The sequence below is a fragment of the Nocardia sp. NPDC050710 genome (assembly GCF_040654375.1).
Taxonomy (GTDB): Bacteria; Actinomycetota; Actinomycetes; order Mycobacteriales; family Mycobacteriaceae; genus Nocardia.
In genome coordinates, this window is sequence record NZ_JBFAHV010000014.1 from 113724 (window position 1) to 170296 (window position 56573).

Here is a 56573-nt window from a genome sequence, read left to right on the forward strand (position 1 = left end):
CACGTTCTGCACGTAGTGCACCTCGTGGCCCGCGTCCCGCAGCAGGCGGTTGACCAGGTCGAAGGTCAGGTAGGTGGCCGCGTGCCCGAGGTGGGTCGCGTCATAGGGGGTGATCCCGCAGACGTACATGGTGGCTGTCGGGCCCGGCGTCACCGGCCGCACCTGCCGGTCGGCAGTGTCGTACAACCGCAACGGCGGCCCCGCTCCGGGAACGGTCGGTAAGGCGGTATCGGACCAGGACTGCATGATTCGAGGGTAAAGGTGTGGCGGAGATCATTGCCTGCCGACCCGGTCCAGACGCGGTCCACGGCTCCGCGGCACCGGGTGCGGACCTGCGCAAATGCGACGCTCCCCGAATGTCAATAGTTTGGCTCTCGAGGAACCGATGATCGCGGAGCCGATCCGCGGAGCAGCCGTCGGATTCGGACCACCCGACCGGTACATCCGCGATTCGATGCCCCCAACCTGCCGTAATCCCCACGGGGTCGCAACCCCCTACGGGGTTTTGCACCGCACCGAACCGTTCCGGTGTCGGCCCGGCTCAGCGCCCGTCGACTCGGGTGGCGTCGGCGCCGAAGACGAAGGGGTGGGTTTCGCAGTCGGCGATGAAGTCCGCGGGAAAGCCTCGCTCGAATTCGACGGCGCCCTCCAACCTCCGCACCGCTTCGTTGGGCAGCACGAGTTCGGCGGCGGCCAGGTTCTCGGTGAGCTGATCGGCGGTGCTGACGCCGACGATCGGGAGTACCGCGCGGGAACGATGACGGGTCCAGGCGATCGCGACTTGTGCGGGACGCGCGCCGAGTTCGGCCGCCACCTCCGCGACGGCGGTGGCTGCGGCGCGTTCCCGATCGGTCAGCGTCGCCGGGTCGACCCGCGTGCGTCCGCCCGACAGCTTGCCCGCCGCCATCGGCGCCCACGCGGTGACGCTCATCCCGAAGGACTCGGCCATCGGCAGCAATTCGCGTTCGATATCGCGCTGGAGAAGGTTGTAGGGCACCTGTAGACCCGCGAACGGGGTCCGATCACGCCACTGCGCAAGGGTATTCGCACGCGCCACCACCCACGCGGGAGCGTCGGAAATACCGAGATAAAGGACCTTGCCCGCGCGCACGGCGTCGTCGAGCGCGCGCATGGTCTCCTCGATCGGGGTGTGGCGATCCCACACATGCACCCAGAAGATATCGATGTAGTCGGTGCGCAACCGTCGCAGACTGCGGTCCAGTGACAACGTCAGATTCTTACGATGGTTGCCCGCGGCGTTGACGTCATCGGTGTCGCGCGACAGCGTGTACTTCGTGCCGAGCACGAAACGATCCCGGTGGTCCAGAATTTCGCCGAGCAGGGACTCGCCGTCACCATAGGCCGAGGCCGTGTCGAGCACATTGCCCCCGGCCGCGGCATAAGCGTCGATGATCCGGCGCGATTCCCGCGCGTCGGTGAAGCCCATGGTGCCGAGGATGATTTCGGAGACGCGCAGCCCGGTCGTGCCGAAGAGTCGGTATCGCAGCATGGGGCCAGTCTGGAACATGGCGCGTGGCCGAGGGAGGCCCTGCCGGGGTCACCCTGGAGACCGATCGGGAGCCTGCCAAGAGCTACCTCGGCACCGTGACTGTTCTCCGCCCACTACTGGGCTGAGGTGACGCTGCACGGATGGCCATCGAGTGGAAGCTCAGAGCGATCGTCGGCTAACGCGGGTCGGTGGTCTTCACCGCAGAGCCGACGATCAGAACGCGGGCCAGGGGATCGGACGCGAACTGTGCGGTAGCGGCATCACCCGGTACTCCAGCAGTTCCTCGGTGCGGCCGACGAGCGCGTCGATCTCGGCATCGGTGATGTGTTCCGACAGTGCGTCGGCGACGGGTCCGGGCAGGACCTTCGTGAAAGCCTCGATATCGGCGATCAGCCCGTCATCGACAGGTTGACCCGCCCACCCCCACAGCACGGTGCGCAGTTTGTCCTCACGGTGCAGGCAGATGCCGTGGTCCACTCCGTACACCGCACCGTCGAGACCCTCCAGCGCGTGCCCGCCCTTGCGATCGGCATTGTTGAGCAGCACGTCCAGCACCGCCATCCGCTGGAGTCGGGGGTCATCGGCGTGGATCAGCGACACCTCGTTGCCCGCCGGGTCCAACGCCCGCAGCACCTCTTTGAAGCCGTCGGGCACCGCGCCGGGCGGACACAGGTCCACCAGGTCCAGTCGGTTGCCCTGATCGGTGTGATTGTCGACGGACTCCACCCAGCGCTGCACCATCCCGGGCCCGTATGGTCCGTCGCGCAGGATGGTTTCGGGGATGACACCCCAGCCCAGCGCATCCGAGATCAGATACGAGGCCACTTCGCGGCCCGCGAGGGTGCCGTCCGGGAAATCCCACAGCGGGCGCTCACCACGTACCGGCTTGTACACCACCCGCAACGGTGGTTCGGTGGTGTCGGCGATATCGCAGACGAGGGTGACATTGCTCGCGACGCTGATGCGCCCGATCACCGTCAACTCACCGGTGCGTAACCGCGCTCCATCGGCGGTGCCCGCCCCCAAGTCGCTTCGCTGCTGCCCGCCGGCCACGCATCACTCCTCTAGTTCGGCCGTGCCGAAGATATCGCCGCGCTTGTATCCGTTGGTGCGCACGCACATATGCCCGCGCGCCGAGAGCGGCTCGCCGCACAGCGGGCACGGCGGGCGTCCGGCCGCGATCACCCGGGTCGAGCGCAGCGCGAACTCCCGCGCCTGCACCGGTGTCAGGAACACCCGCACGGCGTCGGGGCCCTCCTCGGTGTCGTCGAGCACCACCGATTCGTCGACCTCGGTTTCGGTGATCGCCAGCAACTCCACCACCACCGCACCCGCGTCGGCATCCCAACCAAGGCCCATGGTGCCGACCCGGAATTCGGCGTCGATCGGCGTCACCAGCGGCGCCGTATCGGTCACATCGTCGGCCTGCGGCGGCACGGGGGCACCGAAGCGGCGCGCGACCTCGTCCAGTAGCAGACCCATCCGGTCGGCGAGCACCTTCACCTGCTGCTTCTCCAGCAGCACGCTCACCACCCGTGGTTCCTGTACGGCCTGGAGGTAAAACGCGCGATCGCCCGGCTCACCGACGGTCCCGGCGACGAAACGATCGGGGGTGCGAAATACATGGATTGCTCGTGCCATCTGCACCTCCTGATACGTGACCCTGATCGACTACCCGCGGCGCGCGGACATCCGACACGCCACCTACTCGTTTACAAGGAATTTCAATGCTCCGCATTCCCATTATCCGCACTCGGGGTACCGCCTAGCTCCCCGCCGGGGACCGGACCGCTCGCGGCGGCGCTCGGGCCGGAGCCCGGACGTTCGGGCGGAGCCAGTGCGCTCAGGTCGGATCCGGTGTCGTTGAGGCGCCACACGTAGGGGGCGGTCGGGGTGTAGCGAATGACACTGATGGATGCGGGTTCCACCACGATGCGCTGGAATCCGTCGAGGTGGATGCCGAGCGCATCGGCGAGCACGGATTTGATCACGTCGCCGTGCGTACACGCCACCCACAGCACGTCACGCCCGTGTTTCTCGGCGAAGGCGCGATCGTGTTCGCGGATCGCGGCGACCGCGCGGGACTGCACCTGCGCCAGTCCCTCCCCACCCGGGAACACCGCGCCGGAGGCGTGCCGCTGCACGACTTTCCACAGCGGTTCGGTCAGCAGATCGGCGATTGCCTTGCCGGTCCAATCGCCGTAGTCGACCTCGATCAGCCGATCGTCGTACTCCGGTTCCAGCCCGAACTTCTCGGCCAGCGGCCCCACCGTTCGCTGACAGCGCAACAGCGGCGAGTGCACGATGTGCTCGATCGGCAGCCCGGCGAGCCGGTCGGCGACCGCGCGGGCCTGCTCGGTGCCGCGCTCGGTCAGGTCGACGCCTGCGCTGCGGCCTGCGAGAGTGCGGGCGGTGTTCGAGGTGGACACGCCGTGCCGCAACAGGATCACCGTCATCGGTACAGCCTAATGGGCGCGGCCGGACCGGGTTCGGCCACAGCGGTACTCACGTCGCCTGCACCACCCCGCCCGCCAGCAGACCCATCAGGGTCAGCCCGAGCAGGATTCGGTATCCGACGAACCAGTCCAGCGAATGCCGCGCGACGAACTTCAGCAGCCACGCCACCGACGCGTACCCGACGACGAATGCCAGCATGGTGGCGACCAGCAGTTGCGGGCCACTGGCATTGAGCCCTTCACCGGCGGGTTCGAAGGCGTCCGGCAGGCTGAACAGACCGGACGCGGTGACCGCCGGAATCGCGAGCAGGAATGAGAACCGCACGGCCGCTTCGCGTTCCAATCCCAGGAACAGGCCCGCGGTGGCGGTGGCGCCGGAACGGGAGACTCCCGGGATCAGCGCGAGACATTGCGCGAAACCCATGATCAGACCGTCACGGGTGGTGAGTTGCTCGATCGACCGGATCTTGCGGCCGTAGTACTCACCGGCGGCGATCACCAGCGCGAAGGCGATCAGCATGAACGACACCAGCCACAGATTGCGGGCGCCGGTGCGGATCTGATCCTTGAACAGAAAGCCGAGTACGCCGATCGGAATGGTAGCGATGATCACGTACCAGCCGATGCGATAGTCGAGTTCGCGTTGCGCGTCCTCGTCGAGCCGGAAGTCGGCCGCGTAGTCCCCGGTGATGACGGGCAGCTTCCTGGTGGGCTGATCGGCGAGCGGGACGGTCTGCGCGGACCGTTCCTTCAGCCGCATGAGCAGGGTCGTGAACCAGGCGCGCACGATCCGCCCGATGTCCTTCGCGAAGTACACCAGCACCGCCGCCTCGGTGCCCAGCTGGGTGACGGCGGTGAAGGACGCGCCCGCGTCGTCACCGAAGAACACCGACGACACGATGCGCAGATGCGCCGAGGAGGAGATCGGGAGGAACTCGGTGAGTCCCTGCACCAGGCCTAGAACCAGCGCCTGTATCCAGGTCATCGACTCGCCCACAAAACCTCCTCCGTTCCGCAGAGCGCGACGCCGCTGCGCACCCGATGATCGGCTGGCATCGCGTCTCCTCTCCTACCGCACGAAATATCCGTTCTCGCTGGGCAATTGGCCCATACGGATTGCGTCGACGCGTACGCCGCCGCAATCCCGCAGCGACAGTACAGGCTCGGGCCGTACCCCCGATGCCCGGCCAATGTACCCGCTCGGCGCCGGTGCGGCAGCGGGCGTTCGGGCGGTGAGATCACCGGATGCCGGTGCCGTTCCGGTGTCGGTGCGTCGGCGTCGAAATCGGTAACGTCGCTGCTCACACCGTGGTTCGACACCGAATTCGCGGGTGTGCCGCGGTTCGCTCTGCCCAGAGACGGCATTCGGCGGTCCGCGCCCACTACTCTTGGCGCCGTGACGAAAGCGCGGACACGGTGATGGAACAGCGGACAGTCGGCCGCAGCGGACTACGGGTGTCCCGGATCGGACTGGCGACCCACACATGGGGTTCGCAGACGGACTCCGATGATGCCGCTGTGCAGCTGGTGGCGTTCGCGGAGGCGGGCGGCACCCTGGTCGAGACCTCCCCCGCCTACGCGGGCGGCGTCGCGCAGCGGATTCTCGCCGATCTGCTCGGAGATCTGATCGGCAGGGACGAGCTGGTACTCAGCGGCTGCGCGGGGGTCGTGCCCGCGGATCGACCGCGGGTGGAATCGGGTGTGCCGCCGCCGGAACCCGCCCACCCGGCCGTGGACGCCTCGCGCCGCACCCTGCTGCGGCAGCTGGATCGAACGCTGCTCGAACTGGGCACCGACTACCTCGACATCTGGAATGTCGCGGCCTGGGATCCGCGCACCCCACTCGACGAGGTCGCGGACACCCTCGAGTACGCCGTGCGCTCGGGCCGGGTCCGCTACGCAGGCGTGCGTGGTTTCGGCGCCTGGCAGCTGGCCAGCCTCGCCACGGTCGCGCCCATCGCCGCCGCGCAGACCCCGTACTCACTGCTGGCGCGCGGTGCGGAGGACGATTTCGTGCCCGCCGCCCAGCACCACGGCGTCGGCGTGATCGCCTCGGCTCCGCTGGCGGGCGGCATCCTGACCGGGAAATACCGCGATGGGGTGCCCGCCGATTCGCGGGGTGCGGACGAGGCCACCGCCGCCGAGATCCGCCACCGTCTCGACGATCGCGCGACCCGGGTGGTCGACGCGCTGGTCACCGCTGCCGACGGCCTCGGCACATCGCCGTTGGCGGTGGCGCTGGCCTGGATCCGGGATCGCCCCGGGATCGCCAGCATGTTCGTCGGCGCCCGCGATATCGGGCAGCTGACCGGGGTGATGGCCGCCGAGACACTGGAACTGCCGCGGGCGATCGCGGCCGCACTGGACGACGTCAGCGCGCGCGCGGAATGACACAGATTAGGCTCGCCTACATGAGGAGTGCGAGGTCTGGTGGTTCGTCCGTCCCGGCGCGGTGGCAGTCCCGCGCGCGATCCGGCTGGAGCCGCCCCATCCTCGCCCTGCTCGCGCTGACCCTGCTGGTGGGGTCCGCGGCCTGCGGTAGCGACGGCGGCGCGGCGTCGTCCGGCCAAACCGGCCACACCACCGCGAGCCTGGCGAATCTGGACCCGGTGCCGATCGGCCCGGAACCGACACCCGTGCTGCCCGCGAGGGTGCGCTCGTTCGACGGCGCCGAGGTCACGGTGAACGGCGTCGACCGCATCATCGCCGCCGACCGCTTCGGCACTTTGGCACAGACGGTGTGGGCGCTGGGTTTGGGCTCCAAGCTCGTCGGCCGCAGCACCGCCGCCGCCTTCCCCGCCGTACAGCAGCTGCCGAATGTGACCGGCGGCAGCGGTTCGCTGAATGTGGAATCCGTTCTGGCGCTGCGTCCTTCGGTATTCCTCACCGACACGACCAGCGCCGCGCCCGCGGTGCGTGAGCAGCTGCGCGCGGCCGGGGTCACCGTGGTCTACTTCGATCCGCAACGGACCATGGACGGTGTGATCCCGCAGATCGAGGCGGTGGCAGGTGCGCTCGGCGTCCCCGCCGCCGGTCAGGCGCTGGCCCAGCGCACCCGCGACGAGATCGCCACCGCGAGCGCCACGGTGCCCAAGCAGGACCCACCGCTGGATATCGCGTTCATCTACCTGCGCAGCACCGCCATCACCATGCTCGCCGGACCCGGCTCCGGCGCCGACTCGCTCATCGCCGCCATCGGCGCCCGGGACGCGGGCACCGCCGCCGGGCTGAAGGAGCCCTACACCACCATCACCTCCGAGGCGATGATCAGCGCCGCGCCCGACGTGCTGCTGGTCATGTCCGACGGACTGAGCTCGGTCGGCGGCGTCGACGGCCTGCAGAAGATTCCCGGCATCGCCCAAACTCCCGCGGGCCGCAATAAGCGTGTGGTGGATATGGCCGATGCGGTCCTGCTGAGCTTCGGCCCGAACACCGGCCGAGTCATCGCCACACTGAGCGAGGCCGTGTACGGCACCGGGCACGCATGATCGAACCCGCACCAGCGCCCACCGATTCGTCGGGCTCGTCGTCGACGAACAAGCGCAATCTGCTGGTCAGCGCAGCGCAATCGCGGGGGTGGTCGCGCACGACTCTCGTGTTCGCGGTGACGATCGCGGCGCTGGTGGTGTTGGCGTTGGCATCGGCGGCGATCGGGCAGGTACCGACCACGCCCGCCGAGGTGGCGGGCAGCGTCCTGCACCGGATCGGTGTGGACTGGGGACCGATGCCCGCGCACCCGGCCGGTGAGGTGACGCTGTGGGAGGTGCGGTTCCCGCGGGTGGTGCTGGCGATATTGGTCGGCGCCGCACTCGCCACGGCGGGCGCGCTGCTCCAAGGCGTATTCGCGAATCCACTGGCCGAACCCGGCGTCATCGGGGTCTCGGCGGGTGCGGCGGTCGGCGCGGGCACCGTCATCGTGGTCGGTGGCGCGTTCGTCGCGGCATGGTCGGTGGCGGCGGCCGCGTTCGTCGCCGGATTGCTCACCACGGCACTGGTGTATCTGTTGTCACGGTCCAATGGACGTACCGAGGTGGTGACCCTGGTGCTCACCGGCGTCGCTATCAATGCCTTCGCGGGCGGGCTCATCGCCTTCCTGCTGTTCGTCGCCACCCCCGCGGCACGCGATCAGATCGTGTTCTGGCAGTTGGGCAGCCTCAACGGCGCGACCTGGGAGGCGGTCGGCGTGGTCACCTCGCTCACCGCCGTCGGTGTGCTGGCCGCGGTGCTCATCGCGCCCCGTCTCGACCTGCTCGCGCTCGGTGAATCAGCCGCCCGTCACCTGGGCGTGGATGTGGAGCGCCTGCGCCGCAACGTGATCATCATCGTCGCGATCCTCGCCACCGCGGGCGTCGCCTTCACCGGCATCATCCTGTTCGTCGGCCTGATCGTTCCGCACCTGGTGCGCATGATCGTCGGCCCTGGCCACCGCGTGCTCATCCCCCTCAGTGCCCTCCTGGGCGCCGTGGTCCTGCTCGCCGCCGATGTCGCCGCCCGCTCCCTGGTCGACAACGCCGACCTGCCCCTCGGCATGCTCACCTCCCTCATCGGCGGTCCCTTCTTCTTCTGGTTGCTGCGCCGCACCCGTGCCCGCTCGGGAGGCTGGGCATGAGATCACGACGTGTGGGGAGGGAGTCGGTGTGACCGGGGTACTTCAGGGTCTCGGTGCGGTGCTGGGGCGGGCTCATGAATTGCCCGCCGTGCCGGATCGGGGTGCGGTCACACTGCGCGCGGACGGGGTCAGCATCGACCGGCGCGGCGCTTCGGGGGCGCGGCGGGTGCTCGATGCGGTGGATTTCGATGTCGTCGCCGGTGAGGTGGTTGCCCTGGTCGGCCCGAACGGGGCGGGTAAATCCACCTTGCTGGCCGCGCTGGCCGGTGAGCTCACCCCGACCGAGGGCGATGTCGAACTCGAGGGCCGCTCGCTCACCCATTGGACCCCACTGGATATGGCGCGCCGTCGCGCGGTGCTGCCGCAGACCCATACCGTCGGCTTCCCGTTCACCGCCCGCGAAGTGGTCGCCATGGGCCGCGCTCCGTGGGTGCGCACCGCGCGCAGCGACCACGACGATGAACGCATCGACGCCGCACTGGCCGCCGCCGACGTGGAACACCTTGCGGCCCGGTCATTTCCGACCCTGTCCGGCGGTGAACGCGCCCGTGTCGCCCTGGCTCGCGTCCTCGCCCAGGACACCGCCACCCTGCTGCTCGACGAACCCACCGCCGCCCTCGACCTCGGCCACCAGGAGGCCGTGCTGCGCCTGGCCACCGCCCGCGCCGCGGCGGGCGCCGCCGTCGTGGTGGTGCTGCACGACCTCGGTATCGCCGCCGCCTACGCCGACCGCGTCGCAGTCCTCGAATCAGGCCGCATCGCCGCCGACGGCCCACCGCGTGAGGTCCTCACCACCGACCTACTCACCCGCGTCTATCAGCACCCTGTCGAAGTGCTCGACCACCCCGTCACCGGCGCCCAGCTGGTCCTGCCCGTCCGCCGCTGATCGCCGGGGCACCGCGGTGTGCCAGGGCGCCGTGTCGTAGCCATTGGTTGATGGCAGCGATGTGCAGGACGGCTTGGTAGCGGACGGCGAGCTTGTCGAACCGTGTAGCGACGGCCCGGTTTCCTTCAGCTGACCGATTCCGCACTCGACCGCGTGACGCTGTTTGTATCGCTCGGCGTCGAACGGCTGTTCCGGGGCCTCGAAGTCCGCTGCCGGCCGCATCCTCGACCATCTGGCGCCCCTGCTGGCCATCTCGCCGGCGCCGACTACGACGCTCCGCACATGGCCAGCGCGGTTCGCGCCAGTCCGCGCAGCCAGGCGTGGGCGTGGTCGGTGTCGTAGCGCTGATGCCACGACAGGTATATCGGTGCCGACGGCAGTTCGAGCGGGAGGGGGAGCACGACCAGGCCGAGGTCGGCGACCGCTGACCGCGTGGTGGCTTCGGGGACGCTGATCAGGATGTCGGAGCCGCGCGCGAACTCCAGCGCGGCCGCTTCCGTGGGCGCGGTCGCTACCACACGGCGGGTGAGGCCGAGCCGCGCGAGGGCGTCGTCGAGGGCATTGCTGAGGTTTCCACGTCGCGAGACAGTGACGTGCTCAGCGGCGGCGTACCGCTCTGCGGTGACAGTCCTGACGCGGGTGAGGGGGTGCCCCTGCCTCACGACGATGACGAGGGGGGTCTCGCCCACGTTCTCGGCACGGATATCCGGTGCGCTCGGGCGGTTGGCGTTCGCCTCCAGGTCGACCTCGCCGCGCCGCAACTCGGGGGTGTCGATGCTCGATTCCGCGACGAAGCGCAATCGCACGCCCGGCGCCTGTCCGCGCACGGCCGCGAGCAGTGCGGGGCCGCTCGAGGCGACCAGGGAATCGTGCCAGCGGAGTGTGAAAGTTCGCTCCAACGTTGCCAGATCGAGTTCACGGCTCGGTGCCAGCACCCCCTGGACCTGCTGCAGCAGCTCGTGCACCTGTTCCCGGACGGCGATCGCATACGGCGTCGGGGTCATCGTGCGGCCGGTGCGCACCAGGATCTGATCCCCGGTCGTGCGCCGGAGTCGGCCCAGACTCCGGCTCATCGCGGGGGCGGTGACGTGCAGGCGCGCAGCCGCCCCGGCCACACTTCCCTCCTCCAGCAGCGCGTCGAGCGCGGCGAGCAGGTTCAAATCCAATTGCATGTGAGTAATCCTAGCCGTGCTTGACATGCAGTTGAAGTTAATTAAAGGGCTGTATACCTTCGAGACGAGAGCGCAAGACGGAACGCACAGCTTGGCCCGACCGGTCTCATCACCCCTTCTCACACGGGAGTACCGCCATGTCCGAAACGCTTCAGACCACTGACGTCGCCGCCTCCGACGCCGACCTGCTCGGCCAGACCGCGATCGCCGTGCGCGCGGCTGGTTCGGCGCTGCGCGAGCGCTTCGGCGAGGTGGTCCGCTACCGGAGCCGCGAAGAGCTGATGCGCACGCTCGCCGCCAACGACGACACGGCCCTCGATATTCTGCGCCCCCGCCTCACGCGCCTGCGCCCGGACGCCGGCTGGGTGGAGGACGAACTGGACGGCGGGGCGCTGCCGCCCGGCGAATGGTGGGTCGTGGATCCGGCCGAAGGCAACGTCAACCACCTGCACGCCCTGCCGGAGTGGGCGGTGACCGCCACCCTCGTGCGTGAGAACCAGCCGGTGCTCACCGCGGTCCACCTGCCGTTGACCGGCGAGACCTACACCGCGCTCACCGGCGCGGGCGCCTACCGCGACGGCCGGCCGCTGCACGTCTCTCAGACCGTGAACCTGGGCCTGAGCATCGTGGCCACCAGCCAGGCCCGGCCGGACGAGGACGAGAAGGTCGTGCGGCGCGTCGGCTCCTCGATCACCGCGATGCTCTTCGACGCGCTCGTCGTCCGCACCGCTGTGCCCGCGACACTGCACCTGCTGAACGTGGCCGCCGGCCGGATCGACGCCTTCTGGCAGTTCGCCGGCGCCCGCGCGGACCTTCTGCCCGGGGCGCTGCTCGTCACCGAGGCGGGCGGACAGATCTCCGACGCCGAGGGCCACCCCTGGACCCCGCAGAGCGAGAGCTTCCTGGCCGCCGCGCCCGGCGTCCACGCCGAGGCCGTCGCCACGCTCTCACGCTGACCGCGCACCACAACCTGCACGCACGGAAGGATCAGATCATCATGACCACGATCGCAGTTCTCGGAAACGGCCGCGTCGGCGGCAACCTGGCCACAGCCCTCACCCGGGCAGGGCATGAGGTGACCGTGGCGGACCGCGCGCCGGGCGCCGCCGCCGATGCTGCCCGGACAGCCCAGATCGTCATCAACGCCACCCCGGGCGCCGGCTCGCTGGACCGGCTCGTAGCCCTGCGCGAGGAACTGCGCGACAAGATCCTCGTCGACGTCTCCAACGCCACCGTCGACGGACCGGACGGACTGCCCGCCGACCTGATCTACCCCGGCTCGAGCCTCGCCGAGCAACTCCAGGAAGCGCTCCCCGAAACGCGCGTCGTCAAGACACTCAACACCATGCTCTTCCCGGTGATGTCCGCGCCAGCCACGCTCACCCAGGCGCCCGATGCCTTTCTCTCCGGCGAGGACCCGCAGGCCAAGCAGGCCGTCCGTGAACTACTCATCAATCTCGGCTGGCGCAAGGAGTGGATCACTGATCTCGGCGGGATCCAGACCGCTCGCGCCACGGAGGCCGCGATACTGTTCGTACCGCACGTGATTCGGTCCAGCGGATTCGCGCCCTTCGCGATCTCGATCGCCCGCTGATCCGCACACGGTGCACCGCCCCCGGCGGGCCCACATCCAGAACGGATACACAGCGCAGCGTCAGCACGAAACAGTCGATTACATCGAGCTGGTGGTCATCGACGAGTCCGAACGCCTGCCCGCGCCCGGCCATCGAGCACCTGCGCGACCAATACGACCGCGGCGACCACGGCCTGCTGTTCATCGGGATGCCCGGCATCGAGAAAATCTTCGCCCGCTACCCGCAGCTCTACAGCCGCGTCGGCTTCGCCCACCACTACCGGCCGCTGACAGGCGAGGAACTCACATTCGTGCTGTCCCGGCACTGGCACAAACTCGGCCTCGAACTCGACGCCGACGACTTCACCGACGCCCAAGCCGTCGCCGCCGTCGCCCGTATCACCGGCGGCAACTTCCGCCTCCTGCAACGACTCTTCGCCCAGATCCAGCGCATCATGCGAATCAACGAACTCCACACCATCACCGCCGACGTCGTCGAAACCGCCCGCCAGCACCCTCGTCATCGGCACCACCACCTGAATGGCCCGAAACCCGCGCCACCCGACGCCGCGAGAACACCGCTACTCAGACCCGCGAGTCACAGGGGTGGTGTCCAACAAACGCGTTGAAAACGGTTGGTGTTCAACAAGTCTTGTTAGCTCTTTCTCCGACACTCGCGCCCTGAATCTGTCGGTGCCGCATGTCATTCTGCGCCCCCGGGCTGACGCCCCTACACGTCGAGCCCGGGATAGCGCCCCCACCATGGACGGGACGAGGCTATGCCGCAGTCGACCGCGGGGGGTGTAAGCGGAGGTCATCAAGTCGTAGGTGGTGGCCAGCTGCTCGTACGCCCCCGCCCCGGCGCGTGCGAGTGGTGTCACGGCGGAGGGACGCTCCTCGCGGCGCTGCTGGTGGAGGCTCGGCGTCGGGCGCGACAATTCCCGGCGCCGTTAGGGCCCGGTCACGCGGGGATCGTCGGATCCTCGGCAGCGATACGTCCCACTTCGACCATCAAGGTTCCGTCCAGGAGGTATCGGACCAGGGCGTTGATCGCCCACAGTGCGAAGAAGGTCAGTCCGACGGCAGTCGATGCGGCAACCGACCATGCGATGGCTCCGCCGCCGAACCAGATGAGCTCCAAGGCGATTCGCCATGGTCCGTACAAGCGGAAGCGGGCGTTACCCGCGGCGCCGAACAGCGCCCACATCATGACGAACAGCAGCGGTGCGATGAGTCCGGCCGAGATACGCAGCCCCATCGGGGCGTCCAGCGTGAAACCCCACGCGCAAGCACCGGCGATCACCCCGAGTTCCAGCAGGAACATCAGGAACAGGTTGGCGCCCTTGATGATTCGCATGGAAGGTCTCCTCAGCGCCAGATCAGTTTCAGTACCGCGGGGGTCAGCAGCATACGGATCACCGTGGCGTCGAGGATCAGCGCGGCGATCATGCCATAGGCGATGTACTTCATCAGTACCAGGTCGGAGAAGCCGAACGCGCCGGTCACCACGATGAGAATCGCTGCGGCGGAGGTGATCACACCGCCGGTGTGGGCAATGCCGTAGCGGATCGCTTCGGGTGGGTCGGCCCCCGCGTCCCTGGCCTCGGCGACCCGCGACAACAGGAATACCTCGTAGTCGGTGGAGAGCCCGAAGACCACTGTCACGATCAGCGCCAGCACCGCGAACATCAGTGGACCGGGGGTGAAGTGGAAGATCCCGGCCCCGTGTCCTTCGACGAAGATCCAGGTGAGCACACCGAGTGTGGAGACCAGACTCAACGCGCTCATCGCGACGGCCTTGACCGCCAGCACAATCGAGCGGAACGCGGCGTACATCAACACCAGTGCCGCGGCCATCAGGATCGCGACCAGCGCGGGCAGCCCTTTCAGCAGCCCATTGATACTGTCACGTTCCAGCGCGGGCACCCCGGCCACCATGATGTCGACGCCGGGCGGTTCGGGAATGGCGCGCAGCGTGTCGATCACCCGGTCGGCGTCGCGTTTGTCGCCGAGCCCGGCATTGAGGACGTTCACCCCGTCCTTGGTCGGCGCGCCGGGCTCGAAGCGCCCGGTCAATCCGGGAACCTGGTTGGCCTCGTACCGGATATCGCTGAGCTGCTGGGGATTCGCACCCACCACCACCAGTTTCAGTGGTTCGGTACGAAAGCTCGGGAACAGTTCGTCGAACCGTTCCTGCGCCACCCGCGCCGGATTCTCGGCGGCGAGGTACTTCTCGCTGATTCCACCGAACTCGATGTGCCGGAACGGGATAGCCAGCGCGAGTAGCGCCAGCACGATCGGCACCGCCACCGCCCAGGGCCGCCGCATCGCCCATTGGGCCAGCCGCGAGAAGAATCCGGCGTCGATCTGTGCTTCGGTCTTGGTGCGGGAGAATCGTTTCCAACCCAGGAAGTCGATCCGGCGCCCGGCGATGCTCAGGGCGGCGGGCAGCGCGGTAACCGAGAGCAGCGCGGCCAGCAGCACCGAACTGATACCGCCATAGGGCACCGAACGCAGGACGCCATTGGGGAAGATGAACAGTGCGGCCAGGCTGATCGCGATGATCGCGGCGGAGAACAGCACGGTGCGACCCGCCGTCGCGACGGTCCGCGCGGTCGCCTCTTCGACGGTGTGTCCCGCCGCGAGCTCCTCCCGGAACCGGGTGACCGTGAACAACCCGTAGTCGATCGCCAGCCCGAGGCTGACCAGCGTCATCACCGTGCTCGCGAAGACGTTCACATCGATGAGCCCGGTCAACACCCGCATGATGCCCGCGGTACCCAAGATCGTCATGCCGCCGATCAGCACCGGGAGCAGCGCGCCGATCACCCCGCCGAACACGAAGTACAGCAGGACGGCCACCAGCGGTAGCGCGATCAGTTCGGCACGGTGGATGTCGTTCTGCATACCGGTGTTCAGGCCGGCGAGGATCGGTTGCAGCCCCGCGGTCTGCACCGTGGTGCCGCCCGGTCCCCCGCCCGCATGCCCGGCGCCGAGGTCGTCTTTGATCGCGGCGTAGTTCTCGACGGTCGCGGTGCCCTCGCCGCGCAGGCCGACGCTGGCGAAGGCATGGGTGTGCGAGGCGTCGGTGGCGTTGGCCGCGAACGGGCTGTCCCAGTAGCTGTCGATCTTGAGGATGCGATCGGGGTATCGCGCGAGCAGTTGGTTCAGCGCGCCGGTCACCGCCGCGCGGACCGCCGGGTCGTCGACGGTGGTGCCCTCGGGTGCGGTGTAGAGCAGGATCAGGTCGCTGTCGGTATCACGGCCGAAGGTCGCGTCGGCGATTTTGGAAGCCGCCACCGATTCGCTGCTCTCGTCGAACCAGCCCTCCTGGGTCAGCCGCCCGGCCAGGTCGCGGCCGTACCAACCGGAGAGCAGGACGGCCAGTACGAAGACCCCCAACACCAGGTAGCGGTGTCGGTAGACGAAGCGGCCCCAGCGCAACGACCCGGAATGCAGTGACTTCGATGTGCCGGCGGCGGGCTCGGATAGTCGCGGCGGCGGCAAAATCGACACGCCCGAATTATCCGCAGGCCGGGGTGCGGTAGTCGGCGGAGCGCAGGATGCCGCACAGGTCGGTGCGCGAGATCTTCCACTTGCCGTCGATCAGCACGAAATGCACGACGGTGGTGCGTACGGCGGTGCCGGTACCGTCCTTGTCCAGCCGCATGGTGGCGGTGAGGGTGCCGTCCCGGTTGTCGAAGACCGGGTCGGTGACGCCGTAGATGGCGCGCGGGTTGTCCTGCAGCGCCCGATACATATCGGGGATGGCGTCCTTGAACGCGTCGCCGTCCTCGATGAGATCGGTGCGCTCGCTGTCGGGCAGCGCGGGATCCAGCGCGCGCTTGATCTGGGCGTCGAGTTCGGCGGCGGTGGGCAGCGGTCGATGCGCGGCGCTCGACGAGGCCGCGATCGAGGAGGACAGCGATTCGTTGGCCCTGGATCGAGCGGCGTCGACGGCGGCCTCGTCCGGGCCCGAACTACAGGCCGCGGCCAAGGCGAGAACGCCCGCGGCGGCGAGTACGGCACGGACCAGTCGTGTGGGTTGCATCACTTCCTACATACCATCGATGACGGAACTGATCCGCCCCAGCAGGGCCCGCACGGTCGTGACGTCCCGGTCCACGGCGGCTTCGACCGGCGCGGCGTCCGGGATCATATCCCGCACCAGCGCCACCACACTGCGTTCGTCGTCGAGGTCGATATCGGTGACGCGCACTTCGGCCACCGCGACCACATCCTCCGGACCGGGCACATCGGAGTCCAGATCGGCGCGGTAGATCTCCAGCACCAGGGTGGATCTGACCGTGCGGAATGCGTACGGCCTGCCGTCGGCGGTGGTGCCGAACCCGTGAGCAAACGGACCAACGGTTATGTCATCGATGGCAAATCCCGATGGATGGTCGGCTTTCAACCGGATCTCCCTGAGTTGGACACTGTTTCATGTCAAAGGTAACCCCCATCACCGACATTCTGCGCCAGCCGCCACCCCGGCTGGCCGGGGTGTTGCGCCATCATGGTCAGATGGTGGCGTTGCGGTTGTTTCGTCGGTTGCTGTTGTTTCGTCAGTAGAAGGAGTTCGGTGGATGCGCCCTCGCGGCTCGGTCCCCTGCGCGCTCGCGGGCGTGGCGGTGCTGGCTTTGCTGACCGGATGCTCCGCCGATAAGGGCGAACCGGACGTCCCCACCAGGGAACCGGCCACCGCGGCCGTCGCACCGGTGACGGCGACGAAGCCCGCCGGTGAGGTCGCCGGTCTCGCGAATCCGATCGGTGCATTGGTGGCCGAGACGGGTACCGGGCAATTGGTCGCGCTCGACGCCAGCGGTCCGACCAGCACCATGCTCTTCGTCGTCGACCCCGCGACACTGCGGCGCACCGACCCCACCGGTGTCCCCGACCTCGGCATGCGGACGCTGTTGTTGCCCGCACCCGGCGCGAGTCTGGCCCAGGGCAAACCCGGTGAAGTCCTTATCCCCGCACGCGATCGGATCTTGCGCGTCGACATCGCTACCGGCGTCATCGGCGAGGTCGCCATCGACGGCGATGCCCGATCGGTGCAGTACCGCGCCGACGACACGCTCGTGGTCGGCACGGCCGACGGCAAGGTACGCACCCTCGCGCCCAACGGCGACGTCCGGCAGACCGTGACGGGTCTGGTCTCCGCCGACGCCGTCGCCCTCACTCCCGAATACATCGCCGTCCTGGACCGCCGCCAGACCTCCCTCACCGAAATCGAATCGGTCGAGGACCATCTCGGTCTGGCCCTGCGCGCGGGTGATGGAGCGACGAATATGATCTCCGACCACTACGGCCGGGTCATCGTCACCGACACCGCCGGCGGCGAACTTTTGGTCTACACGACCGGTCCGCTCGTCCTGCGTCAGCGATTCCCGGTAGGATCGTCGCCTTACGCGCTTGCCTACGATCAACGGTCCGAGACCGTGTGGGTGACGTGCACGCAGAGCAACGAAGTCGTCGGATTCGATCTGTCGACGGGTATACCGAAGGAAGTGGGCCGCTTCCCAACCGTGCGCCAACCTGATTCGGTGACCATCGACGAACGGACCGGCGATCTGTTCGTCGGATCGGCGACCGGAGACGGTCTGCAGCGAATTCGTGCGGACGAGCGGAAGAGAGGGCAGTAGATGGCGCCGAAAAGCTCCCGCGCAGCGCTACCGGCGAGCTGGGAAACCAGCAGCGACGATTATGAATACGTACCGCTGCGACTACCGAAGGACGTGAACCGGGTGACCGCGTCGATGCGCCTGGCGATCCAGGCCGAATTCGGCGGCTGGGAACTCTCGCGAGTGCGCGCCTATACCGACGGCAGTCGGCGCGTACTGCTGCGTCGGCGGAAAACCGCTCTCCTACCCCAGTCAGAGCCGGGGATGTGACGCCGATGTACGGACTGCTGCTGCGCCTGATGTTCCTGCTCCCGCCGGAGCGCATCCATCACCTCGCCTTCGCCGCGTTGCGCCTGGCGACCCGATTCGCGCCGACTCGCCTGCTGTTGGCCAAGCTGCTGGTGTCACAGGATCCGATCCTGCGTAACACCGCGTTCGGCATCGATTTCGCCGCGCCGCTGGGTCTGGCCGCCGGATTCGACAAGAACGCCGACGGTGTCGACGCATGGGGCCCGCTGGGATGGGGCTTCGCCGAGATCGGCACCGTCACCGCACAGGCCCAGCCGGGCAATCCGGCGCCACGGATGTTCCGGCTGCCCGCCGATCACGCCCTGATCAATCGGATGGGTTTCAACAACCACGGCGCCGGGCGCGCCGCGGAGCAGTTGCGTACTCGCACCAGCCCGGTGCCGATCGGCGCCAATATCGGTAAGACCAAAATCGTCGAACCGGCCGACGCCGCGGCCGACTACGCGACCAGCGCCGCCCTGCTCGGCCCGCTGGCCGATTTCGTGGTCGTCAACGTCAGCTCGCCCAATACGCCAGGTCTGCGTGACCTGCAGGCCGTCGAATCCCTGCGGCCGGTGCTGCAGGCGGTGCTCGATCAGGTCCGGGTACCGGTGCTGGTCAAGATCGCCCCCGACCTGTCCGATGACGATATCGACGCCGTCGCCGACCTCGCCGTCGAACTCGGCCTCGCGGGCATCGTCGCGACCAACACCACCATCCGCCGCGACGGCCTGCGCACCGATCCCGCTGAAGTCGCCGCAATGGGCCCGGGTGGCCTCTCCGGCGCGCCGGTGGCCGACCGCTCCCTCGAGGTTCTGCGCCGTCTCTACCGCCGCGTCGGCGACCGCTTGGTCCTGATCTCCGTCGGCGGCATCGAAACCCCCGCCCAGGCCTACGAACGCATTCTGGCCGGCGCCACCCTCCTGCAGGGGTACACCGGTTTCATCTACGGCGGGCTCTTCTGGACCCGCAAGATTCATCGCGGACTCGCCGAGCGCCTGCGCGCGCAGGGGTACAGCTCGATCGCCGAGGCGGTCGGCGCGGAGCACGTGGCCCACACCTGAATCCGTTGCGCGGCAACAAGGTATGAGACATCGGGCTCGACCCCGCCCCGAGCCCGACACCCGCACCGCCCCTCGCCGCGTCGGTCGGCAGTCCATATCACCGGTGCCTCAGTTGCGCACGTGTGGAGAACCTTTGGGACGCAGTGAGGTCCGGTAGGGGCGGAAATCGCGGCCGGTGGGTGCACCCACCGGCGTATCGTCCTGATCCCCCGGCTGCTGTTGCAGGCGCTCCTCGATTCGCTTGGACAGCAGGATCAACGCGTGTTCCCACATAATGCCCAGGGTGTCGGCACGACTGGCGGCCTGGGCATGCGCGATGCGGTCGTGCACGATGCTGAGGTCGCTGAGCAGCTCATCGAGCTCCATGCCTGCCAGCGCCTGCTCACGGGTCAGCCGCCGGTCCGGCAGCCAACTCAACCGCCAGACCGCATCACCGGTTCCGGCGTCCCGATACGCGTATTCGGGGCTGACATCGCTGATCATTGTCCATTCGGTGGCTTCTACGGTCATCACTGCCTCCGGGTGCTACAGCTCGAGCAGGATCTGCTCCAGGGGAATTCCGAGTTGTCCGGCGCAATGCACGGCCCGGATGTGGGCCGATCGATCGTGCCGATAGGTCTGGGTGCTGACGATCTCGGCGAGATCCATCCCCGCAAGTGCCTGTTCACGGGTGAGCAGGCGGTCGGGCAGCCAGCTCAGCCGCCACGACTTGAGCCACTTCTCGGCGACGCGCTGCGCCGATTCGTGGGTGACATCGCTGGTCATCGACCAGTCGGTGACAAAGATGGTCACGAATGACTCCTGTCGAGCATCCGCTGGTGCGGCAGGTTCACAGCCCGCCGCATGGTGATCGCCGAATTCGCCGGTGGCCGGATCGTCACGGCTTTCGCGTGGGCCGAGGGGTCGTCGCGAGCCTTGTTCGGGGTGCGCGAAGCGACGGCATAGTCTGGTTCGAGCGGCATATGTCGAGGCGAACGTGCGTCGCCCGGCTAGTCGAGCTCCCGGTTCGGAACCAGCTCGGCGTCGGCTTCGCAGCGGTCGCGCCGCCTGCGCTGCCGGATCAGCAGGATCTCTCTCATCACCAGTCCCTCCCGCGTTTCTGGTGGGGACGATAAGATCGTCCAAAGCCAGTGTGGCATTTGCCTTTTGTCGGGTCAATTGCCGGAGTATCTTGGGGATTGCCGGTCTCGCCGCAAGCTAAACGCCAGAGTCGCGGCAATCCCCCACTGAACGACAACGAAACGGCAACGACGCAGACGGAGGGCGGATCCGCAATGGTCCCGCAGGACGCCCGCACGGTCGTGATTCGCGACATCCTCACCCGGCTGTGCACATACTACGGTCTGAAGCCGGAACGCTTGAGCAGCACCGAGATCGATATCGGTCCGCTGCTGGATCTGGCCGTGGTACGGCAGTACGCGCATCGAACGGGTAAGCCGCCCAGCGAAATCATGCTGACGGTGGTGCGTGACATGGTGCGCAGACTGCCACCGACCGATCTGCTGATCGCCGATGTGACGTTATCGCTCGGCCTGTTCCGGGAAAGTCCCCCTGACGGAATCGATCTGGATCGGCTGTACGCGGACAACCTCGGCCCGCGCCGGGAATATCTGGTCCTGCAGTGGCGACCGCTGCACGAGGCCTTGCACGCCGAGGTCATTCCTCCGGCGCCGACGGTGAAAAGACTCCGGACATCGGTGGAGAGCGACACCTTCACCACATTGGCGGGTCTGCTCGCCAGCGATTCCGGCTATGTCATCACCCCTGCCGCTCCGAGCGCGAAAGTTCTGGTCCCGCTGCCGAATTCACCGTCGAGGGTGGGACGGGTGACGGTCGTCGGGGATGCGGTCATCGATCACCTCTATCGGGTCGACCGGTTTCCGTCGGTCGAGACGCCCGCCTCCGGTGGATATACCGAGCATCCCGGTGGAAAGGGCCTGAATCGGGCGGTGGCGACCGCCCGATTGGGGTTGGAGGTGCATATCCTTTCGGCGATCGGCGATGACAAGGGCGGCGGCAAGATCCTGGACTACCTGGAGCGCGAGGATGTGCACAGGGAGCTGATCAAGGTCGTCCGCAACGGTGCGTCGCCGATCACGGCGGTGATCATGCAGCCCAGCGGCGACACGATCCTGATCGGTTGTCGCGATGACAAAGTCAAGCTCGAGGTGGCGGATGTGCTGACCCCGGCGGTGCGGGCGGTGATCGGCGCGTCGGATGTGGTGCTGCTGACCTTCGAACATCCTCGGGGTATCGCCGAACAGGTCATCGCCCTGGTGCGCGAGATGCGGCCCAAGCCGAAGCTGATTGTCTGTCCGACGCCGAGTGTGGATGTGCCGCAAGATCTTTACCGGTATCTGGATGCCGTCGACTACCTGGTCGGGACGCCGGGCGAACTCGGGAAGATGCTCCCGGACAAGCCGACCGCATCGAGTGAGGACAGCGCGCGACGGCTGCGCGGTCTCGGCGTGCGGGCGGTGTGTGCGATCGAGGACTTCCGGTGTGCGCTGTGGTCGGATCACCTCACCGTCGAAGTCGCGCACTTCCAAGGTGCGCTGAAACAAGCACCCGGCGCCGCGGCCGCATTCTCCGCCGCCTTGGCCTATCGGCTGGTCATCTCGGGTGGGTTGTTGGAGGACGATGACATCGTCTGGGCGACCGCGGCGATGATCCCTACGCAGAAGTTGGGGGCAGTACCGGGCACGATGCCGCAGAAGAGTCAGGTCGATGCGGTCGTCAGACTCGCTGCGGACCACCGTTGAAGGGCGGAGCGGCGGCGGAGCGTGTTACAGGTCGGTAATTAGAAGTGCGCTATTGTAACATAATGATCGCGGCTCTAGTATGAGTTCTTCATCACAGTCATGTAGGGTCTCGACGTCATCTCGCATGTGCAATGAACAATTGCACCGTTAACGGTCGGAGGAGCGTTGACCACTGCTGCGTCGAATCTTGCGGAGGCCGGTCACCGGTTCGCACGCAAGGGGCGTGAACTACCGGTTCGAGTGATCGAACTGTCGGATCGCGGCGACGGGGGTGGCCACATCCTCGTCTTCGGAGATCTCATCGACGATTGCCTGGTTCGAGTGCATTCACGGTGTCTGTACGGGGAGTCGCTCGGCTCCGACGATTGCGACTGCGGGCCGGAACTCGACAAGGCATTGGACATGATCGTCGAGGAGAAGGCCGGTGTGCTCGTCTACCTCGAACAAGAGGGACGTGGCGCGGGGCTGATCAACAAGGCGCGCGGTTACGCGGAGAGCGAGCGGGCGGGTACGGACACCTTCGCGAGTTACGAGCAGCTCGGTCTGGACGCGGATGCGCGGTCCTACGGCAACGCGGCCGATGCCCTTGCGGGACTTGGCATTACGAAGGTACGGCTGCTGACCAATAATCCCGCCAAGGCGGAAGCGTTGCGCGAGGCCGGCCTGGAGGTATCGCCGATACCGCTGGTCACGAAGCTGCTGAGTGAGCGTGCGGCACAGTATTTGGAGGCCAAACGACGCTTCCGCGGACACTGGATTCCGACCGATGATGCGCCGTGGTCGGTGGTCGAGGTGAGCTAGTCGCTGCGACGACGGTGCGCCTGCGGCTACCATAGATGGATTGTGCGACTGGCAATTACGCAGTCCATCCGACCGCTTCACTGTGCATCGGAGGAGCATGGCCAAAGCGGCACCGAGTCTCTCCGAAACCGGGCATCGGTTGACTCGAAAGGGTCGCGAACTCCGCGTTCGAGTGATGCCGATACCCGGCGCGGTCGATGGTGGCCATGCGCTCGTCTTCGGCGATGTCGGTGACGGTTGCCTCGTCCGGATCCACTCCCGATGCTTGTACGGTGACGCACTGCAGTCCGAGGACTGCGATTGCGGACCCGAACTGGAACTGTCGATGGACATGATTCAGAACGCGGGCTGCGGTGTGCTGGTCTACCTCGAGCAGGAAGGCCGCGGCGCCGGTCTGATCAACAAGGCCCGAGGTCTGCGCACGAGCGAGGAATTCGATGTCGATACGTTCGACAGCTATGAACTACTCGGCCTGAATGCCGACACCCGCTGCTACGGTCTCGCGGCCGAGGCGCTGCTGTGTCTCGGTCTGCGGTCGGTGACGTTGCTGACCAACAACCCCGACAAGGTTCGTGCCGTGCGGGATAAAGGGATCGCCGTATCCGTGGCGCCTCTGGCGACGCGTCCGCGTAGCGAACGGGCGAGGCAATACCTCGATGCCAAGCGTCGCCGCCGCGGCCACACGATCCCGTCCGAGGACGAACTTGCGCATTTGACGCGGCCTTCGTGGCTGCGCTGCGGGGGTCTGCTGTGGTGGTGGCGCCGCCTTCTTCCGCTCTGAACCAAGGTTTCGTGAGTAACGGACGCCACATTCGCAATCTTCTGGCTACGATACGTGAGCCGCGCCACTCGATGACGCGCCGACCCGTGAGGCGATGACATAGCTACGCCACGTTCTGTCGTGAATTTCGGGTCTTGCCCAGCAGCGGTACTGCGGGCCGCATCGAGGCCGGTTCACGACAGAGTTATCGGGAACAGGGAAAATGAGCACAACAGAAATCGGTTTCGCGCACGAGTCAGGCAAGACGGTGTACACCGTGCCCGAGGCATTCCAGGAGACCGTGAAGTTGCGGCCGGATCAGGTCGCGCTGCGCACGGTTGGCGGGACCCTGGAGATCACCTGGAAGCAGTACGGCGAGCGCGTGAAGGCGCTGGCATCCGGACTGGCCGCGCTGGGTGTCGGCCACGGCGACACGGTCGGCCTCATGCTCACCAACCGGCCCGAGTTCAACCTGGTCGACACGGCCGCGCTGCACCTGGGCGCCACGCCGTTCTCGATCTACAACACCAGCTCGCCGGAGCAGATCACCCACCTGTTCACCAATGCGGCGAATAAGGTCGTCGTCACCGAGAACGTTTTCCTGGACGTGATCAAGGCCGCCGGTGTGCCGCTCGAACACATCGTGGTCGTGGATGGCCCGGCGGCGGGCACGATCTCGCTCGCCGACGTCGAGTCGAACCCGGCCGCCGACTTCGATTTCGAGGCGTCGTGGCAGGCGGTGAAGCCGGATGGTCTGGCCACTCTGATCTACACCTCGGGCACCACCGGCCCGTCCAAGGGCGTCGAGATCACCCACCGCAATGTGCTGGCCCAGATCATCGCGCTGGTCAAGGGCCCGCTGCCGGTCGGCTTCGACGACCGTGCCATCTCCTACCTGCCCGCAGCGCACGTCGCCGACCGTATCTCCGGGCATGCCATCAGCCTGCTCACCGGTGTCCTGATCACCTGCGTGCCGGACCCGCGCGAGATCGCCGCGGCCCTGCCGGACGCCCGCCCGACCACGTTCTTCGGCGTGCCGCGAGTGTGGCAGAAGATCAAGGCCGGAATCGACGGCAAGCTGGCCACCGAACCGAGCCCGGTGAAGAAGGCGCTCGCGCACTGGGCCATCGCAACCGGTGTCGCCGCCGCACGCGCCGACCTGGCGGGCAAGGGTCGCGGCCCGGTGCTCGGTATGCAGTACAAGATCGCCGACGCGCTGGTGCTCTCCAAACTCCGGCACGCGCTCGGCCTGGACAAGCTCAGGGTGGCGGCCTCGGGCGCGGCCGCGATCCCGCCGGAGACTCTGGAGTATTTCCTCGGGCTGGGGTTCACCGTCAGTGAGGTATGGGGAATGTCGGAGACCACCGGCGTCGCCACCTACACCGAACTGGCCAAGCCGCGGCCGGGTTCGGTCGGCCGGGCCGTCGACGGGCTGGAGATCCGGCTCGGCGAGGACGGCGAGCTGCTCGTGCGCGGTCCGATCGTCACCCCGGGCTACCGCAAGCAGCCTGATAAGACCAAGGAGGCGATCGACTCCGACGGTTGGCTGTCCACCGGCGATGTCGCGACCATCGACGCCGACGGCTACGTGCGCATCGTGGACCGCAAGAAGGAACTGATCATCAACGAGTCGGGCAAGAACATCTCCCCGACCAATATCGAGAATGCGGTCAAGGCCGTTTCTTCGCTGGTCGGTCAGGTCGTGGCGATCGGTGAGGCGAAGCCGTACATTTCGGCGCTGATCGTGCTCGACCCCGATACCGCCGCCATCCGGGCCAAGGAATTCGACGCGCCCGGCGACGATCTGGCCGCGCTGGCCACCCGCAAGGAGATCGTCGACGAGGTGCTGGCCGCGGTGATCGCGGGCAATAGGAAGCTGTCGCGGGTGGAGCAGATCAAGCGCTTCACCGTGGTCGGCAAGCCATGGGAGCCGGGCGGCGACGAGCTGACCCCGACCATGAAGCTCAAGCGCAATCCGATCGCGGCGAAGTACGCCGAGGAGATCGTCGCGCTGTACGCCGACCCGGTGCCGGACACTGTCGTCAACGTCTGAGTTTCACGCATACGCCGGTGGCCCCGAGGCTTTTGCTCTCGGGGCCACCGGCGTATCGGATTACTTCCGCTCGTAGGTGCCCACCAGGACGGCGCGGGCCAGGCTGTGGGAGAACAGATTGAAGCCGAGGTAGGCGGCGGTCGCCGACGCATTGATGCCCAGACTCTCCACGTCCACCGCGTGGACGGCCACGAAGTAGCGGTGTGGGCCGTGTCCGGGCGGAGGCGCCGCCCCGACGAAACCTGGGAAGCCTCCGTCGTTGTTCAATGTGATCGCCCCCGAAGGCAGAGTGCCGCCCTCACTACCGGCGCCGGCGGGCAGCGAGGTTACCGATACCGGGATATCGGCAACGGCCCAGTGCCAGAAACCCGACGCGGTCGGCGCGTCCGGGTCGAATACGGTGACCGCGAAACTCTTGGTCTCCGTGGGGAATCCGGACCAGGACAGCTGCGGTGAGATGTCCTTGCCTCCGGCGCCGAAGACGCCGCTGACCTGATCGTTGTTCAGCGGACTGCCGTCGGTCACATCCTCGGAGGTCAGGGTGAAGCTCGGCACCTGCGGGAGTGCGTCGTACGGGTTGCGGGTCATATTTCTCCTCGAGGTCGTCGGGAAGGTTCGAGCGATTTCAGCTGTGCAGTAGGAAGTGTTCCAGTACGCGGGTGCCGAACTCGAGCGCGTCCACCGGAACCCGTTCGTCCACACCGTGGAACAGCGCGCTGAAGTCCAATTCCGGCGGCAGCTGTAGCGGTGCGAAACCGAAGCAGCGAATGCCCAATCGGGCGAAGGCCTTCGCGTCGGTGCCGCCGGACAGCATGTAGGGCACAGTGCGGCCCTGCTCATCGTGCGCGAGGATGGCGGCGTTCATCGCGTCGACCAGATGGCCGTCGAATGTCGTTTCGTAGGAATCGAGTTTGGTGATCCACTCGCGTTCCACATCCGGGCCGATGATCTCGTCCACCTCGCGTTCGAACGCGGCCTGCCTACCCGGCACCACGCGACAGTCGACAACCGCCTCAGCGGTCTGCGGGATGACATTCGCCTTGTAACCGGCGGACAGCATGGTCGGATTCGCAGTATCGCGCAGTGTCGCACCGATAATGCGCGAAATGGTGCCCAGCTTCGCCAGTTGGCCCTCGATATCGGGGCTGGTCGGATCGAACTCCAGCCCGGTCTCCTCCGCGACCGCGGCCAGGAATTCCGCCACCGAATCCGAAAGCACCAGCGGGAAGGTGTGTTTGCCGAGCCGCGCCACCGCATCCGCCAGGATGGTGACCGCGTTGTCCTCGTGCAGGAACGAGCCGTGCCCGGCGCGGGCCTTGGCGCGCAGGCGCATCCAGCCCAGACCCTTCTCGGCCGTCTCGACCAGGTAGAGCCTGCGCTCGGTGCCGTCCGGCCGCGGTACCGTCAGCGAGAATCCGCCGACCTCCCCCACCGCCTCGGTGACGCCATCGAACAGGTCGGGCCGGTTGTCCACCAGCCAGTGCGACCCCCACTTGCCGCCGTTCTCCTCATCGGCGAGGAAGGCGAAGACGATGTCGCGCGGCGGCACCGTCCCCTCGATCTTGAACTGGCGCGCGACCGCCAGCATCATGCCGACCATATCCTTCATATCGATCGCGCCGCGCCCCCACACATAGCCGTCGCGGACCGTGCCCGAGAACGGGTGCACACTCCAATCCGCGGCCTCCGCGGGCACCACATCCAGGTGCCCGTGCATCATCAGCGCGCCCCGCCTGGAATCGGCACCCTTCAAGCGCGCGAACACATTTCCGCGCCCCGGCGCCCCCGACTCCACATACTCCGTGGTGTACCCCGCTTGCTGCAGCTGATCAGCCACCCACTGCGCACACTCACGCTCCCCCTTGGTGGTAGCCAAATCCCCGGTATTCGAGGTATCGAACCTGATCAGCGCACTGACCAGCTCCACCACCTCGTCCACCGCGCGAGACCTGCTGTTCGGACCGGATCCTTCGCCAGTAACGGACACGCTCCCTTTCCTACCACTGCTCGCCACTCACCCGCGCCACCCATGCCGCCGCGTCGGCCGCCGCAGCGCGGTGGCATGGGCATTTCCGCCGGGTGCACCGCAACATCACCCTGATCGCAAACCTCGCGATCAGGGTGCGGACCTCCGGAAGGCACGTGCAACGCGGGCGAAATGAGGCACCGAAACGGCGGAAGCCTGGTGTCGGCACCGTGCCTCTGCTCGCCCGGTTGGCGGCCAAGGCGTCGATCCGGGCTGTCGAAACCCGCAACGTCGTGGTCGACTGCTCGGGCCAATCCGGCTTGCCGGCATAGACGTGGGTACTCGTTCCAGGCGTTGATCCGGGCTTGGACATCGGCTTCGAGTTCGATGACCGAGCGGTGCAGTTTGCGGTTGGTCAGCTCGGCGAACCAACGTTCATGGAACCCCGAGGGCCTTCGCTCGGAACCACGAATCAGCTGAGGGCCGCGAAGACGTCCGAGGCTGCGGCCATCACCGCAGCCTCGGCGGTCTGCTTGTCGACATGTCCGGCAGAAGCCGTGCGCCGTGCGGTTGCTGGTTTGCGTTGCGGCGCCGTGGGGGTGAAGATGATCTCCTCGTCCGCATCGTGCTCGGGGGCCGTGCCCAGGCTGTGCAGGGTGCCGTGGAGGCGAAGATGATCGCAGAGTTCCAGCCCGGTGTGGCAGTGGTTTCACCGGATCGACGCTGGTGGTTCGTCGATGGTGAACTACGTTCGGAATCGACGGTCTTCGCGCCATACCGAATGTATTGCTTCGACCGCTGGACCTACGCGCAGTTTCTCCGGGATGGCGTGCTCGTACTGGCCTTCGAGACCGATTACGAGTGGGACGACCACCTCATGGCCGTGATGGGACCTCAACACGGTGGCCTGCTGGTGTTGCGGCTCGATACCGAGAACTGCTGGCAGCTTGTGGAATTCGACCACGGTGAACGTCACGGAGAAGAATTCGTCCCCGCTGCTGTCGTTTGGCATTCCCGGGGCGTGCTGGCATGGCTCAACAATGGCAAGTTGGAAGGCCGGGCTCTGCGCCGGCGCCGTGTCCTGGACTCTGGGCATCCGCAAGGTCTGCAGTACTGCGACGACCACGAGCTCATACGGCTGGAGTTCGAAGTCCGCGGTGCGTGGGAGACCCTTGCCCTGTCCGAGGACGGGGTAGTACTCACCGCTGGCGGCCGAGCCGGATCTGTTCGCTTCGACCTCGACAACAACCGAGTCTCGTGTGACGGTGAACCCTGGCAGGAGCCGACTTCGACCAGCCTCGATCGGTTGTACTGGTACGTAGCCGATTCCGAGGCTTGACCGGGCCTTGCCGATATCCAGTAATCGGCAGGTGCGGTCGTGGCCGCGAAATCACGAATCGCTCAATGGCCTTCGCTCTCACTGACAACCCACCGCAGCGACAACACGACCCCGGTACGACGGCGGTCAACGCGCGAGGCCATGATCGCCGCGGCCCGGTCCGTCGGCAACCGAGAGCCGTCCACGGGTCGCGAGTGTGTGGTGGATGGATGCCGACGGCAGGTGATGGGTGGATGCTTACGCCGCAGTGCGGCGGTCGATCAGGATCACGCGGCGACCGCCGGTGTTGTCTGGGGTGCGCGGGTGCGCATACAAGCGCCCGTACCCCTGACATCTGCGGTCGCCGGGGGTATCAGCGTACGGCGAGCTGCGGGCGGTGAGATCGCAGTAGGACAAACTCGCCCGGACCGGCCATGCCCACTTTGTGCTGGGTATCGATGTCCGGTCGTATCACCACTTGGCCCGATGACGCGGCCTTTCGCTGTCGCGATGTGCGCTGCCGGTCGAAAGCCCGCAGCGCCTGCGGCAGTGGAGTACCTTTTAATCAGGTGAGCCGGGAAGTCTGGTCGGCGTGTCGTATCCGCCGACTTCGAAAGGGCTTCCATGTCCACAGCGGCGATGTCCGCACGCGTCATCGATACCCGCGCGGCCATCTCGATCGAGCAACTGTCCAAGCACTTCGGCCGCACCCTCGCGGTCGACGACCTGACCCTGACCGTCGGGTCCGGCGAGGTGTTCGGCTTCCTCGGACCCAACGGCGCGGGCAAGTCGACCACCATCCGGCTGATTCTCGGACTGATTCGACCGACCGCGGGCACGGTGCGGGTGTTCGGTGCGGACGCCGGTGATGTGCGGCGCGCGCACCGCCATCTCGCCTACGTGCCCGCCGATGTGGCCTTGTGGCCGTCTTTGACCGGTGCCGAGACGCTCGAGCTACTCGCCCGCGTCGGCCCTGGCATCGACGTGGACTATCGCGCCGAGCTGATCGACCGCTTCGATCTCGATGTCGACAAGCCCGGGAAGGCCTATTCCACCGGGAACAGGCAGAAGGTCGCCCTGGTCGCCGCTTTCGCCTGCCGGGCTTCGCTGCTCGTCCTCGACGAACCGACCGCCGGGCTGGACCCGCTGATGGAACGAGAGTTCCGCCGGTGCATCGCCGAAGCACGCGAGCGCGGGCAGACGGTGTTCTTGAGTTCGCACCAGCTCGGCGAGGTCGAGGCGCTGTGCGACAGGGTCGGGATCCTGCGCGCGGGCAAACTCGTGGAGATCGCGACACTGGCCGAGCTGCGCCGACTGCACCGCACGATTGTCGAGGTCGCCTACCAGGGCGCGGCGCCGGCGCTGGACCGGGTGGACGGTGTCGAGGCCGTCGAGGTGCTCGGCGAGGGCCGGACACGGTTCACTCTGTCCGGGCCGCCCGCGGCCGCGTTGCGCACGCTGGCCGCGGCGCAAGTGACGGCGCTGTCGTCTCGGGAACCCACGCTCGAGGAGATCTTCCTCGACTACTACGGGCAGGAGCCGCGATGACCACCATGACGGTCCGGCCGCATCCGGTGAGTGTTTCCGCACCCGGGCGGGCGGCGGCCCGGCTCATTCGGCGACAGGCACGGCGCGGCGCGGCGATGGTGGCGCTCACTGCCTCGGGTATGTCGGCTCTGGTCGCGGCTCAGTACCGCACGACCTTCGCCGACAGCATCGACGCGGGCGCGCTGCGCGCGCTGGCCGAGAACCCCTCTGTGCGAATCCTGTTCGGAGCACCGCTCGCCCTCGATGATCCCGGCGGGTTCACCGTCTGGCGCACCGGTACCCCGGTGCTGGTGCTGTGCGGTATGTGGGCACTGCTGGCAGCCACACGCCTCACTCGCGGCGAGGAGGACGCCGGGCACTGGGACCTGCTGCTCGGCGGCAGGTTGCGCGCGATAGATCTGGTCGTGCGCTGCGCGGGCACACTGTGCTTGGCCGCCGCCGTGATCGCGACGGCAGTCGGAGCCGGTCTGGTCGTGACCGGCACGGACTCCACCGGAGCGGTCCTGCACGCACTGTGCGCGTTCGGATCGACCGTGACCTTCGCAAGCATCGGACTGCTGGCCGCGCAGCTGCTGCCCTCCCGGGCGGCGGCCGCCGGGCTCGCCTCGGCCGTGCTCGGGACAAGCCTGCTGCTGCGGATGCTCGCCGACGGTGTCCCCGCGCTCGCGTGGACCGCCTGGCTCACCCCCTTCGGGCTCGCCGCTCGCGTCGCCCCGTACGCCGACAACCGAATCGAACCGCTGTTCGTCTTGGCGGTACTCGCCATCGTGCCCACTGCGGCGGCGCTGGTCGCCGCCCGCGGACGCGACCTCGGCGGCGCCCTGATCACGCTGTCCGGCACCAGACCCGCCCGCACTCGGCTGCTCGGATCGGTGCACGGCTTCGCCGTTCGGCGTGCCCTGGCACCCACCACGGGTTGGGGCGTGGCCATCGCCGCCTACTTCCTGCTCATCGGCGCGTTGATCTCCTCGATCCTCGAATTCTTCGCCGAGAACCCGCGTTTCGCCGAACTCGCCGCGGCGGCCGGGTTCGGCGGCCTCGATTCGGCCACCGGATTCGCCGCCGCGATGTTCGCCCTGCTCTCCATCCCGGCCGGGCTCTACGCCGCCACGCGTATCACCACCATGGCCGCCGACGAGAAGGCGCGCCGCTGGACCGCCCTGCACGCGCTCCCGCTGCCCCGCGTCCAGTCGGCGGGAACCGAAATCGCTGTCACCGCAGGGGGTCTCGCAGCGCTGTTGCTCACCGCGGCGGTCGCGATGTGGGTCGGCGCGGTCCTGACCGGTGCGCCGCTGAGCCTGCCCGAGGCCATCGCAGGCGCCGCCAACGCCGCCCCGGTCGCTTTGCTCGCGCTCGGCGCCGCGGCACTGGCACTGGGCTGGTTCCCCGAGGCAGTCGGTCTGATCGGCGCCGTGCCCGTCGTCGGCGGGTTTCTCCTCGACGTCGTCGCCCAGAGCATCGGTGCGCCCGGCTGGGTCCGCGAAATCTCCCCCTTCGCGCACCTCGCCGCCGTGCCCGACACCGCGCCCGACTGGGGAGCGAGCCTCACCCTCGCCGCTGTCGCGATCGTGGCCGCGACGATCGGACTGTACGGCTACAACCGCCGCGACCTGAGAGGCTGAACCTCCATGTCACCGTTCGCGATCCGCTCCGGCCGCACCGTCGAAAGCCGATCGCCCATACCCATCCCGTGCTGATCGCGATCCGTTGCGCTTCCTCGGATCGCCTACTGCTCACCGAATTCGCACGGCGACGATGCGGCGGCGGGGAGGCCGGGCATCAGCGGTCCTTTCCGCCGGAGTCTTCGCAGCAGTCGCAGGCGTGCTCGTCCGTTCCCGCGCCGCCGAGAAGTGCGGTCGGTGTGGGGCAGCAGGTGTCGCCCTTCCAGGCGTTGCGGCCCTCCTTCACCGCGATCGCGGCGATGACGAGTGCGGCGATCGGGTCGGCCCAGGACCAGCCGAAGAGGCTGTTGAGCAGCAGCCCGATCAACAGGACCGCCGAGAGGTAGGTGCACAGCAGGGTCTGCTTGGAATCGGCTACCGCGGAGGCGGATCCGAGTTCGCGTCCGGCCCGGCGCTGCGCCCACGACAGCACCGGCATGACGACCAGGCTGACCGCGGCCAGGGTGATCCCGATCGGCGAGTGCCGCGCGTCGCCGATACCGAGCAGGCCGCGCACCGACTCGACGGTGACGTAGGTGGCGAGGGCGAAGAACGAGAACGCGATGATCCGCAGCGCGATCTTCTCTCGTCTCTCCGGATCTCGGCCGGCGAACTGCCAGGCCACCGCGGCGGCCGAGGACACCTCGATCACCGAATCGAGGCCGAACCCGATCAGTGCGGTCGAGGACACCCGCGCGCCCTCGGTGAGCGCGATGACCGCCTCGATGACGTTGTAAGAGATGGTCGCGGCGACGAGCCATCGGATCCGCCGAGCCAGCACCGCCTTGCGGTCCGGGCTCGGCCCGACCGAGACCGCGGACGGTCGCGAGGGCATCCCCAGGGAGGCCATCAGCAGCAACCTTCGGTGTCGGAGTCCGGGCAGCAGGCCGGGTCGACCGCCAGCACCAGGCCGAGCAGGTCGTCGAGGGTGGCCGCGATGCGGGCGTCGGCGAGTTCGTAGCGGCTGCGGCGGCCTTCCGAGACCGCGACCACCAGCCCGCACCCGCGCAGGCACGCGAGATGGTTGGACAGGATCTGGCGGGTGACTCCGATCCGCTCGGCCAGATCCGACGGATATCCCGGCTCGAGGCGTAGGTTCAGCAGGATCCGGGTGCGGGTCGGATCCGACAGCGCATGCCCGAACCGGGCGAGAGCGTCGGTGTGCAGCGCTGACAGTGTCTCCATGAGGCAACAGTACATCAGAATCTGTATTCAGAAAATATTGGATCGTGATTCGGTGTTGCATCCTGTACCGGGGTACGGACTTACCGTCGATATATGACGATTTCTCCTGGAATCGAGGGGTGGGTGCCCGACGGCGCTGGACGGGTTCCGCCCCGACCGTTGGGACGTGATCGGCGGCGCCATCTGCCTGATCGGCGTCGCCGTCATCATGTACGCGCCCCGCGTCGCCTGACCTCACTCCTTCCCGAGATCCAGTTCTCGGTCGCGATGACGTCAGTTCCTACCCCGGGGTCACCACCCGCGTCGACGCCGCGCGGATCGTGGTGTGGGGCCACCGGTATGAGCTCTACGTCAACCAGATGAGCACTCGCTGACCGCTTCCCCACCCCGCCGTCGAGTCGCGCGCCCGCTGATGCCCGTGCGCCTGGGGCAGCCGCGGACGGAGTTCAGTGCCGAGCTGCGGCTCGCATGACGAGTTCGGCCACGTCTGCCGGACGCGAGACCGCGGTGGCATGTGAGGCGGTGGCTTCAACCGTGGTCGCGTTCGCCCGAGGCGGGCGACGACCACGGCGGCTACACCGCTGACATGAGGTCGGCCGGGTCGGTGTTCGCGCCGCAGAGTACGAAGGCGATGCGTTCGCCACGGTGCGGGCGGTAGCCGCCCGCACGCACGGCCGCCAGACCAGTGGCCGCGCCGTGTTCGACGGCGATGCGGTGGCGGTCCCAGAGCAGGCGGCGGGTGGCGATGATGGCGGGGTCGTCGACGACGATCGAACGCACGTCGGCGGCTCGGGCCCACGCCAACGCCGTGCCGCAGGCCCGGAGTGCGGCGGCGGCGATGACAGTGAGCGGCCGGACGACCCCGGTGACGCGATCCGCGGCGGCTTGGACATCGCCGGAGGTCGGGTTGAGCATGCGATTCACCTCGAGACCGAGCGGCCGGACGTCCACAGGTCGCGGGACAACGAGTGCCCGCGGCCTGTGGACGTCCGGCTCGGTGGGGCGGCCGATTCCTATCCGAGCACAGGGTAGTTCGACCGGATCACCCCTTGCGGATCTCGCGCCCGCTTGATCTCGCCTAGCCCTGCTAGCGTCCCGGCGTCGAACGCGCTCGCCGCGGTCTCTTCCGGGGTGAGGAAGGTGTAGGGCTTGCGGCCGGTGATGCTGCCGCCGAGCGCGTCGACGATCTCACGGCGGCGGCCCTTGACCGCGTCGGCCAGGTGCGGGAGGCCGAGGCCGAGCAGATACAGCAGGTAGGGCTCGGTGACGGGACCGCACGCACCGCCGCCGGGATGGGTTTGGGCCAGTGCGCCGCCTAGGTGGCGGATCTGGATGTCGACCAGCGGGGCGACGGGGCCTTCCAGCACGGTCTTGACGACCGCGTCGTCGAGGGCGGTCAGCAGTTCGCCGCGAGACAGCGACGGGCTCGGGTCGGTGGGTTCGGCGGTGATGGCGCCGAGGTCGGCCACCGCCAGCGCACCGCGGGTATCGGTGACGGCGCCGCCGATCGCGTCCAGCGCGGCGAGCAAGGCCCGGCCTGCTTCCGGGTCGCCCAGGTAGGCGGCGTCCAGCGCGACCATCGGCGGCGCGTCCGGGAACTGGAAACGGTGCAACCACACCGACAGTTCCGCGGGCGCGTCCGAGGTGAGCTGCTGGAACAGCTCGAAGACCGCCGCGGTGCGGGTGCCGGGCCACATCACCCGGCCGCCGTAGAGTCCGGGCGCCGGGAACAGGTCGAACTCTAGCCCGGTCACGATGGCGAAGTCTCCGCCGCCGCCGCGCAGCGCCCAGAACAGCTCGGGATCGTCGTCGGCCGTCACCCGCGCCGGAGCACCGGTCGCGTCGACGATGTCGAAGGCGCGCACCGCATCCGAGGCCCAGCCGTACTTGCGCCCGAACCAGCTCAGGCCACCGCCGAGCGTGTAGCCGGTCACCCCGACCACCGGGTTGCTGCCCGCCAGTCCCGTGAGCCCGTGCGCACCGGCCGCGGCCTGCACCGCACCCCAGTTCGCGCCCGCGCCGACCTTGGCGATCCGCCGTTCGGCGTCGATCTCGACGCTGTCGAGGCGCCCGGTGCGCAGCAGGATCGCCTCCGAGATCCCGCCCGCCGCACCGTGTCCGGTCGGCTGCGCCACCACGGGGACGCCCGCTCGCGCCGCGTGGGTGACGACGGCGGCCACGTCGGCGGCGTCGGCGGCCTCCACCACCGCGGCCACCGGCTGGCTCACCGTGATGTTCCACGGCCGCGCGGCGCCGTCGAAGCCCTCGTCGCCGGGCAGCAGCACCCGGCCACGGACCGCGTTGCGCAGAGCATCGAAAGACATTGTTGCTTCCTAACTTTCAGTCGTGCACAAAATGTAGGGCGCGGTCACGTTCGTCCGGGCCCACCTGAACTACGCGCGACGGAATTACGCGCGACGGAACTTCAGCGCGAGTGGCAACGGCTTCGGGTCGCGCTGGGCCGGGGCGCGCAGCGCCCAGGAGGCCAGCGTCAGCCCCGCGAAGACCAGCGGGGACACCGTGTTGGCGGTCGGATCGTCGACCGCGAGATGGGAGGCGGCCGCGCCGGCATAGACGAAGAACAGTCCGGCGTAAGCCCATTCCTTCAGTCGCGAGAATCCCGGCACCACCAGGGCGGCGACCGCGGCCACCTTGGCCACGCCGAGGATCGTCGCGAAGTACATCGGGTAGCGCAGCCCGGCGAAGGTCTCCTCGACGTACGGGATACGGGCCAGATCCCAGTACGCGCCCACACCGACTCGGTCAGCACAATGCCGGTGGTCGCGGCGAAGACGGCGAACTTGGTCCGCGAGGCCGCGGTGCGGCCCGCCACGGAGTCGATCAGGCTCCGCACGCGGTGTGCCGGAGTCGCGACGGTTGTGTTCATGATCGGTGTCCCTTTCGGATCGTGTTTCGGTGGGTGGCCGCCCGGTACCGCTATGACGACGCCGGGCGGGAAACTGTGACAGCGGGCCGCGGTTCAGGCCTGCTCGCCGCGGTGGTAGACGCCGGCGACGAACCCGGGGACATTGTTGGACTCGCAGTAGGCGGAAACCTGCTCGCGGAGCTGGACTTCGACGGTGTGCAGTGTGTTGTCGTTCATGCGAACGCTCGTCGAACCTTCCCCTTGGGGCAAGGTCAAGCCTTGAACAAAGAAACTCGACGAGGCGTTGCGGCAATTGGCCGCCCGGCAAGTCGAGCACTGTTCGATCAGCTGCCCGATGTTGCTGTCCCGCAACGGATTACTCGGCTCGCCGGGTACGTCACCGGCACTCTTGCCAGCGACCGCGAGTCCGGCGTCGCTCGCTACGAATTCTTCCTCGAAGTCGCGCGCCGTCCCCACCTGCGGGCCAGCCTCGACGAATGGGGAGCCACGCAGCGGGCGGCCTTCGCCGTCGAGCTCCGCGGCGCCGGATCCCCGAATCCCGAAGCCGAGGCTGCGGACCTGCTCACCCTCGTCAACGGCCTGATCCTCGAGCAACTCGCGCTGCCGGCCGACGGCTTCGAGACCACTCACCTGCGACCGGCCATCGCCCGGTTCTTCCCCTGAACCGTCAGCCGAATTCGATTCCGGTCAGCCGGTGATCGAGTCGAGGAGGATCCAGATCAGATCATCGAGCCGATCCAGCGTCGGCTGGGGCGCCGCGGTGCCTCGGCGTACTGCTGCGCCGCCGACTCGCCGATAGCAGCGAAAGTCGCGGACGGTGCGAGTCGTGGCCGTGTGAAGCAGAGTCCTGGTTGGGGAAACTGATTCCCGTTGCAGCACTGGAAGTCTGGACTACGTGATGTGCGGATTCGTGCATCCGATGGCCGACTCGGAAGGGTGGGAAGCTGTTCGAATCGGTCAGTGGGTGCAGGCGTAGGCTACGCGGCCGGGACGACCAACCGGATCGCCGAGCGCGCCGAGATATCCATCGGTTCGCTGTACCAGTACTTTCCGAACAAGGACGCTGTCCTGCGCGCCTTGATGGATGCCCATGTAGATGCCGGCGCCGACCTGCTCGGGAAACGGCTGTCCGACGGCCTGCCAGAGCGACTCGATGAGATCCTGCGCCTGTTCATCCGCGCGACCATCGACAATCATCGCGACGACCCTCGACTGCATCGCGTGCTGTTCGAGGAGGCGCCCCGCGCGCCACAGCTACTGACACGACTGCACGAGGCGGAGGGCCTCGCTGTCGCACTGGTCACGAGACTGCTGGACGAGCACCCGGAGGTCAGCGTCCCCGACAGCGCACTCAGCGCACGGATCGTGGTCGCGACGGTCGAGTCCCTGGTCCATCGACTGATCACCTCCCCCGCTCCGGTACGGCCCGAGGCGCTGGAGAACGAAATGGTCGTCCTTCTCGATTCCTATCTGAGAAGGACGACCGAAACCGCGTAGCCACCTGCGGGCTATTCGGCCACCGAACGGATCAGCTGGGCTGACATCGCGCGCAGGCAACGACCCTGTTAAAGGGCAGGGCTGCTCTCGCAACGTCCTGACGCCTCGGCAACCGTGGCATTCCTACGAGTCTCGCACTGGAGAACCGCTGGGGTCGGATCCGGGACGTCGATGTCGGGCGCGGTGGTCGTTCAGTGTTCGTCGTAGTGCCCCTGGTGGGCCGCGTGGCGACAGCCGTCGTGTATGTAGTCGACATGATCACCGTGCGGTACGGCGACATGCCCGCAACCCTCCCCGTGCACATGATCGTGGCCGTCGTGTGCGTGGTGCGTCGCCGGTTCGCATTCATCGAAATGACCGTCGTGGGCGCGATGAATGTGCCCGTCGTGGACGTAGTCCACATGGTCGCCGTGCGGGAAAGCGACGTGACCACAGCCTTCCCCGTGGACATGGCCGTGATCGGTGTGTTCCTGATGCAGAGTCGCGGTCATCGAACCTCCGAAAAGTCGGGAGCGCCGATTCAGCAGACGCTCTTACATTGCCAGATGCGCATAACATAACAGGTTGGCTAGTCGGATGCCTGGCGGGACACGGGCAGTGCATCCGAACCCCGGCTGATTACCATTGCTCGATCAACTACGGCAGGTGGCCGACTACGCCTTTCTCTTCCCGCTGTGTAGTCGATCTGGGCAGTGTCGCGAAGTCACGCACCGGTTAGCCGACCCGGATGCGCCACCGATCCCGTCGAGGCGTCGGCGTCGGGTGCATCTCGAAGGCCGACAGGATCGCCGCAACAAGTCTGATGCGCGCGTGGCCAATTCGAGCCACGCTCTACTGAGCTGCGGGGAGTCGACCGGATTCACGCTTTCAACGCGGCGGTGTCGTCCGGCGCGGCGCCGAGACCCGGATCGAGGTCGAGAAGTCCTTCCGGTGCGGGACCGAGACGGCCATCGGCGAGGTAGAGAACGTCGTCCGCCATTCGACGGGCGAGGTCCGGATTGTGGGTGATGAACACCAGACACAGCCCGCTGTCCCGGCGCAACTCGGCGAGGAGCTCGATGATTCCGTTCTGAGTGACCACATCCAGCGCTGCGGTGATCTCGTCACAGACCAGCACGTCGGGATCGGCGGCGAGCGCCCGCGCCAGAGCCACGCGCTGCCGTTCCCCTCCGGACAGCTCACTCGGCAATCGCGACAGGTAGTCGCCCGGCAGGCCCACCATCGCGAGGAGGCGTAGTGCCTGCGCGTCCAGCCCGCGGCGGTCACGCATTCCCCGCAGCACCCGCAATGGCCGGATCAGCGCCTTGCGCACGTTCTGGGTAGGGTGCAGCGCGCCGACTGGGTCCTGCGCGATGTACTGAATCGCGGCCCGGTCGGCGGGCGTCCGACGGCGTACATCGGCGGCTAAGGGGCGCCCGCCCAGGTGGACAGCTCCCGCGGTCGGGACGTGCAATCCCGCCAGGCACCGCGCGAGAGTGGTCTTGCCCGCTCCCGACACCCCCAGAACGGCGGTGCATCGTCCGGCGAACAGATCGAAGGACACACCGTCGAGGACAGTGCCACGATGCCGGTGACCCGCGACGAGATTCTCGACCAAGAGTCGCGGTTCCTGCTCCGTCGCGGGGCCCGCGACAGCCGGAAGCGGCCGTACCGCGGCGACCAAGGCCGCGGCGGCCTCTGATCGCGGGTTCCTCATCAGCTGGGTGTGCGGTGCGGACTCGACGATCCGCCCGTCATCGACCACGAGCACGCGGTCCACCGCCGCACCGGCCACCGACCCAAGATCGTGGGTGATCCACAGCAGCGAAACCCCCGAATCACGGAGAGCTAGCAGCTCCCGGCGCACCTCGGCGGCCGACACCACATCGAGTGCGCTGGTCGGTTCATCGAGCACCAACAGCCGCGGATTCCTCGCGAGCGCCAAGGCCAACGCGACCCGCTGCTGCTGTCCGCCGGAGAGCTGATGGGGATAGCGCTCGGACAGCCCCGGATCGAGACCCACCCGGTCGAGCAGGTCGGCGACTGCGGTCCCCCGTCGCGCGCCGGTACTCCGCCCCATCACCGATCGCAGCGTCGTCGACACCCTCCGGTGCGGATTCAGCGCGACGGAGGGATCTTGGCCAAGATACCCAGCCAGCCCTTGTCGGATACCTCCTGGCAGGACATCGCGACCGGCCACCCGAACCGAACCGCCCACGAATTCGCTTCCCGCGCGCAGGTGTCCGAGTACCGCGAGCGCGGTGGTGGTCTTGCCGGAGCCGGAGACACCCACCAAGCTCACCGACTCCCCGGCGGCGACGGTGAAAGTGACGCCGTTCAGAATCGGCGCCGTACCCGCTCGGATACGCAGATCGACGACCTCGATCAACGGCTCGGTAGCTCCGGTCACGCGATCAACGCCCGCGACTTCGCCAGCGCGCGGTCCGCGAGAAGGTTGACGCTCACGGCGACGACCGCGACCAGCGCCACCGGCACCGCCAACGCCGCAGGCTGTAGTGCCGCACCTGGCAGTGCCTCGGCGATGAGGATCCCCCAATCGGTCTCCCCCGCACTCACTCCCAGGAAGCCCGCCGCGGTGACCAGATAGACGGCCATGACGAACCGGAGGCCGAGATCGGCGGCCACCGGTCCCGCGACCAGCGGCAACAACTCGCGGCCGAGTATCCAGCTCATGTTCTCTCCTCGCGCGACGGCGGTCTCGACATGGCCGCGGGTGACCAGGGGGGCGGCCGCTGCCCGGATCACTCTCGCCGACAGCGGTGCGCCCGCGACGGCGACCGCGACGATAATGCCGAACCGGCTGGGCTGTGCGGTTTGAATCAACAGCAGCACCAGCAGGGGCGGTAGCGCCGCGATCGCGTCGAGGGGACGCAGTAGTGCTCCCTCTTGCCATCGCTTGCGCGCACCGAGCACCGCCGCGCCGAGCCCGATGACCGCGCCGAGCCCTGTCCCCACCACGGCGGCCAGCGCACTGGTGATGAACACCGGCCGGGCGCCGGCGAGAACCCGCGACAGGACGTCGCGCCCCAGATGGTCGGTGCCGAACGGCGGGAATTCGCCCGGCAGCGCGTAGGGCACGCCGACCGGCGCGGTGGGTGAGTGCGGCGCTATCGCGGGCCCGGCCACCGCGACGATGAACACCCCGATCACCACAGCGGCCAACAGCATCGACCCGAAGCGGTTGCTCACCGCGCGGCCGTCCGCAGCACCGGTGTCAGCAACTCTGTTCCCAGATCGGCGACGAACAGCGCGATCAAGGTGGCGCCTCCCAAGATCATCGCCAGCGCCTGCACGACCGGTAGATCACCCGTACGCACCGCCGTCACCAGTACCTCCCCGATTCCGGGGTATCCGAACACCCGCTCGACCAGCACCGCGCCGCCGATGAGGCCGACAGCGGTGACCAGCCACACCTGCACCGCGATCGGCCACACCGCGGGCAGCACCGCGGTCCGCACCACGGTTGCCCGCGGCACGCCGTTCAACCGGAGAAACTCCACGTGAGGCGCGCGTACCGCGGCCGCTGTCGTGGCACGGATGATCCGGCCGGTGTACCCGACGCCGAGCAGGACCAGGCTTACGACCGGCAACACCAGGATCTCGGGAGCGGCCAGCGGGCTCGAATCCGGTGGCACCAGCGAGACGGCGGGCAACCATCCCAGGCCGACCGCGACGATCAGGATCAGCCCACCCGCCAGCACGAACTCCGGTATCGATACCACGGCCAGCAGAACCACAGAGATCACCCGATCGCTCACGCTGCCACGCCGCAGACCCGCCCATACACCGAGCACCAGGGACAGCGGGACCAGGACCGCGACCGTGAGCAGAGCCAACAGCACCGAATTGCCGAGCCGACCCGACAGCATCTCCGCCACCGGCCGCCCGCTCGCCGATGTCCCCAGGTCTCCCTGGGCGAGCGCGACAACCCAGTCCAGGTATCGCTCGGTGACGGGACGATCCAGCCCGAGTCGCGATCGCGCCGCGGCGACCACCTCCGGGCCCTGCGCTCCCAGCCGCGCGGTCACCGGATCACCCGGCAACAGATCGACTCCGACGAATACCACCGCCGAGAGCAGCACGAGCAGGCCCACTGTGACCGCACCCCGGATCGCCAGCCGGGTGCCGATCGCGTTCACTCGCGGAAGCCCACGGTACCGAGGTAGGGATACTTGGCGGATTCACGAACCTGGAAACCGACGAGATCCTTACGCACCAACGACAACACGTCGCCGAATCCCCACACGATCCAGTTGCCCCGGTCGGCCATGACCTGCTGCGCGGTGCGCCACGCTCGCGCACGCTCGGTCTCCTCGACCGTCGACGCCGCCGTTGCCATCGCGGCCTCCAGTTCGGGGTCGCGGAATGCCAGCGATGGAAACGCGCTTGCCCGGTTGTAGATCAGACTCAGCGGAAACGGTCCGAGCGGAAAGGCGAGCGCATCCGCCGCGGTGATCCCGGCGGGGTCGAAATATGCTGTGGGCGGCACGATCTCGGCCTTGGCATCGAGCCCGATCGCACGCAGCTGCTCGACGAAGAGTTCGGTCGAGGAGTTCAGACCGGTCTCGTATTCGCCGCTACGCACCACCAGAGGCGCACCGGCCGCACCGGCCTCGCTCAGCAGCGCGCGCGCTCGGTCGATATCGCGATTCGGGGCGGCGATATCGTCCGCGTAGTACTGGGTACCTCGTCCGAACAAGTCGTTACCGGGCGTGCCGTAGCCGAGGAACACCCGGTCGACCAGCGACTTGCGGTCCACGGTGAGCCGCAGGGCCTTCCGGACCCGTGCATCGGCGAGCAGCGGCTTGGTGGTGTTGAGGATGAAGCCGTATCCGGTGCGCTGGCCGTCACCCGCGGTCCGGATCTCCACATTGTCGCCGCGGGCCCCCGCGCGTGCGAGGACGAACGGGATGTCGGAGGCGTAGTCGGCCTGACCGCCCTCGACCGCGTTGGCGCGGGTCTGCGGGTCATCGATGCTGAGGACGACGAGCTCGTCGGCCTTCGGCGGGCCGCCCCAGTACTCGTCGTTGCGGGTCAGCCGAGCCTGCTTGCCTGGCTCGAATCCGGCGAGCCGATAGGCGCCCGTGCCGACCAGAGACCCCGGTCCGAACGCTGTCGCGCCGTCCTTGACCACGGTCATCGCCGCCGAGGCCAGCACCTCGGCCGGAAAACCGAGGGGCCGAAGAGTCGGCACCCGCACCGTACGTTCAGCTGTCGCCGAGATGCCCGCGATGTCGAGTTGCGGCGCCAGCTCGCTGGCGAACAGCGGGTTCGCGGGCAGCTGCCGGAAGCTGTAGACGACATCCGCGGCGGTGAGCGGGGTACCGTCATGCCATCGCACTCCCTCGCGGAGGGTGAGCTCGAACGACATCGCGTCCGGTGCGGGCTTCGCCGAAACCGCAAGCGAGCCGGTGGGTTTGCCGTCCTGCATGACGAACAATCGGTCGAAGAGCACGAGGCTGCGCGCCAGATCGGCTGGGCTGTAAGCGGCGAACGGGTTCAACGACTCCATCGCCCCGCTGCCGACGAAGGCGAGCCGGACGGTGCCGCCGGTCCGGGCTGTACCCTCCCCGGCCCCGGACACCAGCCCGGCGGACGGTTCTTGCGAACACGCCCCGAGTGCCGTCAGCCCGGCGGCGACCCCGGCACTCACACCGATGAGCCGCAGCACATCCCGACGCGTCATTTCCATCGCAACCTCCGGTTGTCGCACAGGCACACCGGCCCTATTCATCTGGGCGTCTACGAGTCCCAAACTGAGATGGTAATCCTTTTCAATAAGAATGGGGTCCTGGGCGGCAACCGGGATGGAAAGTTCCTGGCACGCATGCGATTCGATGAACCCCGGCATGCTCCGCGCCGGGGTCGATCGCGACGAATGCGACGACCGATGCGATCGAAAGGCGTTGGGCGAAGGTTCGATCGGATCGAGAGTCGGCCGAATACGTTGGCACCGTTGGGCTGGACGAACGTATGAGCCGGAATCCTATGGTGCGGCCTGCCATTTGGTGTGTTCTTGATCGAGCGATGGAGCAGCGATCGGCGTCGCCGACCGTGTAGAGGACTTGATCGGTTGCACCGACCGACCGAACCGAACCGCGTGATCCCGAGCCCCATCCGGTATCCGAGCACAACGGAGCGTGGGCGGTCCGCAACCGGCGTCTTTCGGGCGAAGCGGACCGGTTCGGCGGTCGTGTAGCTCAGGGTCCGGGCGCGCGCTATGACGAGGTGCTCGGCCCTGACTACCGCGCTCGGCGGCAGCCGAATTCGGTGTGGCGCACAGCCGCCGATGGGCGGAACGTGTGGACGGAAGGGTAGCCCAGATCTGCGGATGATCGCCCGCGCGCCCGATCGTCCATTGAAAATGATGTTCAGTAAGATCGCAGCGTGATCATCAGCCACCCAGCCGGAACGGGCATTCCGGGCGCCGGGACGTCCACGAACGACCCTGCCGCAGCCGAAGCTGTGTTTCTCGACGCGACCCTGCGATTACTGGAACCGTTGGGTGTCGCACCGGGCGACATCGTCGTCGACGTGGGGCCGGGAGCCGGCTCCGCGACCGTCGCCTTGGCGAACGCGGTGGGTGCGGATGGCCGGGTCTACGCCATCGACGTGGACCCGGCGATGCTCGACGCCACCGTGGCCGCCGCGCGTATGGCGGGTGTGGCCGACCGCGTGCGGCCGGTCCTGCACAACGTGGAGGACGGGGTACCGCCGCTGCTGGAGCCCGCCGACGCGGTGTGGTCGTCGTGGTGCGTACACCACGCCCGTGACTGGGACGCCGCGGCCCGCACCTTGGTCGCCATGCTGCGCCCCGGCGGGGCACTGTGCCTGGCCGAGGGCGGACTGCCTGCCCGGTGCCTACCGTGGGATACCGGAATCGGGCGGCCGGGTCTGGAAATTCGCCTGGACGAAGCCCATGACCGTCACTTCACCCAGTGGTTCTACGGACGCCCCGGCGCCACGCGGCCGAACCGCGGTTGGGACGAGATCCTCGAGTCGGCCGGGCTGACAGACGTCGGGGCGTTCACCGCACTCGTCGACATCCCCGCTCCGCTGTCCGATCGAGTTCGCGCCGTGGTGCTGGCCGAATTGGCGGCGCGGGTTCGACGTGCGCGCCCCTTTCTCACCGAGGACGACCTGGCCGCGTGGTCGCGCCTGCTCGATCCGGACTCGGAGGCATGGCTTGGTCACCGCCGCGACCTCGCCCTGCTCACCGCCCGCACCGGCTTCCGTGGCCGTCGCCCCGCCATGTGACCACCGCGAAACCGCAGGGGCCTACCGCGGGCCAGTCGCATGACCGGCCCGCGGTAGGCGCTCCTCAGTCGAGAGCGTCCACCACCCGCTCCGGCTGCGGCGCGGGCAGTTCGCGCATCCGGGGAATGCCGGACAGCACGATCGGCAGGGCGGCGACGAGGAAGCCGATCGCCGCAACCCACAGGCCGGCACGCAGCCCAAGCCACCCTCCGACGAATCCGCCGACCAATGCTCCGGTCGTCCCGATGCCCCACATCAATGTGCGCATGCCTGCTGTCATACGTCCCATCAACTCCGGCGGAGTGACGGCCTGGCGCAGACTGGTCCCCGCGACGTTGGACAGAGCCAGACCCGCGCGCATCAGGAAGAAACCCGCGGTGACTCCGGTCGCCGCCATCACCGCGGGGCCGGTGCACAGCGGAATCAGCAGCGGCCCGGCGTATCCGACGATCACGGCCCCGAGATAGACCTTGCCGAAGGGGTAGCGACGCACCACGCGTTCGGCGAGCGCGGCGCCCAGCACTCCGCCCAGGGCGCTCAGCGCCACCACCAGACCGATCAGGCCGGGACCGAATTCGAGTTCGCGGACCGCGTAGATGACGAACAGCGCCTCGACGAACATGTAGCAGAAGTTGAACGCCGCGCCCGCGACGGCGAGCACCCGCAGGTAGGGCTGTCCGAGGATGAAGCGCACCCCTTCGGCGATCTCCTTGCCGAGATGCCGCGGCGCCGGTGCGCGCGGCGGCTCGGGGGTTCGGATGGTCCACAGCGAGATCACCGACGCTAGAAACGATCCCGCGTTCACCGCGAGCGCGTATGGCGCCGTGCACAATTGGACCAGCACACCACCGAGACCGGGTCCGGCGAACTCCGCGGCCGAGGCGCTGGCGCCGACCCTGCCGTTGGCGGCGACCAGATGGTCACGGTCGACGATGACCGGGACATAGGACAGCCAACAGACCTCGAACAGCACTGTGCAGACACCGACCGCCAGCACCACGACGGCCAGCACGGGCAGTGTCAGCGTGTCGGTCGCCGCCATGATCGGCACCAACGCGACCAGCGCGGCGCGTGTCAGATTCGCCGTGATCATCAGCGGCCGTTTGGCTCCGCGGTCAGCGAGCACTCCGAACGGCAGCGCGAGGAACAGGAACGGCAGGAACGCCAGCGAACGCAGCAGTCCCAACTCCTCCGGGGTGACCTGCAAGACCAGCACCGCGGTCAGCGGCAGCGCGAGGTTGGTGACCTGCACACCGAACAGGGAGACCGTCTCCCCGAACCAGAACCGCGTGAAATCCCGGTTGCGCCCCAACGGCTTCTTCTCGACATCGCCCATGCTGCCCTCCGAACCCGAAATGAAACGCCTTGCCCAACAATGAAAACCAATATCATCAGCCGGTAGCGCCGCCGTTCGAACCCTAATTGAAAATGGTTTTCAATTAGGATAGGTTGCCTCCGGCACCGATGAGTACTCGCCCCTCGGTGGGGCGATCAGATTGAGGACACACATGCGGTTGAGAACCAAGACGACCATGCTGGGTGGGCTGATGCTCGCCGTTGCCATGAGCGTGACCAGTTGCACGGGCGAGTCGGCGCCCACGGCAAGCGATCGCAGCATCGCCGGACCCGACATCAACGCCCAGGATCGCGACCAGCTGCAGGAAGGCGGTGACCTGCGGGTCCCGATCGATGCGTTGCCGTCGAACTTCAACCCGAAGCAGGTGAACGGCGCTCGCGTGGTGACCTACCAACTCGCCGACGCCATCCTGCCCAGCGCGTTCCTCGACACCGCCGACGGCGTCCCCGCGGTCAACAAGAACTACTTCGACGCCATCGAGCTCATCTCGTCCACCCCTCAGAAGGTGCGCTACTCGATCGCCGCGAACGCGAAGTGGAGCAACGGCCGTTCGCTCACCTGGCAGGATCTGCGTGGACACTGGGCGGCGGTCAATGGCACCGACAAGCGCTTCGAGGTCAGCAACCACATCGGCTACCAGGATGTGGCATCAGTCGAGCGCGGCGCCTCGGACAAGGAAGCCGTTCTCACTTTCTCCCGTCCCTTCGCCGACTGGCAGGGTCTGTTCCGCCCGCTGGTGCCCGCCGAACTGACAGAGACGTCTGAGGCGTTCAACAAATCCTGGCTCAACGGCCCCGCGGTGACCTCGGGCGCTTTCGAGGTGGCTTCGGTCGACACCACCGCCAAGGTGGTGACATTGAAGCGAAACGAATCCTGGTGGGGGCAGCGGCCCGCACTCGACCGGGTGATCTTCCGGGTCCTCGCCCCCGCGGCACGCGCTGACGAACTGGCCAACGGCGGGATCGATCTGTACCCGATCGGCGGTGACGTGGACCTGTTCACGCGCGCGCAGTCCATTCCCGGAGTGGAGATCCGCCAGGCCACCGAGCGGCGCGCCGGACAGCTCACCTTCAACGGTGCCGCAGGCGCGTTGCTGTCCGACGAGCGGCTGCGCATCGCGATCGCCCAGGCGATCGACCCGCAGCAGGTCACCGATGTCATCGTGGGCCCGGTCGCGCCGGGGACGAAGGCCGTGGGCAACCACATCGTGCCGCCGGGATACGCTGGCTACCGGGATAATTCGTCGGCTCTTCCCTTCGATCCGGCCGCTGCCCGCGCCGCCCTCGACGCCCAGGGCTGGAAGCTCGACGGCAAGGTCCGCACCAAGGACGGCAAGCCGCTGAGCCTGCGTTTCGTCGTGCAGGCCACCCCGACCGGACGCACCGTTTCCGGCGTCATCGCCGAGCAGCTGGCCGCCGTCGGTGTCGAGGCGAAGATCGAGTCGGTTCCGACCGAACGCTTCCAGGACACCTACCTGCAGCCGGGCAACTTCGACCTCATCGCCTTCGAATGGACCAAGTCGCCGTACCCGATCTCGCACGACCGTCCGGTCTTCCAGACTCCGGTAGACGGCAAGGCGGGCAACAACTTCGGCCGCGTGGTCGTTCCCGGCATTCAGGAACTCTACGACCGCGCCATCGCGGAGTTCGATGTCACCAAGCGTGACGCGCTGGTCGACGAGATCGACATCCTGGCCTGGAAATACGCCCACCACCTGCCGCTCTACCCCGAATCCGGGGCGTATGCGGTGCGGACGGAACTCGCCAACTACGGCGCTCGCGGACTGGGCGGTTACGGCTTCGCCGCAGCCGGCTTCATGAAGTGACCGGGAGGCTTGGACAGCGCCCGCGCCTCCCGGCGCTGTCCGGGCCCGGCGGGCGCGCCGTCATCAGGCTGCTCACCCGGTCGGCGGGCCGACTCGCGGTGTGCCTGGCGGCGGTCACGCTCACCTACACCCTCGCGTCGCTGAGTTTCGACCCGCTGGCAGATCTGCGCTCCACCCAGCCGCCGACACCGCAGGAGGTGATCGACGCGCGAGCGGTCGCACTCGGTCTGGATCGCCCCCTGCTGCCACGGATGCTGGAATGGTTCACGGGCGCGTGCACAGGCGATTTGGGCGTCACCGTGGACGGCCATCCGATCGGAGCGCAGCTGTGGGAGCGTGCCGGAACCAGCCTTCGGCTGTTCCTGCCCGGCAGTGTGCTCGCCGTGCTGGGGGGTATCGCCGTGGGTGTGTGGGGTGCGGTGCGCGCCGGACGGACATCCGACCGGATCTCGATGGCGACCGCCCTGCTGCTGCTGGCCGTGCCGGTCTTCGTCCTCGGAACGGTTCTCAAGATTCTGTGGCTGCCGATCAACAATGCCGCCGGCACCGATCTATTGCCCTTCAGCGGCGAGACCACACCGGGCAGCGAGGCCACCGGCTGGGCCGAATTCGGGGATCGGATCAGACATCTGGTGTTGCCGACCATCACCATCGCCCTGCCGCAGATCGCCTTCTACAGCCGATTCCAGCGGGCGGCGATGCTCGAGGTCCTGCACAGCGAATTCCTGCGCGGCGCCCGCACCCGTGGGCTCACCTATCGGCAAGCCATCACCGGCCACGGCCTGCGCATGGCACTCGTTCCGATGACCGCGCTGGTGGCGTTCGGATTCGGGCTGCATCTGGTGGGTGGGGTGTTCACCGAACGGATCTTCGGCTGGCACGGACTCGGTGACTGGCTGATGTCGGCCATCGAGAATCAGGACGCCCGCGTGGTGGCCACCGCGACGTTGTTGATGGCGGTGCTGGTCGTCGTGGTCGGTTGGGTGGCCGATCTCGCGCTGGCATTCCTTGATCCGAGAACTCGCTCATGAGCTCACTGTCGCAAACACTCTCACGCAACCGGATTCGTGTCCTGCTCGGTGCGGGTTCGCTGGCCCTGTTGGCGCTCGCCGCCTTCGTCGGCCCGCTGGTATTGCCCTACAGCCACGACCAGCAGAATCTCACGGCCATCCTGCAACCCCCTTCGCCCTCCCATCCCCTGGGAACCGCCCGACTGGGCGAGGACGTGCTCGCGCTGTGTCTGCGCGGATTACAGAAATCGCTGGTGATCGGGGTGCTCGCCGCTCTGCTCACCACCGCCGTGGCGGCCATCGTCGGCACGGTCGCCGGATATCTGGGTGGCACCACCGACCGCGTCCTGATGGCGGTGGTCGATGTGCTGCTGGTGCTACCGCCGATCCTGGTGGTGGCGGTATTGTCCCCCACGCTGCGCGAACAATCCTGGTTGCTGCTTGTACTGGCCATCGCGGGTTTCCAATGGATGCTCACCGCGCGTGTGGTGCGTGCTCGCGCCTGCAGTCTGCGCGCCGCTGGGTATGTGACCGCCGCCGAGCAGATGGGCGCCTCCACCGCCCGGATCGTCGTCCGTCATCTCCTGCCGCAGATGACGCCGCTCCTGGTCATCGACGCCACCATGAACGTCGCGACCGCCGTGCTGGCCGAGGCAGGACTGAGCTACTTCGGTTTCGGTGTGCAACATCCCGACGTCTCCCTCGGCACCCTGGTCGCCGCGGGCACCGGTTCCGCCCTGACGTTCCCGTGGGTTTTCCTCGCCCCGGTGGGCTTTCTCGGTGCCGCCGTACTGGCCACCGCCGTACTGGGCGAAGGTTTGCGCAACGACGAGAGGACCGGATGACTCCCCTGCTCGAAATCGGTGGCCTGAACGTGAGTTTCGGGCTGCCCGGTGCCCGGGTGCATGCCGTGCGGAACCTGTCGCTGACGATCGCGGCGGGCGAATCGCTCGCGCTGATCGGCGCCTCCGGTTCGGGGAAATCGGCGACGGCGTTCGCGACGATGGGCCTGCTACCGCCCTCGGCGCAGGTGAGCGGGTCGATCCGATTCGACGGCACCGAACTGGTGGGCCGCCGCGATCGTGAACTGTCACTGCTACGCGGACGCCGTATCGCGATGGTGCATCAGGACTCCCTCGCCGCCCTCACCCCCGTGATTCCGGTGGGGAAGCAACTGGCCGAGGCCATCACCATCCACCAGCCCCGGCTCGGACGTGCTGCGGTCACGGAATATGCTGTCGCCCTGCTCGATTCGGTGGGTCTCGACAACCCGCGGCAACGAATGGCGGATCTGCCGCACGAGTTCTCCGGCGGCATGCGCCAACGGGTCGGCATCGCGATGGCGATCGCGAACGAGCCCGATCTGCTGATCGCCGACGAACCGACCAGCGCCCTGGATGTCACCGTGGCCGCGCAGATCCTGGACCTGCTCGACACCGTCCGGGCGCGAACCGGGGCCGCGCTGCTGCTCATCACCCACGACTTGGGCGTGGTTGCCCGGACCTGTACGCGCGTCGCGGTATTGGATCGCGGGGAGCTGGTCGAACAGGGCGAGGTGCGGACGCTGTTCGGCGAACCCGCCGGAACCCGGGTGGGTGCGATGTTGGCCGCGGGCTCCCCACGGGCCGCCGCATCGCGCCCGGCCGGGGCACAGGTCCTTCGTGTGAGCGGCCTGCGCAGACATTTCCGGCAGCAGCGATCTGTGACGGTACCCGCCGTGCAGGCGGTGGATCTGGAACTGGCAGCAGGACAGGCGCTCGCGCTCATCGGCGAATCCGGCTGCGGCAAATCCACTGTGTTGCGCGAGATCATGGCGTTGCGTGCGCCGCAAGCAGGTGCGATCGAGGTGTTCGGCCGCGACGTGGCGGATCTGAACAGGCGCGACCGCCACGCTCTGCGTACGCGCCTGCAGATGGTGATGCAGGATCCGACGAATTCGCTGAACCCGACCATGACCGTCGCCGAACTGATCGCCGAACCGCTGCGCATCCAGGGACATGCCCGACGCGGCAGCCGCGAGCGGGCTGTCGAACTGCTCGCACGGGTGGGACTCGACCCCGCATCTGCCGACCGGCGTCCGGGCCAGTTGTCCGGCGGGCAACGTCAACGAGTAGCCATCGCCCGCGCACTCGCGCCGCGTCCCGACCTCGTCCTGTTGGACGAACCGGTGTCGGCGCTGGATATGCCGTTGCGGGCGGGGATCATGGATCTGCTCACCGGACTACGCGAACAGTACGGATTGGCGTATCTGATCGTCTCCCACGACATCTCGCTCACCCGCGGTACGGCCGAACGGGTGGCAGTCATGTACCTTGGCCGCGTCGTCGAAGCCGGGCGAGCCGACGAGGTCCTCGAGCACCCACTACATCCGTATACTCGCGCTCTTGTCGCGGCGACACCGGTCCCACAGGTGGACGCGGTGCGAGCGCCTCGTGCGGTGCCGATCCACGGCGAAGTCGACGCCGAGGACGCCCCCGCCCAGCTCACCGGATGCGCCTTCCGCTCCCGGTGCGCGCTGTTCGCGCAGCTGAGCGTCACCGAACGCGCACTGTGCGCGAGCACCCTGCCCCGGTCACGGGACATCGGCTCGCGCACAGTGGCATGTCATCATGCGGTCGAGTCGACCACGGCGGCAGTTCGCGGATAGCTGGAGCATTCCAGCGCATCGACGGTCTGTCCGCCGATCCGGAAGCCGTCGGCCACCGTGGCGATATCGGCCGACACCTCGGTGGTGCTCGCCCCCCCCCCCCCCGAAACGGAACCGTCCACCCACGTGTTCGTAGTAGGCGTCGGCGTCGGGCAATATCTGCCCCGGTTCCAGGACGACCTCCGCATACAGCGATGCCGCGGTTCCCAGCATCGAGGTCGCGTATTCGATGCGGCACGGGCGCACCGCTGGCGCGGGCATCAACAGCAAACCACACACCGGACCGCCACGACCGGTGGAAGCGACGGCGGGCGGCCGATGGCCGAGCGCGATCGCGAAACCGGCTTCTTTCAGGTCGTAGCCGTGCAGTTCCCGCCACAGGAAAGGGATCTCGGCCCCGCCCGCTCTCGGTCATGGCCGTAGCCGATAGAAGCCGTGACCATCCAGGTAGTTGACCGCGCGGAAGTCGTCGGCCACCACCTGCGCGATCGGATGCGCGAGACCGACCATCAGCGGTTCGGTGGAGTCGTCCACGGTACGCGGCAACGGGTCGCCGGGTCGTACCCCGAGGTGTTCCTTGTGAAAGCTGGGTAGCGCACGCACCTGGTCCAGCAGCGGGTAGTCCTCCAGCACTCCTTCGACCGGGGAGGTGAGATATGCCATGACCACATGCTGGTCGACCCGGTGGGGTCGCTGATAGGTCTCGGCGAACCGCGCGGGTTCCAGATAGGCGAGAACCGTCCATTCCAGCTGGGATTCACCGCCTGCGAGTCTCGCGTAGTAGGCGGCGCCGCCGCCGCAGATCCGGCTACCCGCCTCGACCAGGCAGGGGCCGTCCGCGGTGGCCATGATCTCGAGATGCGCGGGCCCGTGGCGCACCCCGAGTGCGTCGAGCACGGTGCACGCGTACTCGACCAGCTCGGCGTGTTCGGCCACCGGGGTGGAGAACACCCCGGCGTGCCGGTCGATTACCCCGTTGACCGTCATCTTGGCGTATTGCCAGATGTCGGTCACCCGATGCTTGCCGCCGGAACTGACGGTGTTCACCGCGTATTCGGTGCCCACCAGATATTCCTGGGCCACCACCGCGTCGTTGCGTTCGGCGAAGACATTGGTACTGCCCAGCAGCGCGCGATAGGCGGCGGTGGACTCCTCGGGGGTCGCGCAGAACGTGACGCCGTCGTTGCCTGCGCTGCGCACCGGCTTGACCACGACCCGGCCGCCGATCTCCTCGTGCCAGGCCCGCAGCTTCTGTTCGTCGTCGACTGTCATCTGTCGTGTGGATCGGACCCCGGCGGCATGCAGGGTTTCGTTCTGCAGGTATTTGTTGCGGCGCGCGGCGCTGAGCTCGATCCCGTTGCTCGCCACACCCAGGGTGTCGCTCAGCTGGTCGGCGAGCTCCACACCGGTCTCCCCGCCGGTGATGACGACATCGGGGCGGTGGCGCGCGACCGCGATCAGCGTTTCGGCGAGGTCGCCGGCGTGCACGATGTTGTCGGCGAACAGGGCGAGATCGGGATGGGCGCGATACACCGGCGGCGGGTCGACGGTGCTCTGGACCCGCACCACCTGTGCGCCCGCATCACGGTATGCCTGCGCCAGCGGCACGGTGGGCGCGTAGACATCCACCATCACAACGGTTTTGCTCAACTTCTCATTCCCTCGCAACGACGGACCACTTCGAGCAGCCGGTCTATTTCCTCCGGGGTGTTGTAGACGTGCACGCTGACCCGGACGGCGAGATCCTCGGAAGCACGTCCGGCCTGGCAGTGGCTGTCGGCGCGCACCATGATTCCCTCGTCTGCGAGCACGAAGCCGAGATCGTCGGCGCGCACGTGTTCATGGCGGAATGTCACGATGCTTTCGCGGCGCTGCACCTGGGAGTCGAGGGCGAGACTGTCCTGACATCCGAGCACCCGTACGTCGTGACAACGGCTGAGCCCGTCGGTGAGCCGAGCGCACAGGGCAGTGTTCCAGGCGCGGATGTCGGCGAGTCCGGCACGGTCGAGCCAATCCCATGCCGCCGCCAGACTCACGATTCCGGCGGTATTCGGCGTTCCGGACCATCCGCGCATCGCGAAGCGCGGGCCGCGGCGGTTGCGCGCCCACACCGCGCCCACCCCCGGCGCCGCCATCATCTTGTGCCCGGAGAACACCACGAAATCCACATCGAGTTCGGCCACCGACAGTGGGCCGTGTCCCACACTCTGCGCGGCATCCAGGCAGATCGGCACGTCCGGGCCCACGACTTCACGGACCCGGTGCACGTTCATATTCGCGCCGAAGACGTGGTGCACGTGGGTGACGGCCACGAATCGGGTGCGCGCGGTCACCACCGAAGGCAGCGCGCGGTGGTCGTAGTCGCCGGAGGCGATGTCCACCGGCATCGGCACGACCTGGATGCGAATACCCCGCTGGGCGAGTGTGTCTCGTAGGTCCTGCCAGGGACGCAGATTGGCTTGATGATCGCCGAACGGAACGATGATCTCGTCACCGTCGCCGAGCTGCGGCGCCAGCCAGTCCTGGGCCACCACGCGCAAGCCGTGACTGGTTCCGCTGACGAATTCGACGGTCGAGTCGGAGCCGGTGTCACCGAGACCGGCTTTGATCCGTTCGCGGGCGGCCTCGACTCTGCTGGTGGTGGCCGTCGCCCACGGGTAGGAGCCGCGACCGACATTGGCGTTGATCGTGGTGAGGAACTCGGTGACGGCCTTGAGTACCGCCGCCGGTTTCTGCGCGGTGGCCGCACTGTCCAGATACGCCATCTCCGGGTGGCGAGCGAGAATGGGGAACTGGTCCCGCAATGCGCGCTGCCAGCTCGCGAGCCGGCCCAGTACATCGGTTTCGGTTGGTGTCGACATGACTCAGTCCCGCACCAACGGTGCGCCCGCGTCTCGCCACGCCACCAGGCCACCGCGCAGGCTGCGCACATCGCGATGACCCATCCGGGTCAGCAGCGCGGCGTATCGCGCGGACTTCTCCCCCACCGGACAGACCAGCAGCACTGGTGAACCCGCACCGAACGGCAGCCCGCCGTGGACGAGTTCGTCGAACAACTCGTCGACGATATTGACCGAATTCTCGATATGCAGTGCCGAATAGGCGAAGGAACCGCGCAGATCCACGACCAAGGGTCGGGCCTCGTCGAGCCAGGCGCGTGTCTCGGCGACATCCATTGCCCGCACTGCGGCGAGTTCGGCGTCGGTCACGGTGCCGACGGAGTTGGGTCGGGCCGGTTGTTCGAGCAGTTCCGGCCGCAGTCGGCGGACGTAGCTCATGTAGCTTTCGACACGATCGCAGACGATGAAGACGGCGGTCTTGCGTTCGGTGAGGCCGGCGTCGAGCGCGCTCAGGTGCCGCAGTGCGCCGAAATAGGCCGCACCCGCTGTCGGTCCGCCGAGAATTCCGCAGCGGCGGTTGAGGATCAACATGCCGTCGATCGCCTGCTGCGCCGAGACGGGCTCGATCGTGTCGTAGTGCGCGGGGTTGAACAATCCGACCTCGTTGACCTCGTCGATATTGCGGATACCGGGCACGAAGTCCGACTTCGTCGACACCAGGCCTACCACCGACACGTTCGGATCGTGTTCGCGCAGCACGCTCGCCACGCCGCTGGAGGATCCGGAGGTGCCCACGCAGGCGATGAAGATATCTGGAGCTTGCCCACCGAGATCCTTGATGATCTCCGGCGCGGTCCCGACCCGATGTGCCTCGGGATTGCGCGGATTGAAGTACTGATCGGTGTGCAGGTGTCCGGTGCCCTCCTCGGTGAGGCTCCGATACATCCGGGTGAGCGGATCCTCGGTATCGGTGGGGTCCAGACATTCGGTCTGCCCTGGCAGTTCTTCGATCCGCGCGCCGAGCAACAGCAGCAGATCCTTGATCTCGGGCACCTTCATGCGGTTGGTGACGCTCTTGAACGGCAAACCGTGCATGGCCGCCACCACCGCCAGGGCCTTCGCGGTGTTGCCGCTGGACAACTCGACGATGGTGTCCCCGTTGGCGACCGCGCGATCGAGCTCGGCCCTCGCCATATTCCACGCCGGGCGGTCCTTCACCGACCCGAACGGGTTGAGCATCTCGAGCTTGGCGTAGAGGTCGATGTTGTTCAGCCCGTGTACTTCCGGAGCGATCCGGACCAACGGAGTATCCCCGATGACGTCGAGGATGCTGTCGTACTTCATGAGCGACCACCTTTCACGGGCCAGTACTCGGTATCCAGGCACCACGACCATCCACCGCTGAGCGCGGGATAGATCGCGGCCTTGCGGGCAACGGGCTGCATCAGCGCGTCGTCGGCCGCGAAATCCATGAAGTAGCCCGCCGTATTCGCGAAGGCGAGCAACTCGCCGACCGCGGGCAGGCGCGGCAGGCTCACCTTCCTGCGGGTGATGAGATCGTCCTCGAGACAGAGGTTTCCGGTGAGGAAGACTTCCGCGGGTCGATCGACCATGGGTTCGGCGGGGACCAGCAGCGGGTCCATCAGCACAGCGTGTTCCTCAGCGCTGATGTCGCGGGAATTCGCGGCCAGCCGCACCATGTGGTCTCCGCCATGGGTGGTACGGACCTCCTCGACCCGGGCGAGGGTGATTCCGCACTGGTCGGCCAGGGCGCGTCCGGGCTCGATGTACAGGTCGTACATGTTCTCCAGCAGCAGGGTCGCGAACGAGCGCCCCAGAGACGGCGCGGTACGGCGCAGCAATTCGTCGAGATAGCCTGCGCCAGCGACCGGTCGATACCCTGGATACACCCCGAGCGTGCCACGCAGCGTCCCGGCCTCGGCGCGCAGGCCGTAGCCGTGGTTCTGCCAGGTCATCGCCGGTCGAGTTCCGAGGACGGCATGGCCGAGTTCGGTGG

The 56573-nt window shown here is 67.6% G+C and carries 57 protein-coding genes and 1 pseudogene (2 of these 58 cut by a window edge); 25 read left to right on the plus strand and 33 right to left on the minus strand.

Annotated elements, in window-relative coordinates; genetic code table 11:
• The 6 genes from mshC to AB0H61_RS23140 all read right to left on the minus strand — a co-directional run.
• A protein-coding gene (mshC, locus tag AB0H61_RS23115; protein WP_357307761.1) for a cysteine--1-D-myo-inosityl 2-amino-2-deoxy-alpha-D-glucopyranoside ligase crosses the window boundary here: on the minus strand, positions 1–246 show its 5' portion. 993 nt of this gene lie to the left of the window's left edge; only the first 246 of its 1239 coding nucleotides appear in the window; it begins with the start codon at positions 244–246; the stop codon falls past the left edge of the window.
• 295 nt (positions 247–541) lie between these two features.
• Positions 542–1510, minus strand: coding sequence for an aldo/keto reductase (locus AB0H61_RS23120; RefSeq protein WP_357307763.1), 969 nt, complete (start codon positions 1508–1510; stop codon positions 542–544).
• Between the two features lie 213 nt (positions 1511–1723).
• Entirely contained in the window at positions 1724–2536 is an 813-nt protein-coding gene (locus AB0H61_RS23125) for an SCO1664 family protein (RefSeq protein ID WP_357307917.1), read from the minus strand.
• A gap of 30 nt (positions 2537–2566) precedes the next feature.
• A complete protein-coding gene (locus AB0H61_RS23130) occupies positions 2567–3151 on the minus strand; it encodes a DUF3090 domain-containing protein (RefSeq protein WP_357307765.1) in 585 nt (194 codons plus the stop codon).
• Positions 3152–3234: 83 nt separating this feature from the next.
• Complete coding sequence (locus tag AB0H61_RS23135) at positions 3235–3966, minus strand: histidine phosphatase family protein (protein WP_357307767.1); 732 nt, start codon at positions 3964–3966, stop codon at positions 3235–3237.
• Between the two features lie 49 nt (positions 3967–4015).
• The gene (locus AB0H61_RS23140) at positions 4016–4963 is read right to left on the minus strand and encodes an undecaprenyl-diphosphate phosphatase (protein WP_357307769.1); all 948 of its coding nucleotides are present in this window, start codon (positions 4961–4963) and stop codon (positions 4016–4018) included.
• 422 nt (positions 4964–5385) lie between these two features.
• On the opposite strand from AB0H61_RS23140, the gene AB0H61_RS23145 reads away from it, so the two are divergent.
• Genes AB0H61_RS23145 through AB0H61_RS23160 form a run of 4 tightly spaced genes read left to right on the plus strand, consistent with a single transcriptional unit; the run spans position 5386 to position 9461 of the window.
• Positions 5386–6357, plus strand: a complete 972-nt coding sequence (locus AB0H61_RS23145; RefSeq protein WP_357307771.1) for an aldo/keto reductase — start codon at positions 5386–5388, stop codon at positions 6355–6357.
• Positions 6358–6377: 20 nt separating this feature from the next.
• Positions 6378–7454 carry an ABC transporter substrate-binding protein gene (locus AB0H61_RS23150; protein ID WP_357307773.1) on the plus strand — a complete coding sequence of 359 codons (1077 nt, stop codon included), beginning with the start codon at positions 6378–6380 and terminating at the stop codon, positions 7452–7454.
• A complete protein-coding gene (locus AB0H61_RS23155) occupies positions 7451–8575 on the plus strand; it encodes an iron ABC transporter permease (protein ID WP_357307775.1) in 1125 nt (374 codons plus the stop codon). The genes AB0H61_RS23150 and AB0H61_RS23155 overlap by 4 nt, the downstream gene beginning before the upstream one ends.
• Before the next feature lie 58 nt (positions 8576–8633).
• Positions 8634–9461 (plus strand): heme ABC transporter ATP-binding protein, encoded by an 828-nt coding sequence (locus AB0H61_RS23160; protein ID WP_357307919.1) that lies wholly within the window; start codon positions 8634–8636, stop codon positions 9459–9461.
• 266 nt (positions 9462–9727) lie between these two features.
• On the opposite strand, the gene AB0H61_RS23165 is transcribed toward AB0H61_RS23160, so the two are convergent.
• Complete coding sequence (locus tag AB0H61_RS23165) at positions 9728–10633, minus strand: LysR family transcriptional regulator (protein ID WP_357307777.1); 906 nt, start codon at positions 10631–10633, stop codon at positions 9728–9730.
• Between the two features lie 137 nt (positions 10634–10770).
• On the opposite strand from AB0H61_RS23165, the gene AB0H61_RS23170 reads away from it, so the two are divergent.
• Together AB0H61_RS23170 and AB0H61_RS23175 are read left to right on the plus strand one after the other, a co-directional pair.
• Complete coding sequence (locus AB0H61_RS23170) at positions 10771–11589, plus strand: 3'(2'),5'-bisphosphate nucleotidase CysQ (protein WP_357307779.1); 819 nt, start codon at positions 10771–10773, stop codon at positions 11587–11589.
• Between the two features lie 41 nt (positions 11590–11630).
• Positions 11631–12227: an NAD(P)-binding domain-containing protein gene (locus AB0H61_RS23175; RefSeq protein ID WP_357307781.1), complete on the plus strand. Its 597-nt coding sequence runs from the start codon at positions 11631–11633 to the stop codon at positions 12225–12227.
• 95 nt (positions 12228–12322) lie between these two features.
• Here the strand turns inward: AB0H61_RS23175 and AB0H61_RS23180 are convergent, their stop codons facing one another.
• From AB0H61_RS23180 to AB0H61_RS23200, 5 genes are all read right to left on the minus strand, one after another.
• A complete protein-coding gene (locus AB0H61_RS23180) occupies positions 12323–12742 on the minus strand; it encodes a hypothetical protein (RefSeq protein WP_357307783.1) in 420 nt (139 codons plus the stop codon).
• A gap of 425 nt (positions 12743–13167) precedes the next feature.
• A complete protein-coding gene (locus AB0H61_RS23185; RefSeq protein WP_357307785.1) occupies positions 13168–13563 on the minus strand; it encodes a YrdB family protein in 396 nt (131 codons plus the stop codon).
• 11 nt (positions 13564–13574) lie between these two features.
• Positions 13575–15722 (minus strand): MMPL family transporter, encoded by a 2148-nt coding sequence (locus AB0H61_RS23190; RefSeq protein ID WP_357307787.1) that lies wholly within the window; start codon positions 15720–15722, stop codon positions 13575–13577.
• 7 nt (positions 15723–15729) lie between these two features.
• Entirely contained in the window at positions 15730–16257 is a 528-nt protein-coding gene (locus tag AB0H61_RS23195) for a hypothetical protein (RefSeq protein WP_357307789.1), read from the minus strand.
• 6 nt (positions 16258–16263) lie between these two features.
• Entirely contained in the window at positions 16264–16620 is a 357-nt protein-coding gene (locus AB0H61_RS23200) for a hypothetical protein (RefSeq protein ID WP_357307791.1), read from the minus strand.
• A gap of 29 nt (positions 16621–16649) precedes the next feature.
• Between AB0H61_RS23200 and AB0H61_RS23205 the strand changes: the two genes are divergently transcribed.
• Genes AB0H61_RS23205 through AB0H61_RS23220 form a run of 4 tightly spaced genes read left to right on the plus strand, consistent with a single transcriptional unit; the run spans position 16650 to position 19182 of the window.
• Positions 16650–16778, plus strand: coding sequence for a hypothetical protein (locus AB0H61_RS23205; protein WP_357307793.1), 129 nt, complete (start codon positions 16650–16652; stop codon positions 16776–16778).
• A gap of 14 nt (positions 16779–16792) precedes the next feature.
• Positions 16793–17851 (plus strand): hypothetical protein, encoded by a 1059-nt coding sequence (locus AB0H61_RS23210; RefSeq protein WP_357307795.1) that lies wholly within the window; start codon positions 16793–16795, stop codon positions 17849–17851.
• Positions 17852–18100 (plus strand): DUF5703 family protein, encoded by a 249-nt coding sequence (locus AB0H61_RS23215; RefSeq protein WP_357307797.1) that lies wholly within the window; start codon positions 17852–17854, stop codon positions 18098–18100. It begins immediately after the preceding gene.
• Between the two features lie 5 nt (positions 18101–18105).
• Positions 18106–19182, plus strand: a complete 1077-nt coding sequence (locus tag AB0H61_RS23220) for a quinone-dependent dihydroorotate dehydrogenase (RefSeq protein WP_357307799.1) — start codon at positions 18106–18108, stop codon at positions 19180–19182.
• Positions 19183–19290: 108 nt separating this feature from the next.
• Here AB0H61_RS23220 and AB0H61_RS23225 read toward each other — a convergent pair whose 3' ends face one another.
• Genes AB0H61_RS23225 through AB0H61_RS23235 form a run of 3 tightly spaced genes read right to left on the minus strand, consistent with a single transcriptional unit; the run spans position 19291 to position 20144 of the window.
• Positions 19291–19692, minus strand: a complete 402-nt coding sequence (locus tag AB0H61_RS23225; RefSeq protein ID WP_357307801.1) for a hypothetical protein — start codon at positions 19690–19692, stop codon at positions 19291–19293.
• A 15-nt stretch (positions 19693–19707) separates the two neighbouring features.
• Complete coding sequence (locus tag AB0H61_RS23230) at positions 19708–19974, minus strand: hypothetical protein (RefSeq protein ID WP_357307803.1); 267 nt, start codon at positions 19972–19974, stop codon at positions 19708–19710.
• Positions 19971–20144, minus strand: coding sequence for a hypothetical protein (locus AB0H61_RS23235; RefSeq protein ID WP_357307805.1), 174 nt, complete (start codon positions 20142–20144; stop codon positions 19971–19973). Before AB0H61_RS23235 ends, AB0H61_RS23230 begins: the two co-directional genes overlap by 4 nt.
• 312 nt (positions 20145–20456) lie before the next feature.
• Here AB0H61_RS23235 and AB0H61_RS23240 point away from each other — a divergent pair, with 312 nt between their 5' ends.
• The 4 genes from AB0H61_RS23240 (at position 20457) to AB0H61_RS23255 (ending at position 25558) form a co-directional block, all read left to right on the plus strand.
• Positions 20457–21944 carry a PfkB family carbohydrate kinase gene (locus AB0H61_RS23240; RefSeq protein WP_357307807.1) on the plus strand — a complete coding sequence of 496 codons (1488 nt, stop codon included), beginning with the start codon at positions 20457–20459 and terminating at the stop codon, positions 21942–21944.
• Between the two features lie 165 nt (positions 21945–22109).
• On the plus strand, positions 22110–22745 hold the full coding sequence (locus tag AB0H61_RS23245; protein ID WP_357307809.1) for a GTP cyclohydrolase II: 636 nt from the start codon (positions 22110–22112) through the stop codon (positions 22743–22745).
• Positions 22746–22920: 175 nt separating this feature from the next.
• The gene (gene ribA / locus AB0H61_RS23250; RefSeq protein ID WP_357307811.1) at positions 22921–23526 is read left to right on the plus strand and encodes a GTP cyclohydrolase II RibA; all 606 of its coding nucleotides are present in this window, start codon (positions 22921–22923) and stop codon (positions 23524–23526) included.
• Between the two features lie 202 nt (positions 23527–23728).
• Complete coding sequence (locus AB0H61_RS23255; protein ID WP_357307813.1) at positions 23729–25558, plus strand: long-chain fatty acid--CoA ligase; 1830 nt, start codon at positions 23729–23731, stop codon at positions 25556–25558.
• Positions 25559–25618: 60 nt separating this feature from the next.
• On the opposite strand, the gene AB0H61_RS23260 is transcribed toward AB0H61_RS23255, so the two are convergent.
• Positions 25619–26146 (minus strand): YbhB/YbcL family Raf kinase inhibitor-like protein, encoded by a 528-nt coding sequence (locus AB0H61_RS23260; protein ID WP_357307815.1) that lies wholly within the window; start codon positions 26144–26146, stop codon positions 25619–25621.
• 37 nt (positions 26147–26183) lie between these two features.
• Positions 26184–27545 (minus strand): M20/M25/M40 family metallo-hydrolase, encoded by a 1362-nt coding sequence (locus AB0H61_RS23265; protein ID WP_357307817.1) that lies wholly within the window; start codon positions 27543–27545, stop codon positions 26184–26186.
• A gap of 652 nt (positions 27546–28197) precedes the next feature.
• On the opposite strand from AB0H61_RS23265, the gene AB0H61_RS23270 reads away from it, so the two are divergent.
• From AB0H61_RS23270 to AB0H61_RS23280, 3 genes are all read left to right on the plus strand, one after another.
• A complete protein-coding gene (locus tag AB0H61_RS23270) occupies positions 28198–28863 on the plus strand; it encodes a hypothetical protein (RefSeq protein ID WP_357307819.1) in 666 nt (221 codons plus the stop codon).
• A 618-nt stretch (positions 28864–29481) separates the two neighbouring features.
• Complete coding sequence (locus AB0H61_RS23275; protein WP_357307821.1) at positions 29482–30390, plus strand: ABC transporter ATP-binding protein; 909 nt, start codon at positions 29482–29484, stop codon at positions 30388–30390.
• Positions 30387–32012, plus strand: a complete 1626-nt coding sequence (locus tag AB0H61_RS23280; RefSeq protein WP_357307823.1) for a polyketide antibiotic transporter — start codon at positions 30387–30389, stop codon at positions 32010–32012. The genes AB0H61_RS23275 and AB0H61_RS23280 overlap by 4 nt, the downstream gene beginning before the upstream one ends.
• Positions 32013–32169: 157 nt before the next feature.
• Here the strand turns inward: AB0H61_RS23280 and AB0H61_RS23285 are convergent, their stop codons facing one another.
• Positions 32170–32901 (minus strand): cation transporter, encoded by a 732-nt coding sequence (locus tag AB0H61_RS23285; RefSeq protein WP_357307825.1) that lies wholly within the window; start codon positions 32899–32901, stop codon positions 32170–32172.
• The gene (locus AB0H61_RS23290; RefSeq protein WP_357307827.1) at positions 32901–33236 is read right to left on the minus strand and encodes a metalloregulator ArsR/SmtB family transcription factor; all 336 of its coding nucleotides are present in this window, start codon (positions 33234–33236) and stop codon (positions 32901–32903) included. Before AB0H61_RS23290 ends, AB0H61_RS23285 begins: the two co-directional genes overlap by 1 nt.
• 133 nt (positions 33237–33369) lie before the next feature.
• Between AB0H61_RS23290 and AB0H61_RS23295 the strand changes: the two are divergent.
• A pseudogene (locus AB0H61_RS23295) lies at positions 33370–33468 on the plus strand (hypothetical protein); the annotation flags it as partial.
• A gap of 341 nt (positions 33469–33809) precedes the next feature.
• Here the strand turns inward: AB0H61_RS23295 and AB0H61_RS23300 are convergent.
• The 4 genes from AB0H61_RS23300 to AB0H61_RS23315 all read right to left on the minus strand — a co-directional run bounded on the left by AB0H61_RS23300 (position 33810) and on the right by AB0H61_RS23315 (position 36339).
• Positions 33810–34151: a hypothetical protein gene (locus AB0H61_RS23300; RefSeq protein ID WP_357307829.1), complete on the minus strand. Its 342-nt coding sequence runs from the start codon at positions 34149–34151 to the stop codon at positions 33810–33812.
• Between the two features lie 98 nt (positions 34152–34249).
• Positions 34250–35560: an FAD-binding oxidoreductase gene (locus AB0H61_RS23305; protein WP_357307831.1), complete on the minus strand. Its 1311-nt coding sequence runs from the start codon at positions 35558–35560 to the stop codon at positions 34250–34252.
• Between the two features lie 84 nt (positions 35561–35644).
• A complete protein-coding gene (locus AB0H61_RS23310) occupies positions 35645–35989 on the minus strand; it encodes a DoxX family protein (RefSeq protein ID WP_357307833.1) in 345 nt (114 codons plus the stop codon).
• 227 nt (positions 35990–36216) lie between these two features.
• Positions 36217–36339, minus strand: a complete 123-nt coding sequence (locus tag AB0H61_RS23315; RefSeq protein WP_357307835.1) for a hypothetical protein — start codon at positions 36337–36339, stop codon at positions 36217–36219.
• Positions 36340–36381: 42 nt separating this feature from the next.
• Between AB0H61_RS23315 and AB0H61_RS23320 the strand changes: the two genes are divergently transcribed.
• Together AB0H61_RS23320 and AB0H61_RS23325 are read left to right on the plus strand one after the other, a co-directional pair.
• The gene (locus AB0H61_RS23320) at positions 36382–36786 is read left to right on the plus strand and encodes a TetR family transcriptional regulator C-terminal domain-containing protein (protein WP_357307837.1); all 405 of its coding nucleotides are present in this window, start codon (positions 36382–36384) and stop codon (positions 36784–36786) included.
• Between the two features lie 297 nt (positions 36787–37083).
• Positions 37084–37620 carry a TetR/AcrR family transcriptional regulator gene (locus tag AB0H61_RS23325; protein ID WP_357307839.1) on the plus strand — a complete coding sequence of 179 codons (537 nt, stop codon included), beginning with the start codon at positions 37084–37086 and terminating at the stop codon, positions 37618–37620.
• Positions 37621–37811: 191 nt separating this feature from the next.
• On the opposite strand, the gene AB0H61_RS23330 is transcribed toward AB0H61_RS23325, so the two are convergent.
• The 5 genes from AB0H61_RS23330 to AB0H61_RS23350 all read right to left on the minus strand — a co-directional run bounded on the left by AB0H61_RS23330 (position 37812) and on the right by AB0H61_RS23350 (position 43312).
• Positions 37812–38111 carry a hypothetical protein gene (locus tag AB0H61_RS23330; RefSeq protein ID WP_357307841.1) on the minus strand — a complete coding sequence of 100 codons (300 nt, stop codon included), beginning with the start codon at positions 38109–38111 and terminating at the stop codon, positions 37812–37814.
• Positions 38112–38479: 368 nt separating this feature from the next.
• Positions 38480–40009 (minus strand): ATP-binding cassette domain-containing protein, encoded by a 1530-nt coding sequence (locus AB0H61_RS23335; RefSeq protein WP_357307843.1) that lies wholly within the window; start codon positions 40007–40009, stop codon positions 38480–38482.
• Positions 40006–40809: an ABC transporter permease subunit gene (locus AB0H61_RS23340; protein ID WP_357307845.1), complete on the minus strand. Its 804-nt coding sequence runs from the start codon at positions 40807–40809 to the stop codon at positions 40006–40008. The genes AB0H61_RS23335 and AB0H61_RS23340 overlap by 4 nt, the downstream gene beginning before the upstream one ends.
• A complete protein-coding gene (locus AB0H61_RS23345) occupies positions 40806–41759 on the minus strand; it encodes an ABC transporter permease (protein ID WP_357307847.1) in 954 nt (317 codons plus the stop codon). Before AB0H61_RS23345 ends, AB0H61_RS23340 begins: the two co-directional genes overlap by 4 nt.
• Positions 41756–43312, minus strand: coding sequence for an ABC transporter substrate-binding protein (locus tag AB0H61_RS23350; RefSeq protein WP_357307849.1), 1557 nt, complete (start codon positions 43310–43312; stop codon positions 41756–41758). The genes AB0H61_RS23345 and AB0H61_RS23350 overlap by 4 nt, the downstream gene beginning before the upstream one ends.
• Positions 43313–44007: 695 nt before the next feature.
• On the opposite strand from AB0H61_RS23350, the gene AB0H61_RS23355 reads away from it, so the two are divergent.
• Positions 44008–44877 (plus strand): methyltransferase domain-containing protein, encoded by an 870-nt coding sequence (locus tag AB0H61_RS23355; RefSeq protein ID WP_357307851.1) that lies wholly within the window; start codon positions 44008–44010, stop codon positions 44875–44877.
• A gap of 64 nt (positions 44878–44941) precedes the next feature.
• Here the strand turns inward: AB0H61_RS23355 and AB0H61_RS23360 are convergent, their stop codons facing one another.
• Positions 44942–46213, minus strand: coding sequence for an MFS transporter (locus AB0H61_RS23360; RefSeq protein WP_357307853.1), 1272 nt, complete (start codon positions 46211–46213; stop codon positions 44942–44944).
• A 172-nt stretch (positions 46214–46385) separates the two neighbouring features.
• On the opposite strand from AB0H61_RS23360, the gene AB0H61_RS23365 reads away from it, so the two are divergent.
• Genes AB0H61_RS23365 through AB0H61_RS23380 form a run of 4 tightly spaced genes read left to right on the plus strand, consistent with a single transcriptional unit; the run spans position 46386 to position 51716 of the window.
• Positions 46386–48059, plus strand: a complete 1674-nt coding sequence (locus AB0H61_RS23365; protein WP_357307855.1) for an ABC transporter family substrate-binding protein — start codon at positions 46386–46388, stop codon at positions 48057–48059.
• Positions 48056–49090, plus strand: a complete 1035-nt coding sequence (locus AB0H61_RS23370) for an ABC transporter permease (RefSeq protein WP_357307857.1) — start codon at positions 48056–48058, stop codon at positions 49088–49090. The genes AB0H61_RS23365 and AB0H61_RS23370 overlap by 4 nt, the downstream gene beginning before the upstream one ends.
• Complete coding sequence (locus AB0H61_RS23375; protein ID WP_357307859.1) at positions 49087–49914, plus strand: ABC transporter permease; 828 nt, start codon at positions 49087–49089, stop codon at positions 49912–49914. Before AB0H61_RS23370 ends, AB0H61_RS23375 begins: the two co-directional genes overlap by 4 nt.
• Positions 49911–51716, plus strand: coding sequence for an ABC transporter ATP-binding protein (locus AB0H61_RS23380; protein ID WP_357307861.1), 1806 nt, complete (start codon positions 49911–49913; stop codon positions 51714–51716). The genes AB0H61_RS23375 and AB0H61_RS23380 overlap by 4 nt, the downstream gene beginning before the upstream one ends.
• A 411-nt stretch (positions 51717–52127) precedes the next feature.
• On the opposite strand, the gene AB0H61_RS23385 is transcribed toward AB0H61_RS23380, so the two are convergent.
• The 4 genes in view from AB0H61_RS23385 to AB0H61_RS23400 are tightly spaced (at most 3 nt apart) and all read right to left on the minus strand, a layout consistent with a single transcriptional unit that may run on beyond the window.
• Entirely contained in the window at positions 52128–53366 is a 1239-nt protein-coding gene (locus AB0H61_RS23385; RefSeq protein ID WP_357307863.1) for an ATP-grasp domain-containing protein, read from the minus strand.
• Positions 53363–54577, minus strand: coding sequence for an aminotransferase class V-fold PLP-dependent enzyme (locus AB0H61_RS23390; protein ID WP_357307865.1), 1215 nt, complete (start codon positions 54575–54577; stop codon positions 53363–53365). Before AB0H61_RS23390 ends, AB0H61_RS23385 begins: the two co-directional genes overlap by 4 nt.
• 3 nt (positions 54578–54580) lie before the next feature.
• A complete protein-coding gene (locus tag AB0H61_RS23395) occupies positions 54581–55900 on the minus strand; it encodes a pyridoxal-phosphate dependent enzyme (RefSeq protein ID WP_357307867.1) in 1320 nt (439 codons plus the stop codon).
• Positions 55897–56573, minus strand: partial view of a Y4yA family PLP-dependent enzyme gene (locus tag AB0H61_RS23400; RefSeq protein ID WP_357307869.1) — the end only. It continues 766 nt past the right edge of the window; 677 of the gene's 1443 nt are visible here — the last part of the coding sequence; its start codon lies off the right edge, out of view — the gene reads right to left on this strand; it ends in the stop codon at positions 55897–55899. Before AB0H61_RS23400 ends, AB0H61_RS23395 begins: the two co-directional genes overlap by 4 nt.

Excerpts from the sequence above, each read along its gene's own strand:
- AB0H61_RS23120 (WP_357307763.1), bottom strand. The coding sequence starts at position 1,510 with ATGCTGCGATACCGACTCTTCGGCACGACCGGGCTGCGCGTCTCCGAA.
- AB0H61_RS23130 (WP_357307765.1), bottom strand. The coding sequence starts at position 3,151 with ATGGCACGAGCAATCCATGTATTTCGCACCCCCGATCGTTTCGTCGCC.
- AB0H61_RS23135 (WP_357307767.1), bottom strand. The coding sequence starts at position 3,966 with ATGACGGTGATCCTGTTGCGGCACGGCGTGTCCACCTCGAACACCGCC.
- AB0H61_RS23145 (WP_357307771.1), top strand. The coding sequence starts at position 5,386 with ATGGAACAGCGGACAGTCGGCCGCAGCGGACTACGGGTGTCCCGGATC.
- AB0H61_RS23150 (WP_357307773.1), top strand. The coding sequence starts at position 6,378 with ATGAGGAGTGCGAGGTCTGGTGGTTCGTCCGTCCCGGCGCGGTGGCAG.
- AB0H61_RS23155 (WP_357307775.1), top strand. The coding sequence starts at position 7,451 with ATGATCGAACCCGCACCAGCGCCCACCGATTCGTCGGGCTCGTCGTCG.
- AB0H61_RS23165 (WP_357307777.1), bottom strand. The coding sequence starts at position 10,633 with ATGCAATTGGATTTGAACCTGCTCGCCGCGCTCGACGCGCTGCTGGAG.
- AB0H61_RS23170 (WP_357307779.1), top strand. The coding sequence starts at position 10,771 with ATGTCCGAAACGCTTCAGACCACTGACGTCGCCGCCTCCGACGCCGAC.
- AB0H61_RS23175 (WP_357307781.1), top strand. The coding sequence starts at position 11,631 with ATGACCACGATCGCAGTTCTCGGAAACGGCCGCGTCGGCGGCAACCTG.
- AB0H61_RS23185 (WP_357307785.1), bottom strand. The coding sequence starts at position 13,563 with ATGCGAATCATCAAGGGCGCCAACCTGTTCCTGATGTTCCTGCTGGAA.
- AB0H61_RS23195 (WP_357307789.1), bottom strand. The coding sequence starts at position 16,257 with ATGCAACCCACACGACTGGTCCGTGCCGTACTCGCCGCCGCGGGCGTT.
- AB0H61_RS23205 (WP_357307793.1), top strand. The coding sequence starts at position 16,650 with ATGTCAAAGGTAACCCCCATCACCGACATTCTGCGCCAGCCGCCACCC.
- AB0H61_RS23210 (WP_357307795.1), top strand. The coding sequence starts at position 16,793 with ATGCGCCCTCGCGGCTCGGTCCCCTGCGCGCTCGCGGGCGTGGCGGTG.
- AB0H61_RS23215 (WP_357307797.1), top strand. The coding sequence starts at position 17,852 with ATGGCGCCGAAAAGCTCCCGCGCAGCGCTACCGGCGAGCTGGGAAACC.
- AB0H61_RS23220 (WP_357307799.1), top strand. The coding sequence starts at position 18,106 with ATGTACGGACTGCTGCTGCGCCTGATGTTCCTGCTCCCGCCGGAGCGC.
- AB0H61_RS23225 (WP_357307801.1), bottom strand. The coding sequence starts at position 19,692 with ATGACCGTAGAAGCCACCGAATGGACAATGATCAGCGATGTCAGCCCC.
- AB0H61_RS23235 (WP_357307805.1), bottom strand. The coding sequence starts at position 20,144 with ATGCCGCTCGAACCAGACTATGCCGTCGCTTCGCGCACCCCGAACAAG.
- AB0H61_RS23240 (WP_357307807.1), top strand. The coding sequence starts at position 20,457 with ATGGTCCCGCAGGACGCCCGCACGGTCGTGATTCGCGACATCCTCACC.
- ribA (WP_357307811.1), top strand. The coding sequence starts at position 22,921 with ATGCCGATACCCGGCGCGGTCGATGGTGGCCATGCGCTCGTCTTCGGC.
- AB0H61_RS23255 (WP_357307813.1), top strand. The coding sequence starts at position 23,729 with ATGAGCACAACAGAAATCGGTTTCGCGCACGAGTCAGGCAAGACGGTG.
- AB0H61_RS23260 (WP_357307815.1), bottom strand. The coding sequence starts at position 26,146 with ATGACCCGCAACCCGTACGACGCACTCCCGCAGGTGCCGAGCTTCACC.
- AB0H61_RS23270 (WP_357307819.1), top strand. The coding sequence starts at position 28,198 with ATGATCGCAGAGTTCCAGCCCGGTGTGGCAGTGGTTTCACCGGATCGA.
- AB0H61_RS23275 (WP_357307821.1), top strand. The coding sequence starts at position 29,482 with ATGTCCGCACGCGTCATCGATACCCGCGCGGCCATCTCGATCGAGCAA.
- AB0H61_RS23280 (WP_357307823.1), top strand. The coding sequence starts at position 30,387 with ATGACCACCATGACGGTCCGGCCGCATCCGGTGAGTGTTTCCGCACCC.
- AB0H61_RS23285 (WP_357307825.1), bottom strand. The coding sequence starts at position 32,901 with ATGGCCTCCCTGGGGATGCCCTCGCGACCGTCCGCGGTCTCGGTCGGG.
- AB0H61_RS23290 (WP_357307827.1), bottom strand. The coding sequence starts at position 33,236 with ATGGAGACACTGTCAGCGCTGCACACCGACGCTCTCGCCCGGTTCGGG.
- AB0H61_RS23300 (WP_357307829.1), bottom strand. The coding sequence starts at position 34,151 with ATGCTCAACCCGACCTCCGGCGATGTCCAAGCCGCCGCGGATCGCGTC.
- AB0H61_RS23305 (WP_357307831.1), bottom strand. The coding sequence starts at position 35,560 with ATGTCTTTCGATGCTCTGCGCAACGCGGTCCGTGGCCGGGTGCTGCTG.
- AB0H61_RS23315 (WP_357307835.1), bottom strand. The coding sequence starts at position 36,339 with ATGAACGACAACACACTGCACACCGTCGAAGTCCAGCTCCGCGAGCAG.
- AB0H61_RS23330 (WP_357307841.1), bottom strand. The coding sequence starts at position 38,111 with ATGACCGCGACTCTGCATCAGGAACACACCGATCACGGCCATGTCCAC.
- AB0H61_RS23350 (WP_357307849.1), bottom strand. The coding sequence starts at position 43,312 with ATGGAAATGACGCGTCGGGATGTGCTGCGGCTCATCGGTGTGAGTGCC.
- AB0H61_RS23360 (WP_357307853.1), bottom strand. The coding sequence starts at position 46,213 with ATGGGCGATGTCGAGAAGAAGCCGTTGGGGCGCAACCGGGATTTCACG.
- AB0H61_RS23365 (WP_357307855.1), top strand. The coding sequence starts at position 46,386 with ATGCGGTTGAGAACCAAGACGACCATGCTGGGTGGGCTGATGCTCGCC.
- AB0H61_RS23375 (WP_357307859.1), top strand. The coding sequence starts at position 49,087 with ATGAGCTCACTGTCGCAAACACTCTCACGCAACCGGATTCGTGTCCTG.
- AB0H61_RS23380 (WP_357307861.1), top strand. The coding sequence starts at position 49,911 with ATGACTCCCCTGCTCGAAATCGGTGGCCTGAACGTGAGTTTCGGGCTG.
- AB0H61_RS23390 (WP_357307865.1), bottom strand. The coding sequence starts at position 54,577 with ATGTCGACACCAACCGAAACCGATGTACTGGGCCGGCTCGCGAGCTGG.
- AB0H61_RS23395 (WP_357307867.1), bottom strand. The coding sequence starts at position 55,900 with ATGAAGTACGACAGCATCCTCGACGTCATCGGGGATACTCCGTTGGTC.